Origin of the sequence: Nostoc piscinale CENA21, from assembly GCF_001298445.1 — a bacterium.
In the GTDB taxonomy this organism is placed as follows: Bacteria; Cyanobacteriota; Cyanobacteriia; order Cyanobacteriales; family Nostocaceae; genus Nostoc_B; species Nostoc_B piscinale_A.
The window spans coordinates 462,641-520,311 of sequence record NZ_CP012036.1 but is presented as its reverse complement, the minus strand read 5'-3'; the positions used below and the strand labels follow the sequence as shown (position 1 = coordinate 520,311).

At 40.4% G+C, this 57,671-nt stretch carries 56 protein-coding genes, 2 tRNA genes and 1 pseudogene (1 of these 59 cut by a window edge); 34 read left to right on the top strand and 25 right to left on the bottom strand.

The genetic code is table 11. The features are described from left to right. Positions 1–155 precede the first annotated feature (155 nt). The 4 genes from pds (at position 156) to ACX27_RS02300 (ending at position 4,400) form a co-directional block, all read left to right on the top strand. Positions 156–1,595 carry a 15-cis-phytoene desaturase gene (gene pds, locus ACX27_RS02315; protein WP_062287882.1) on the top strand — a complete coding sequence of 480 codons (1,440 nt, stop codon included), beginning with the start codon at positions 156–158 and terminating at the stop codon, positions 1,593–1,595. Then, a complete protein-coding gene (gene crtB / locus ACX27_RS02310; RefSeq protein WP_062287879.1) occupies positions 1,579–2,511 on the top strand; it encodes a 15-cis-phytoene synthase CrtB in 933 nt (310 codons plus the stop codon). The genes pds and crtB overlap by 17 nt, the downstream gene beginning before the upstream one ends. Before the next feature lie 298 nt (positions 2,512–2,809). Then, positions 2,810–2,901, top strand: a tRNA-Ser gene (locus ACX27_RS02305). Positions 2,902–3,095: 194 nt separating this feature from the next. After that, the gene (locus tag ACX27_RS02300; protein ID WP_062287876.1) at positions 3,096–4,400 is read left to right on the top strand and encodes an ABC transporter substrate-binding protein; all 1,305 of its coding nucleotides are present in this window, start codon (positions 3,096–3,098) and stop codon (positions 4,398–4,400) included. Between the two features lie 117 nt (positions 4,401–4,517). On the opposite strand, the gene ACX27_RS02295 is transcribed toward ACX27_RS02300, so the two are convergent. Next, positions 4,518–5,255 (bottom strand): hypothetical protein, encoded by a 738-nt coding sequence (locus ACX27_RS02295; RefSeq protein WP_062298084.1) that lies wholly within the window; start codon positions 5,253–5,255, stop codon positions 4,518–4,520. Positions 5,256–5,467: 212 nt separating this feature from the next. Continuing rightward, positions 5,468–6,406, bottom strand: a complete 939-nt coding sequence (locus tag ACX27_RS02290; protein WP_062287873.1) for a serine hydrolase — start codon at positions 6,404–6,406, stop codon at positions 5,468–5,470. 6 nt (positions 6,407–6,412) lie between these two features. Between ACX27_RS02290 and ACX27_RS02285 the strand changes: the two genes are divergently transcribed. From ACX27_RS02285 to ACX27_RS02255, 7 genes are all read left to right on the top strand, one after another. Further along, the gene (locus ACX27_RS02285) at positions 6,413–7,117 is read left to right on the top strand and encodes a C40 family peptidase (RefSeq protein WP_062287870.1); all 705 of its coding nucleotides are present in this window, start codon (positions 6,413–6,415) and stop codon (positions 7,115–7,117) included. Positions 7,118–7,131: 14 nt separating this feature from the next. After that, complete coding sequence (locus ACX27_RS02280) at positions 7,132–8,151, top strand: glycosyltransferase family 2 protein (RefSeq protein WP_062287867.1); 1,020 nt, start codon at positions 7,132–7,134, stop codon at positions 8,149–8,151. 128 nt (positions 8,152–8,279) lie between these two features. Beyond that, positions 8,280–8,843: a Uma2 family endonuclease gene (locus tag ACX27_RS02275; protein WP_062287864.1), complete on the top strand. Its 564-nt coding sequence runs from the start codon at positions 8,280–8,282 to the stop codon at positions 8,841–8,843. Positions 8,844–9,117: 274 nt separating this feature from the next. After that, entirely contained in the window at positions 9,118–10,359 is a 1,242-nt protein-coding gene (locus ACX27_RS02270; RefSeq protein ID WP_062298083.1) for an MFS transporter, read from the top strand. Positions 10,360–10,932: 573 nt separating this feature from the next. Beyond that, positions 10,933–11,505: a Pycsar system effector family protein gene (locus tag ACX27_RS02265; RefSeq protein ID WP_062287862.1), complete on the top strand. Its 573-nt coding sequence runs from the start codon at positions 10,933–10,935 to the stop codon at positions 11,503–11,505. Between the two features lie 58 nt (positions 11,506–11,563). Further along, positions 11,564–14,275, top strand: coding sequence for a pentapeptide repeat-containing protein (locus tag ACX27_RS02260; RefSeq protein WP_062287858.1), 2,712 nt, complete (start codon positions 11,564–11,566; stop codon positions 14,273–14,275). Beyond that, positions 14,259–14,771, top strand: coding sequence for a WD40 repeat domain-containing protein (locus ACX27_RS02255; RefSeq protein WP_062287854.1), 513 nt, complete (start codon positions 14,259–14,261; stop codon positions 14,769–14,771). Before ACX27_RS02260 ends, ACX27_RS02255 begins: the two co-directional genes overlap by 17 nt. 169 nt (positions 14,772–14,940) lie before the next feature. Here ACX27_RS02255 and ACX27_RS02250 read toward each other — a convergent pair whose 3' ends face one another. Beyond that, positions 14,941–15,690, bottom strand: coding sequence for a sucrose-phosphate phosphatase (locus tag ACX27_RS02250; protein WP_062287851.1), 750 nt, complete (start codon positions 15,688–15,690; stop codon positions 14,941–14,943). Between the two features lie 439 nt (positions 15,691–16,129). Continuing rightward, a tRNA-Arg gene (locus tag ACX27_RS02245) sits at positions 16,130–16,203 on the bottom strand. A 37-nt stretch (positions 16,204–16,240) separates the two neighbouring features. Between ACX27_RS02245 and moaC the strand changes: the two genes are divergently transcribed. Next, entirely contained in the window at positions 16,241–16,750 is a 510-nt protein-coding gene (gene moaC / locus ACX27_RS02240) for a cyclic pyranopterin monophosphate synthase MoaC (RefSeq protein ID WP_062287849.1), read from the top strand. Positions 16,751–16,857: 107 nt separating this feature from the next. Here moaC and ACX27_RS02235 read toward each other — a convergent pair whose 3' ends face one another. Further along, entirely contained in the window at positions 16,858–17,055 is a 198-nt protein-coding gene (locus tag ACX27_RS02235) for a DUF2795 domain-containing protein (RefSeq protein WP_062287846.1), read from the bottom strand. Between the two features lie 611 nt (positions 17,056–17,666). On the opposite strand from ACX27_RS02235, the gene ACX27_RS02230 reads away from it, so the two are divergent. From ACX27_RS02230 to ACX27_RS02205, 6 genes are all read left to right on the top strand, one after another. Then, the gene (locus ACX27_RS02230; RefSeq protein ID WP_062287843.1) at positions 17,667–18,872 is read left to right on the top strand and encodes a GAF domain-containing protein; all 1,206 of its coding nucleotides are present in this window, start codon (positions 17,667–17,669) and stop codon (positions 18,870–18,872) included. After that, on the top strand, positions 18,862–19,245 hold the full coding sequence (locus tag ACX27_RS02225) for a response regulator (protein ID WP_062287840.1): 384 nt from the start codon (positions 18,862–18,864) through the stop codon (positions 19,243–19,245). The genes ACX27_RS02230 and ACX27_RS02225 overlap by 11 nt, the downstream gene beginning before the upstream one ends. 91 nt (positions 19,246–19,336) lie before the next feature. Next, on the top strand, positions 19,337–19,594 hold the full coding sequence (locus tag ACX27_RS02220) for a hypothetical protein (protein ID WP_062287838.1): 258 nt from the start codon (positions 19,337–19,339) through the stop codon (positions 19,592–19,594). 120 nt (positions 19,595–19,714) lie between these two features. After that, complete coding sequence (locus ACX27_RS02215) at positions 19,715–20,023, top strand: DUF3181 family protein (RefSeq protein ID WP_062287835.1); 309 nt, start codon at positions 19,715–19,717, stop codon at positions 20,021–20,023. 268 nt (positions 20,024–20,291) lie between these two features. Further along, on the top strand, positions 20,292–20,510 hold the full coding sequence (locus ACX27_RS02210; RefSeq protein WP_062287832.1) for a hypothetical protein: 219 nt from the start codon (positions 20,292–20,294) through the stop codon (positions 20,508–20,510). Positions 20,511–20,567: 57 nt separating this feature from the next. Beyond that, complete coding sequence (locus tag ACX27_RS02205) at positions 20,568–20,780, top strand: hypothetical protein (RefSeq protein WP_062298081.1); 213 nt, start codon at positions 20,568–20,570, stop codon at positions 20,778–20,780. A 143-nt stretch (positions 20,781–20,923) separates the two neighbouring features. On the opposite strand, the gene ACX27_RS02200 is transcribed toward ACX27_RS02205, so the two are convergent. The 7 genes from ACX27_RS02200 to ACX27_RS02180 form a co-directional block, all read right to left on the bottom strand. Further along, positions 20,924–21,841 carry an NAD-dependent epimerase/dehydratase family protein gene (locus tag ACX27_RS02200; protein WP_235526466.1) on the bottom strand — a complete coding sequence of 306 codons (918 nt, stop codon included), beginning with the start codon at positions 21,839–21,841 and terminating at the stop codon, positions 20,924–20,926. Between the two features lie 582 nt (positions 21,842–22,423). Then, positions 22,424–25,042: an ATP-dependent chaperone ClpB gene (gene clpB / locus ACX27_RS02195; RefSeq protein ID WP_062287827.1), complete on the bottom strand. Its 2,619-nt coding sequence runs from the start codon at positions 25,040–25,042 to the stop codon at positions 22,424–22,426. Positions 25,043–25,297: 255 nt separating this feature from the next. Beyond that, the gene (locus ACX27_RS30575; protein ID WP_083468648.1) at positions 25,298–25,456 is read right to left on the bottom strand and encodes a YqaE/Pmp3 family membrane protein; all 159 of its coding nucleotides are present in this window, start codon (positions 25,454–25,456) and stop codon (positions 25,298–25,300) included. 153 nt (positions 25,457–25,609) lie between these two features. Beyond that, on the bottom strand, positions 25,610–25,867 hold the full coding sequence (locus ACX27_RS33250; RefSeq protein WP_235526708.1) for a hypothetical protein: 258 nt from the start codon (positions 25,865–25,867) through the stop codon (positions 25,610–25,612). After that, the gene (locus ACX27_RS33245; RefSeq protein WP_235526465.1) at positions 25,813–26,001 is read right to left on the bottom strand and encodes an HNH endonuclease; all 189 of its coding nucleotides are present in this window, start codon (positions 25,999–26,001) and stop codon (positions 25,813–25,815) included. The genes ACX27_RS33250 and ACX27_RS33245 overlap by 55 nt, the downstream gene beginning before the upstream one ends. A gap of 32 nt (positions 26,002–26,033) precedes the next feature. Beyond that, entirely contained in the window at positions 26,034–26,435 is a 402-nt protein-coding gene (locus tag ACX27_RS02185; protein WP_062287824.1) for a hypothetical protein, read from the bottom strand. A 160-nt stretch (positions 26,436–26,595) separates the two neighbouring features. Continuing rightward, on the bottom strand, positions 26,596–26,976 hold the full coding sequence (locus ACX27_RS02180) for a hypothetical protein (RefSeq protein ID WP_062287820.1): 381 nt from the start codon (positions 26,974–26,976) through the stop codon (positions 26,596–26,598). A 128-nt stretch (positions 26,977–27,104) separates the two neighbouring features. Between ACX27_RS02180 and ACX27_RS32740 the strand changes: the two genes are divergently transcribed. Then, positions 27,105–27,281, top strand: a complete 177-nt coding sequence (locus ACX27_RS32740; RefSeq protein ID WP_200929900.1) for a hypothetical protein — start codon at positions 27,105–27,107, stop codon at positions 27,279–27,281. Between the two features lie 207 nt (positions 27,282–27,488). On the opposite strand, the gene ACX27_RS02175 is transcribed toward ACX27_RS32740, so the two are convergent. Then, the gene (locus ACX27_RS02175; protein ID WP_062287816.1) at positions 27,489–27,833 is read right to left on the bottom strand and encodes a translation initiation factor; all 345 of its coding nucleotides are present in this window, start codon (positions 27,831–27,833) and stop codon (positions 27,489–27,491) included. Between the two features lie 14 nt (positions 27,834–27,847). Here ACX27_RS02175 and ACX27_RS33240 point away from each other — a divergent pair, with 14 nt between their 5' ends. The 6 genes from ACX27_RS33240 to ACX27_RS02155 all read left to right on the top strand — a co-directional run bounded on the left by ACX27_RS33240 (position 27,848) and on the right by ACX27_RS02155 (position 31,773). After that, positions 27,848–27,997, top strand: coding sequence for a hypothetical protein (locus ACX27_RS33240; RefSeq protein WP_235526464.1), 150 nt, complete (start codon positions 27,848–27,850; stop codon positions 27,995–27,997). Positions 27,998–28,032: 35 nt separating this feature from the next. Further along, positions 28,033–29,274: a tryptophan synthase subunit beta gene (trpB, locus tag ACX27_RS02170; RefSeq protein WP_062287813.1), complete on the top strand. Its 1,242-nt coding sequence runs from the start codon at positions 28,033–28,035 to the stop codon at positions 29,272–29,274. 92 nt (positions 29,275–29,366) lie between these two features. Beyond that, positions 29,367–29,828 (top strand): DUF29 domain-containing protein, encoded by a 462-nt coding sequence (locus ACX27_RS02165; protein WP_062287810.1) that lies wholly within the window; start codon positions 29,367–29,369, stop codon positions 29,826–29,828. Positions 29,829–30,223: 395 nt separating this feature from the next. Then, positions 30,224–30,763 (top strand): CAP domain-containing protein, encoded by a 540-nt coding sequence (locus ACX27_RS02160; RefSeq protein WP_062287807.1) that lies wholly within the window; start codon positions 30,224–30,226, stop codon positions 30,761–30,763. A 211-nt stretch (positions 30,764–30,974) separates the two neighbouring features. Next, positions 30,975–31,151, top strand: coding sequence for a hypothetical protein (locus tag ACX27_RS32200; protein ID WP_158507333.1), 177 nt, complete (start codon positions 30,975–30,977; stop codon positions 31,149–31,151). 85 nt (positions 31,152–31,236) lie between these two features. Then, the gene (locus tag ACX27_RS02155) at positions 31,237–31,773 is read left to right on the top strand and encodes a CAP domain-containing protein (protein WP_062287804.1); all 537 of its coding nucleotides are present in this window, start codon (positions 31,237–31,239) and stop codon (positions 31,771–31,773) included. 230 nt (positions 31,774–32,003) lie between these two features. Here ACX27_RS02155 and ACX27_RS32735 read toward each other — a convergent pair whose 3' ends face one another. Next, positions 32,004–32,282 carry a PEP-CTERM sorting domain-containing protein gene (locus tag ACX27_RS32735; protein ID WP_062287801.1) on the bottom strand — a complete coding sequence of 93 codons (279 nt, stop codon included), beginning with the start codon at positions 32,280–32,282 and terminating at the stop codon, positions 32,004–32,006. 1,622 nt (positions 32,283–33,904) lie between these two features. Here ACX27_RS32735 and ACX27_RS02145 point away from each other — a divergent pair. Both ACX27_RS02145 and ACX27_RS02140 read left to right on the top strand, forming a co-directional pair. Then, a pseudogene (locus ACX27_RS02145) lies at positions 33,905–35,618 on the top strand (putative bifunctional diguanylate cyclase/phosphodiesterase). A 143-nt stretch (positions 35,619–35,761) separates the two neighbouring features. Then, positions 35,762–37,309: a hypothetical protein gene (locus ACX27_RS02140; protein ID WP_062287798.1), complete on the top strand. Its 1,548-nt coding sequence runs from the start codon at positions 35,762–35,764 to the stop codon at positions 37,307–37,309. A gap of 48 nt (positions 37,310–37,357) precedes the next feature. Here the strand turns inward: ACX27_RS02140 and ACX27_RS02135 are convergent, their stop codons facing one another. The 5 genes from ACX27_RS02135 to ACX27_RS02115 form a co-directional block, all read right to left on the bottom strand. Further along, positions 37,358–37,828 carry a CRR6 family NdhI maturation factor gene (locus ACX27_RS02135; protein WP_062287795.1) on the bottom strand — a complete coding sequence of 157 codons (471 nt, stop codon included), beginning with the start codon at positions 37,826–37,828 and terminating at the stop codon, positions 37,358–37,360. Positions 37,829–37,856: 28 nt separating this feature from the next. Continuing rightward, positions 37,857–38,465, bottom strand: a complete 609-nt coding sequence (gene rdgB / locus ACX27_RS02130; RefSeq protein WP_062287792.1) for an RdgB/HAM1 family non-canonical purine NTP pyrophosphatase — start codon at positions 38,463–38,465, stop codon at positions 37,857–37,859. A gap of 75 nt (positions 38,466–38,540) precedes the next feature. Further along, positions 38,541–39,977, bottom strand: coding sequence for a phosphoglucomutase/phosphomannomutase family protein (locus ACX27_RS02125; RefSeq protein ID WP_062287789.1), 1,437 nt, complete (start codon positions 39,975–39,977; stop codon positions 38,541–38,543). Between the two features lie 184 nt (positions 39,978–40,161). Continuing rightward, a complete protein-coding gene (gene thiO / locus ACX27_RS02120) occupies positions 40,162–42,114 on the bottom strand; it encodes a glycine oxidase ThiO (protein WP_062287787.1) in 1,953 nt (650 codons plus the stop codon). Between the two features lie 210 nt (positions 42,115–42,324). Next, a complete protein-coding gene (locus ACX27_RS02115) occupies positions 42,325–42,795 on the bottom strand; it encodes a hypothetical protein (protein WP_062287785.1) in 471 nt (156 codons plus the stop codon). A 458-nt stretch (positions 42,796–43,253) separates the two neighbouring features. Here ACX27_RS02115 and cimA point away from each other — a divergent pair, with 458 nt between their 5' ends. After that, entirely contained in the window at positions 43,254–44,888 is a 1,635-nt protein-coding gene (gene cimA, locus ACX27_RS02110; RefSeq protein ID WP_062287783.1) for a citramalate synthase, read from the top strand. Between the two features lie 152 nt (positions 44,889–45,040). Beyond that, on the top strand, positions 45,041–45,658 hold the full coding sequence (locus tag ACX27_RS02105) for a Uma2 family endonuclease (RefSeq protein WP_062287779.1): 618 nt from the start codon (positions 45,041–45,043) through the stop codon (positions 45,656–45,658). A 382-nt stretch (positions 45,659–46,040) separates the two neighbouring features. Here ACX27_RS02105 and ACX27_RS02100 read toward each other — a convergent pair whose 3' ends face one another. After that, entirely contained in the window at positions 46,041–46,274 is a 234-nt protein-coding gene (locus tag ACX27_RS02100) for a hypothetical protein (protein WP_062287777.1), read from the bottom strand. A 162-nt stretch (positions 46,275–46,436) separates the two neighbouring features. On the opposite strand from ACX27_RS02100, the gene ACX27_RS02095 reads away from it, so the two are divergent. Beyond that, positions 46,437–48,524, top strand: a complete 2,088-nt coding sequence (locus tag ACX27_RS02095) for an NAD(P)/FAD-dependent oxidoreductase (protein ID WP_062287775.1) — start codon at positions 46,437–46,439, stop codon at positions 48,522–48,524. 33 nt (positions 48,525–48,557) lie between these two features. Then, positions 48,558–48,968, top strand: a complete 411-nt coding sequence (locus ACX27_RS02090; protein WP_062287773.1) for a hypothetical protein — start codon at positions 48,558–48,560, stop codon at positions 48,966–48,968. 107 nt (positions 48,969–49,075) lie between these two features. Here the strand turns inward: ACX27_RS02090 and ACX27_RS02085 are convergent, their stop codons facing one another. After that, positions 49,076–50,647 (bottom strand): hypothetical protein, encoded by a 1,572-nt coding sequence (locus ACX27_RS02085; RefSeq protein WP_200929899.1) that lies wholly within the window; start codon positions 50,645–50,647, stop codon positions 49,076–49,078. Positions 50,648–51,238: 591 nt separating this feature from the next. On the opposite strand from ACX27_RS02085, the gene ACX27_RS02080 reads away from it, so the two are divergent. Beyond that, positions 51,239–51,655: a hypothetical protein gene (locus ACX27_RS02080; RefSeq protein WP_062287769.1), complete on the top strand. Its 417-nt coding sequence runs from the start codon at positions 51,239–51,241 to the stop codon at positions 51,653–51,655. A gap of 43 nt (positions 51,656–51,698) precedes the next feature. Here the strand turns inward: ACX27_RS02080 and ACX27_RS02075 are convergent, their stop codons facing one another. From ACX27_RS02075 to glyA, 4 genes are all read right to left on the bottom strand, one after another. Continuing rightward, a complete protein-coding gene (locus ACX27_RS02075; protein ID WP_062287767.1) occupies positions 51,699–52,313 on the bottom strand; it encodes a hypothetical protein in 615 nt (204 codons plus the stop codon). 110 nt (positions 52,314–52,423) lie between these two features. Continuing rightward, the gene (locus tag ACX27_RS02070) at positions 52,424–53,674 is read right to left on the bottom strand and encodes a competence/damage-inducible protein A (protein ID WP_062287764.1); all 1,251 of its coding nucleotides are present in this window, start codon (positions 53,672–53,674) and stop codon (positions 52,424–52,426) included. A gap of 207 nt (positions 53,675–53,881) precedes the next feature. Next, positions 53,882–54,928, bottom strand: coding sequence for a glycosyltransferase family 4 protein (locus ACX27_RS02065; protein ID WP_062287761.1), 1,047 nt, complete (start codon positions 54,926–54,928; stop codon positions 53,882–53,884). A 315-nt stretch (positions 54,929–55,243) separates the two neighbouring features. Then, on the bottom strand, positions 55,244–56,527 hold the full coding sequence (gene glyA, locus ACX27_RS02060; protein ID WP_062287758.1) for a serine hydroxymethyltransferase: 1,284 nt from the start codon (positions 56,525–56,527) through the stop codon (positions 55,244–55,246). Between the two features lie 537 nt (positions 56,528–57,064). Here glyA and ACX27_RS02055 point away from each other — a divergent pair. Both ACX27_RS02055 and ACX27_RS02050 read left to right on the top strand, forming a co-directional pair. Then, positions 57,065–57,262, top strand: coding sequence for a hypothetical protein (locus ACX27_RS02055; RefSeq protein ID WP_062287755.1), 198 nt, complete (start codon positions 57,065–57,067; stop codon positions 57,260–57,262). A gap of 80 nt (positions 57,263–57,342) precedes the next feature. Beyond that, positions 57,343–57,671, top strand: partial view of a Tic20 family protein gene (locus ACX27_RS02050; RefSeq protein WP_062298079.1) — the 5' portion only. 148 nt of this gene lie beyond the right edge of the window; only the first 329 of its 477 coding nucleotides appear in the window; the start codon lies at positions 57,343–57,345; its stop codon lies off the right edge, out of view.

Here is a 57,671-nt window from a genome sequence, read left to right as displayed (position 1 = left end):
ACTTGGGGAGACCCCAAGACCGCGCTGCTCTCTGTTTCCTTAAATTAAGAACTTTTTCCCCAAGCAACCGCACAATTACTGCCAAATGTAACGGATTGCAACGTATAATGAGAACGACAAAACCATTAAGAAATATTGAACAACAGTAGGTTTAAATGCGAGTAGCGATCGCGGGTGCTGGTCTAGCAGGACTTTCCTGCGCGAAATATCTTGTAGACGCAGGTTACACCCCCATTGTCTTAGAGCGTCGGGACGTATTGGGTGGCCTAGTAGCGGCATGGAAAGACTCTGACGGCGACTGGTACGAAACCGGGTTACACGCCTTCTTTGGGGCATACCCCAATATGCTGCAATTGCTCAAGGAATTAGGCATTGAAGACCGCCTTCAGTGGAAAGAACATACACTAATTTTTAATCAACCAGAAAAGCCTGGAACACTCTCACGGTTTGATGTTCCCGATATTCCATCTCCGTTTAACATCATTGCCTCGATTCTGCGTAACAACGATATGTTGACTTGGGAGCAGAAGATTAGGTTTGCTATTGGCCTGCTGCCAGCCATTGTCCGTGGTCAAAATTATGTTGAAGAGATGGATAAGTACAGCTTTTCTGAATGGCTGAAAAGACAAGGTGTTGGTGAACGGGTAGCAAGTGATGTGTTTATTGCTGCTTCTAAAGCCCTTACCTTTATTAACCCTGATGAAGTTTCTTCAACAATTTTATTAACAGCCCTCAATCGCTTCTTGCAAGAGCGATACGGCTCCAAAATCGCCTTTTTAGATGGTTCGCCCACCGAAAGATTGTGTCAACCCATTGTTGATTACATTACCGAACGTGGTGGCGAAGTGCGGCTCAATGCCCCTCTCAAAGAAATTGTGCTGAAATCTGATGGCACAGTCAAAGAATTTTTGCTGCGTGGGTTAAATGGCGAACCTGATGAAGTGGTGACGGCAGACTTTTACGTATCAGCGATGTCAGTTGATCCGTTAAAAGTCATGCTACCCGAACCTTGGAAGCAAATGGAATTCTTTCAAAAGCTAGAAGGCTTAGAAGGCGTACCAGTAGTTAATCTCCATCTATGGTTTGATCGGAAATTAACAGACATTGATCACCTACTTTTCTCGCGATCGCCCCTCCTCAGCGTTTATGCTGATATGAGCAACACTTGTCGAGAATATGCTAACCCTGATCGTTCAATGCTGGAATTAGTTCTCGCTCCGGCAAAAGATTGGGTCAGCAAATCTGACGAGGAAATTGTTGCTGCAACTATGACTGAGTTGGAAAAACTCTTCCCCGACCACTTTGGGAAAGAAAATCCAGCCAAACTGCTGAAATCCCATGTAGTGAAAACGCCGCGTTCAGTTTACAAAGCGACTCCTGGTCGTCAACAGTACCGTCCGCCCCAAAAAACGCCCATCGCCAATTTCTTTCTGAGTGGGAGTTACACCATGCAACGCTACTTAGGCAGTATGGAAGGGGCCGTACTTTCTGGTAAGCTAACAGCGCAGGCGATTTGTGAATCGCTGCCAGAGGCCAGTGCCTCAAACTTACAAACGCTAACCCGACCGCCTGCAACGAATGCTGCAACTGCCTGATTCCCCCCCGCGCATGAAAACGCTGGTCTCTGTAGACGAGTCATATAAACTTTGTCGGCAACTTACAGCCAAGTATGCCAAAACCTTTTACCTTGGTACTTTGCTGATGAGTCCGGCAAAGCGCCAAGCTGTTTGGGCAATTTACGCTTGGTGTCGCCGTACAGACGAATTAGTAGATGGGCCTGCATCTGCCATCACCACGCCAGAAACCCTAGACCTATGGGAGCAGCAATTAGAATCGATTTTTGCAGGACACCCACAGGAAAATTACGATGTCGCTTTGGTGGATAGTTTACAAAAGTTTCCCCTCGACATTCAGCCCTTTCGGGATATGATTGCTGGCCAGCGTATGGACTTATACCGCAGCCGCTACGAAACATTTGAGGAATTGTACCTCTACTGTTATCGTGTGGCAGGGACTGTGGGGTTGATGTCAACAGCCATTATGGGTGTAGATACTGAAGCTAATACAGCACCTTGGAATCAGAAAAAACCACAGTATATACCTACAGAAGAAGCGATCGCCCTCGGCATTGCCAATCAACTCACCAACATTCTGCGGGATGTGGGCGAAGATACTCGACGCGGACGCATATACATACCCCTAGAAGACTTAGCGCGATTTAACTACACCGAGCTAGAATTCTTTCAAGGTGTAGTAGATGACCGTTGGCGTGCCTTAATGCAATTTCAAATTGACCGGGCGAGGCAATTCTATACCAAAGCCGAAGAAGGTATTAGCCATTTATCACCTGATGCCCGTTGGCCAGTGTGGGCAGCTTCTATGCTCTATGGACAGATTTTAGATGCAATTGAACGCAATGATTATGATGTGTTCAGCCAACGGGCTTATGTGCCGCAATTGAAAAAATTCCGCACCTTACCCTTGGCTTGGATGCGATCGCAAGTACTATAACTAGTTGGCGTGAGTATTTCTCGTTAAGGTAAGGCAGAAGGCAGAAGGCAGGAGGCAGAAGTGAAGAGGCTTTTAGCCTAGCTAATTGTTATTCGCTTAGTTTGGTTTCTTTCAGCCCTTCCATTCAATGGTTAATAGTTGCTCTCATAACTATTGACTATATAGCTATATTCACATAGATTAGGAAATTTTAAGAGCTTAAATATTAGGAACAGTAATGTTTTACCTCCTGCCTCCTGCCTCATAAAAATTGTTTGACTTTACCAAAAAATCTGCTATCATAAATATTCGTGACCCTGGAGAGGTGGCTGAGTGGTCGAAAGCGGCAGATTGCTAATCTGTTGTACGGCAGGCAACTCCGTACCGAGGGTTCGAATCCCTCCCTCTCCGTTTTCGGCAGTAAACTGCACTTAGTACTGCGAAGTATTAAACAAATATTAATATTAATGTCAGAGCTAACACAGACACTCCTCATGGTGGATGTTATTATTTAACATTTGGAGTCTGTTAAGATTGAGCTATCTGAAACATAGTTTTGAATCTGACTTTCAGGCTCCCGCATTTCAGAGGAGTGAAAGTAAATTATGCCAAGAATTACTACTGCCCTAGCCTTGAGTGTAGCTACCATAGCCATAGGCTTTTTGATGGCAGCTTGTGATAATGCCAACAATAGCACTACTACTACCAGCCCATCTGCTAACTCAACTACCACCAGCAGTACTGACGGATTAAAAATTGGTACTCTATTACCTACAACTGGTGACTTAGCTTCCATCGGACAGCAGATGGTAGGTTCTGTACCATTGCTAGTTGATACCGTTAACGCCTGTGGTGGAGTCAATGGTAAAAACGTCTCACTCGTACAAGTAGATGACCAAACCGACCCCAAAGCAGGTGCGGCTGGTATGACCAAACTGGCAACACTAGATAAAGTAGCAGGTGTAGTTGGTTCCTTTGCGAGTAGTGTTTCCACAGCAGCAGTTTCCGTTGCTGTACCTAATAAAGTCATGCTGATATCTCCTGGTAGCACCAGTCCCGTATTTACGGAGAAAGCGAAAAAAGGCGAATTTAAAGGCTTTTGGGCGCGGACTGCACCCCCCGATACTTATCAAGCATTAGCATTAGCTCAGTTAGCTAATAAAAAAGGTTTTAAACGTGTTTCCACAGTTGTAATTAACAACGATTACGGTGTGGGTTTTGAAAAAGCTTTTGTCGAAACTTTTGAAAAATTAGGCGGCACAGTAGTTAATAAAAATAACCCAGTTCGTTATGACCCCAAAGCCCAAACCTTTGATACTGAAGCGGCGGCGGCATTTGCAGGTAAGCCAGATGCAGTAGTTGCCGTACTCTACGCTGAAACAGGTAGTTTACTTTTGAAAGCAGCTTATCAACAAGGTTTGATGAAAGGCGTACAAGTTCTGCTTACCGATGGCGTGAAATCACCTACCTTCCCTGAACAAGTAGGTAAAGGTAGTGATAGCAAATTTATCTTAACCGGGGCATTAGGGACAGTACCGGGTTCTGATGGTAAAGCCTTAGAAGCCTTTAACAAGTTGTGGAAAGAGAAAAAAGGTGGTTCACCGGGAGAATATGCACCCCAAGCCTGGGATGCAGCTGCATTGCTAGTCTTAGCAGCACAAGCCGCTAAAGACAACACAGGTGTGGGCATTTCCAGTAAAATCCGAGAAGTTGCGGCTGGCTCTGGTACAGAAGTTACTGATGTTTGTGAAGGGTTAAAGTTACTCAAAGAAGGTAAAACGATCAATTACCAAGGCGCAAGCGGTAACGTAGATGTTGACGAAAATGGTGATGTCCTTGGTGTGTATGATGTTTGGACTGTAGGAGATGACGGCAAAATCAGCGTGATTGATAAAGTTACGCCTAAGTAAGAATGGCTTCGGAGCAGGGTGCAAGGGGGCGGAGGAGAAAGATTCTCCCCCTTGCACCCTGCCCCCTGCTAGGTCTACACAGCAATATTGCGTTGGTAAACTACTAGCCTCTATTTTCTAAAAACCGCTGAAATTATAACCAACTCCTACCAACAAACCTACATCGGTTTGATCAAAAAATCCGGCGTTGACAGATGCTGTGGCTGTAAATTGAGCGTTGAGGGGTACATCAATCCCACCAGCTACTAAGAAAGCAACTTGTGAATTATCACCCGTGTTAATAGCTGCACCAACTCCTACATAGGGAGCGATGGGTAAAGGCTCAGTAAATTCGTCTTTTTGCAGAGAAAAGTCATAGGTGACAGGAATCAAAATTGTGGTGTTGTCACCAAATATGGCTGAAGGTCTGATAGAAATGGCATTTGTAAATCCCACCTTACTCAGAACGGCGAAGTTACCATCACCTAAAGATGTCTCGCCCCCACTTAAGCCAATGTTAGCGCCAACACCAATGTAACTTCTACCGCCACGAGTCGGTCTACCAACATTCACAACATTTGATTGGGCAACTTCTGGAACACCTGGAGGTTGAGTATTGGCTTCAACAGGCTGAGGAATCAAGGCTGTGGATGAGGTGGTGACTGTTCCCGGAATCGGTGTGAGGACTGGACTCGAAGATTCCTGGGTGTAAGTACTGGGAAATTGTTGGGATAAGGTAATAGAAGAATCCGTCAACGGCTGAGGATTTGCCTTGTCTACTGTCTGGGCGTTAGCAGAAAAACTCCAACTCAAAACTGCAAAAGTAACTAACCCCGGTAATAAAACAACACCTTGACGCAGAAAAATAGTTTTCACATTCACTCCTAACAGAATATTGCCGTCAAAATCCTGAATTTTACGGTTATACTCCGCAAAATTCGGCAATGGCTAGACTTTAACTCACAAATTTATTTCCTACATCCTGAAAACGACGTAGGTAGTGGAGGCGAGATATGAAAAAATTAAGTTTTAGGAAATGGGGAGTAGGGAATGAATGGTTGGTGATTAATTCAAGGCTGCTAGAAACTTTAAAGATTGCTAATGGCTTCGGCAATTAGTTTTGAGACAAAGGGGAGAATTTCGCGGCTTTTGGCGTTGGCTTTACCTTCAGTAAACACAACTAGTAAATAAGGACGTTGTTCAGGAATTTCGATATACGCTGCATCGTGACGAACCTGACTTGTCCAACCCGCTTTTGACCAAATTTGAGAATTTTGCGGTAAACCACCACCGATAAAGCCTGTGATTTGGTCTTCTTCAACATCTTTAGGTAAATCTTCGGGGTTGGTACTGCGTTTGAGTAGATTCATCATGGCTTGCGATCGCCCACTCGAAACTGCAACCCCACCCACGATACTATGTAGTAAACGCGCGATCGCATGGGTCGTCAACATATTGCGATTATCAAACATCTCCCCATAAAAGGCGCGTTCCCGGCCATAAGGGCCATCACCCCAAGTTTTTTGACAAACATTTATTGTCTCCATTTCTTCCCAACCCAAAGACTGGTAGTAGCGGTTAACAATATGGCGTTGTTGCTTCCAAGTTTCAAAAGGCCCTGGTGGTAACTCTGGCCCGGAAGTAGTACCAGTCAAAATATCTACAACTAAACTTGTTGCATCATTACTAGAATCAATTATCATATCGCCCAAGGCTCGCTCCAATTCCTTCGAGGTTTGGATCATGCCTTTTTCTAACCATTCATTCACTGCTACCAAGTAAAATAACTTAACCACACTCGCGGGATAAATCCGTTCTACACCGCGATACGTAAAACCACGGACTGGGTGATTCCAAAAGGCATCGGGAGTTAAAGCGCCACCAGTATTTACAGGTGCTGGCGGATCATAGACAATCCAAGTCAAAGCAATTTGATTTTGGGCTAATGTCGGAAATGTTGCCCAAGTTGCTTCTAAAATGCCATTACCCAAATTTTCTAGTTGTTCGTCTTTTCTAAAGAAAACCATTGAATAATGCTCTCTAATTCAGAATCCCAAATCCTCAATTTCACCGCATCTGAATATCAGTGTCTCGCTAACCTCAACTTATATGATTCTCCTGAGTGTACGCGTTTGGCAACTCAAGCTGCTGTTGGGCGACATTTACAGGTAACATCAAATCATCAAGGGCAAGCAGTAGAGGTGTATTTATGTGAGGATGATTATCCAGGCTGGGTGGCGTTGGCAGATTTGGGTTTATTACAACCTGCTACTGTACAGTATCAAGCTACAACATGGGCGGAAACTGAAATTAAAAAATTACTTCCCCAGGTGATTGCTTTCACCCAAAAAGCTATGGAGCAATCTAATGAGTATCTTTGGGGTGGGACAGTGGGGCCAAATTATGACTGTTCCGGCTTGATGCAGGCGGCGTTTGTCTCGGTGGGAATTTGGCTACCAAGAGACGCTTATCAGCAAGAAGCTTTTGTCCAACCAGTTAAGTTAACGGAATTAGAACCAGGGGATTTAATATTTTTCGGCACACCAGAAAAAGCTACCCATGTCGGACTGTATTTAGGCGATGGTGCTTATATCCATAGTTCAGGTAAAGCACAAGGACGTAATGGTATAGGAATTGATATTCTCTCGGAACAGGGAGATGCGGTGAGTCGGTCATATTATCAGCAACTACGCGGTGCTGGCCGAGTTGTGCAAAGTTACGAACCACAGAGGCGCTGAGGACGCAGAGAGTTATGAGGAGTGGGTTGATTCCAGAGAGAATGAGTGAGGAAAATCAGGCGATTTCTGCAAATGTACCTGCGGTGTCGGTGGTGGTGCCGGTGCGTGATGAGGTAGAGAGTTTACCACATTTAATCGAGGCGATCGCATCTACTTTATCTGATAGTCAAATTAGTTATGAAATCATCTGTGTTGATGATGGTTCTACAGATGGTTCGGCAGAATTTCTCAAACAACAAGCGCAAATTCGCAGTGATTTAAAGGCGGTAATTCTGCGGCGCAATTACGGACAAACCGCAGCGATGTCTGCTGGGTTTAACTATGCGGTGGGTAAAGCCGTTGTCACTTTAGATGCTGACTTGCAAAATGATCCGGCTGATATCCCGATGTTATTAGCTAAGTTGGATGAAGGCTATGATTTAGTTAGCGGTTGGCGGCAAAAACGGCAAGATGGTGCGGTAAATCGTTTACTTCCTTCTAAAATTGCGAACTGGCTGATTCGTCGTACTACTAGCGTTTATATTCATGACTATGGCTGTTCCCTCAAAGCCTATCGCTCAGAATTGGTAGCAGATATGAATCTCTACGGCGAACTGCACCGATTTTTGCCAGCACTGGCATATATTGAAGGGGCAAGAATTACCGAAATGCCTGTACGTCACCACGCCAGACGATTTGGTCGGAGTAAGTACGGTATATCCCGGACTTTTCGCGTGTTGATGGATTTGTTAACTATTTTGTTTATGAAAAAATTCCTCACCCGCCCAATGCACGTTTTTGGGTTATTGGGTTTGAGTTCAATGGTTTTGGGTGTGGGAATAGGAATGTATTTAACTTTTCTGAAGTTAGCAATGGGTGAAATGATTGGCAATCGCCCGTTGTTGATTTTGGCGGTATTGTTATTAGTAACTGGTGTACAACTATTTTGCTTTGGTCTGTTGGCAGAGTTGCTGATGCGTACCTACCATGAATCTCAAGGGCGACCTATTTATCGAGTGCGGGAAGTAGTTGAAAATAAAAATAACCCTACTTGATTAATAGGTAATTAAAGTTAATATAGTAATCCTAAATGATTTACAAACATCTTTCTCCCTTGTCTCTGTTGTTCACATATCAAATAGGACGGCTATAGTAGGCTTTTCTTTTTACCTTTTAACTGATTATGATAGCCTCACCTAATTACATTTCACCTGAAGAATACTTACAAATGGAGGAAACAAGCTCCATTAAACACGAGTATATCGATGGCTACATTTACACAATGGCTGGAGCCAGTGATCCTCATATTACTGTTGCTCTCAATCTTGCCACACTTTTGCGAAATCATGTGCGCGGTTCTGGTTGCCGGGTTTACATTGCTGACATGAAAGCTCGAATTGAATCTTTGAATCGATATTACTATCCTGATGTCATGGTAACTGGCGATTCCAGAGACAAAGAAACACCTGTATATAAAAGATTTCCCTGTTTAATTGTTGAAGTTTTATCTGACTTGACTGAAGCATTTGACAGAGGCGATAAATTCGCTGATTATCAAGCAATAGAAAGCTTAAAAGAATATATTTTAATTAATACGAAACGTCAGCGAATTGAATGTTTTCGGTTGAATGATGATGGTTTTTGGGTTCTACAGACATACACATTCCAAGACAAAACTTTTCAACTCAAAAGTATTAATTTTGAGGCAACAATGGCGGAACTTTATGAAGATGTAGTGTTCGCATAATGCTGAATAAAATTAACGCTGCAATTATTTTCTTTATAGAAGAACTCATCTAAAAAACATGATTTGGTGTTGGGTGAAGGCACGATATGGATTTACTGTTTTGTCTTCACTATCTCTATGCGCCTTCACCCAACCTACTTGCTTCTGCTTTAATACTATCATGCTTGTATTAATGTGCTTTGATATCTGATCGGATACGGGAAGTGGTGGCAAAAAAATTTTAACTCACGTAAAAATATTAGAACAATAATAGTTAGTGTTCTTTGCATCTCCCTTGAAAGCCTTTAATACATTTAATGCCGAACTCCGGCGCAACCTGCTGATTTTGTTTACAGCAGGTTTGTTATTCTGGTCAAGCACTGCTGCTTTTTTACCGACGCTACCGCTATACATTCAAGATGTAGGTGGTAGTAAGCAAGAAATTGGCATAGTTATGGGTGGCTTTGCCATTGGGTTATTGCTGTTTCGTCCGATGCTGGGCAAACTAGCCGATCAGCGTGGGCGTAAACTGGTTTTATTGATTGGACTCACAGTAGCGGCGATCGCACCTTTTGGTTATTTAGTATTTACGTCCATTCCTATATTATTCTTCCTACGGATTTTTCATGGAATTAGCATTGCAGCATTTAGCACTGGCTACAGTGCTTTGGTGGCTGATTTAGCACCTATGGCTATTCGTGGTGAAGTTATTAGTTATATGAGTTTAACTGGCCCCATTGGTTTAGCCATTGGGCCAGCAATTGGTGGATATTTACAAGAAACTTCTGGCTACGCACGTTTATTTTTGTTTACAGCCACCATCGCAGTCATTGGACTATTATGTGCATCACAAGTCATCAATCCACCATTCAATGCACAATCCCAATTGGAACGCCAAAACATTAATTTTTGGCAAATATTGACTAGTTCAAGGGTGAAAGTTCCGGCTGTAGTGATGTTGCTAGTGGGTACATCTATCGGTGCTGTGCATATCTTTGTGTCGTTATTTATTAAATCTACGGAAGTAAATTTTAATGGTGGTTGGTTTTTTACAGTTTCAGCCATCTCTAGTTTTATCATCAGAGTGTTGGCTGGTCGAGCCAGCGATCGCTTCGGTCGCGGTTTGTTTATTACCTTTGGGATTGCGGCTTATACTTTAGCTTGTGCATTATTATGGCAAGCTAACAGCACCAATGCTTTCTTAATCTCTGCGATCGCTGAAGGTTGCGGTGGTGGAACAATATTTTCGATGATGGCTACCATGATGGCAGACCGTTCACTACCCCAAGAACGGGGGCGAATTTTTGCTATTTGTCTGGCTGGATTGGATTTAGGAATTGCGATCGCGGCTCCGATTTTTGGCTATGTCAGTGAGTTTGTTGGCTATCGTAATATGTTTGGTTATAGTGCTGCACTCACTTTTTTAGCACTACTAATTTTCCTCACCTTATCCAACAAAAATCTCACTAGTTCCTTGCGCTTTGCTATTGGTCGAGGTGAAGATGCCTTTTCGTTGAATAATGTTGACGTGAGTTAAATGGTTTAGTCGTTGACAAGATTTGATTGGTAGAGAAGCAAAATTTTGCTTCTCTATAAATATGTAAAAAATTAAAGATTCTTTTTAGAATATATTATCTTGTTTCTTATAGTATTTGAGATTTGTGAATTTTTCGCAACTTTTCTACAATGCAAAATACAAATTTTTTTCTTGAATTTTCATATTTTTTCATATTTTTTAAATATCGCTTAAAAATCACAGATTTACTACTATTGCTCTTGTTGATTGCAACATGATTTCGAGATTTATAGTTTATAATGCTATTTATTACGTGTTTCTTGAATATCAAATAAATACAGTTCAGTTATGGCTATTCTATAGCTCTTAGCATCTGTGGAGTGTTTTTTAACACTTCTGCAAAATTTGTCATCAATATAGTAATCTGCATAAGATATACAAACACCTCTTTGTCCTGTTTCTTCTCTTGAATAGTAAGTTCGTAAATCAAATGAGATTGCTATATATAAATAAATCATTTGTAGGTCATTTTAACTATAGACATAAAACATAATCCTATAAATATAATCAATAAATTAAACAAGCAAATATTTTATGGATGAAATTACCAATAAACTACTAGTTATTTTTCAGAATGTTAATGAGTGGCTAAAATTTGCAGAAGCCAAGAATGCTGTTTTACTTGCTTTTTCGGGTGCTGGGATGACCGCAACCATCACCGTTTTAGCTACAGTAGAAACACTTCCAAACTCCTTACGTATTGGATTATTATTAACAACATCTCTGCTTTGCATTTCTGCCCTAATCTGTTCGCTTTCATTTATTCCTAAAACGAATTTAGAGCGGCTGCTATGGGTACAAACAATGCCTGAAAGAAATTCTACATCTGCAATTAAAGATACAGATAACTTTTATTTTTTTGGCGATTTACAAAAATATAACTCTCAAAGGTTATTAGCAGCATTAAATAATTATTATTTTGACAACACTATGCTTGATCCTTTTAAAAAAGAATACAAAGATATAGCCAGCCAAATTACTATTAATGCTAGAATTACGTTTCTAAAATTTAGAATATTCACCTATGCAGTTTACCTTTTAATTATCTCTATTTTAATGATTCCTTGTTTACTTTTAGTTAGCCTAGCAATTTATAGAACATTATAAATAGAATTTTGAGAAAAATACTCGACCCCAAAACCTACTATTATTTTCCTAATAAACCATGAACAAATCTGTTAAAAAAACCGTAGTTGAAATTGACCTTTTTGAATACAGTGATATGGTAAAAAATTTGCAACAAGATTGGGGCTTAAATTATGTGCCAACTCTCAACGAGGAGATTCAGAGTTTTATTGATGATAGTTTAACAGAAATAGGTACTACTGAATATAAAATTTACGACAAAAAAGGAGATAATCGTGTTATTTTCTTCGATGATGCTAATGATGCTTATAAATTTGCCGAAGCTGTTCATAGGAAAACTAAATTACATAACGTTGGCACAAACAAAAAATTTACAAAAAGATTGTTCCGCATCGGTGCTGCAACTGGCGAATTTGTGATGAACTATGATGGAGAGAGTTTGACAGGTTACAGTATCATCACTGCTTATCGGTTAGAAGCAAATGCAGAACCTGGAAAATGCTTTATTGTTGACGTAGAAACATATAAATCCTTTTCATCAGAAATAAAAGAAAAATTTGGTAATGCAGAAATTGTATTTGGTAAAAAAAGAACAACTGTATGTGGTGAAAATGTATGTGATAAAGAACGAGAGGAATTTCAAGCTCACATTTGCAAAATTATCTATGATGATTTATTAGAATGCTTCGAGAAATTAAATGATCAGGCAAAGCACATAGTTTATCAAATTGGACTTGAGGCTACTCATAAACAAGATATTAGCAAAGATGATTTAATAATAATAGGTAGTTTAGTACAAGAAGAATTAATTTTTGCACAAGAATATAGTTATCAAACTGCATTTGTTTTAACGGAAAAATTCTTTAATTATTTTTCGGAAATAATTATTAATGTTATTCTTGAAGAAATTAAAGAAAAGAGATTAAATATCTTAAAAAATTATTCGATTTTGAAAATACTAGAACATTTAAATTTAGATGATTTAGATTCTCTTAAAAAGAGATTGCAAACTCTAATTCAAAGAGATGGATTAACGCTTGCTGATTATCTAATCAATATAATTAAGAATTTACAAAAAGATGAGAATGATGAACAATTATCAGAAAAGTATGCGGTTGGCAATATTTTAAATTTATTAATTAAACTCAACATAAAGAAAAATTTTAGTTACTTTGATCTATCAAATATTGCAATTTGGAATGCTGATTTAACAGAAGCTATTTTAACAGGAGTAGATTTTAGGGATTCTGACCTGAAAAACTCTAAATTTTCTCAACCATTAGGTTGCATTCATTCCATTGCTTTTAATGCTGATGGTAGTTATTTTGCTACAGGTGATGCTCATGGTTCAATTCGAGTTCATAATACAAAGACTTTAGAACTATGTTTTTTTCATAATGAAAGAAAAAGTCAGATTTGGTCAGTTGCTTTTAGGAAAGATAACCAACCTAATAAAGAAAAAGAAATGTTAGCTTGGGGAGCAGAAGATGGTAGTGTCAGGGTGTATGAAATTACAACTAACACCTCATCAGATAATAAGACGGAGCCTAACCTTATTTATGAAATAAATGAAACAAAACGTATATTATCAGTAGCTTTTAGTCCTGATGGGAATACTTTAGCAATTGGAGGAGATGAAAATATCAAGGTTATAAAAATTAATCATAGTTATGCTCATACCAGTACTTTAAATGTTAGCAAAATATCTTGTATGACCTTTATTAGTAATGATTGTATTGCTAGTGGCAGTCAGGATGGGCATATCAGGCTCTCGCATATAGAACAGAGAAATAGGAATAAAGATGCAAGTTGGATTGTACATCCACAGGCAGTATTACGATGTATTGCTTATCATAGTACCCAAAAGATTTTAGCTATTGGAGGAGAAAATGGAAAATTACACTTATTGCATCCTTATGCTAATGATCGCGAGATCAAGGAACTTGACCTTAAAACAGAAATTAGTCAAGTACGGACACTAGCATTTAATCAAGATGGAAATATTCTCGCTGTTGGATGTATAGATAATAATTTAAATGGAGAGAGTGAGCATAAAATTAAGCTATGGAGTTTCTCTAAAAACAACTGGATAGACACATTGGAGGGTCATGAACATTCAATTAGGAGTTTAGCATTTTGTCCCCAGTCTCATAATCCCAAACTTTTAGTAAGTGGTGGTGATGGACGCACTGTCTTATTTTGGTATCAGGAAGACACAAGATGGGAATTATCTAACCGTAAGTTAGAAGGATATGCTAATCGTATCTGGTCAGTTGCACTTAGTAGAGATGGTAAAACCTTTGCTTGTGGAGGTGAAGACCATAAAATCCATCTTTGGAATTATCATGAACGCACACATATTCCACTTCAAACTCTTGACCAACATAAAAATTGGGTTTGGTCAGTAGCATTTAGCCCCAATGCTGATATTTTAGCGAGTGGTTGTGAAGATAATAAAATTTATTTGTGGGGGTTAAAAGAGGGGAAATGGCAACTTATCCGTGAATTGTTAGGAAATTCTGAAATCAATGGACATTATAAACGTGTTCGATGTGTTGTGTTTCATCCTACAGCAGAAATGTTGGCTACTGCTGGCAATGATAATAGGGTCATTTTATGGGATTTGAGTGATGTAAAAGAGCCTAAACCATCAAAGGAATTTTCTGAACACCATGACCGAGTATTATCCCTAGCTTTTAGCCCAAATGGTCGCTACCTAGCTAGTAGTAGTCGAGATACAACTATTTGTCTAGTAGATTTAAAAAAACGACAATATGACTCTACTGGATAACCGTAAACATAATCATGAAGATCAAGTTCACAGCATTGCTTTTAGCCCAGATAGCAACCTCTTGGTTAGCGGAGGTTTTGATAAAAAACTAAAATTGTGGAATGTTGAGAGTCGAACATTTATTCGGGATTTGTATGAAGGGCAAAAAGTACTGTCTGTCGCTTTTGACCCCACAGGGAAATTTGTAGCTAGTGTTGGACATGATCACATTATTCAACTATGGGATATAAATGAAATAAATCAGGAAAAACCTGTAAAGACGTTCAAAGGACATAAACGTGCTGTAGAGTCTATAGTATTTACTCCTGATGGCAAACAACTAATTAGCTGTAGCCAAGACCAGACTATCAAGTTTTGGCAGGTAGAAGGAGAAATTAATATTAGTATTCATACTATAGAACTTGGAAAACCATATCAAGGTATGAGTATTTCTGGTGTTAAAGGTTTTGACTTACCCCAAATCTTAACTTTGGAAGAACTAGGAGCTTCAAAATGAAGACTTACCTACGAAAAAGAAAAATAAACTGCAAGATGTAAAGGTATAGAGGTGTATGTATACAAAACCCTTACACTTCATACCTTTTCACATCTACGCCCAGTCTCCACCGACAATCTTTGTGCGTAATTCCTGAAAATCTTGAAAGTTAACTCAACGATTTAGTTAATTATTCTAAAAATCCAAAATGCTGCAATCCTTCTTCAATTCCATTGGCAAACTTAGCTGTTGCTAGATAACGATTTGGGTTTGGGTTAGCTTTGTGCCAATCTAGCAATTCTGGTCTTGCATTGCCAACAATAATACCTTTCTCCTCCCTGTTAGCAAACAAGGCAATATCATTACCGGAATCTCCACAAGCAACGGTTTTTGCTACATCTATTTCTAAATGTTGCCGTACAAAAGTCATTGCCATACCTTTATTTGCATGACGTGGCAAAATATCTAAATCCTTACCACCGCTATAAATAACTTGAATATCTAATCCCTTTTCTAACAAAGCACGTTCTAACTCTGGTACGACTTGTCCAGCCATTTTTTCTTCAAGAAGATAGCTAACTTTAAAATCTCTTTGTTCACTTGCGGGTTGAGGTTTCAATTCAGTAAACGTTGCAGATATTGTTTTTACTAAATCTCTATCCCAAGCTTGAGAAAGTTTATCAGACCATGTAGAATCAGGGTTTTGACTACCATTTATATAAATTTCTGTACCTACGGAACAAACCAGTATATCTGGATCTAATAGGGTTTTTTCTTTGGCGAGTTTTTGATAAAGAAAAGGTGAGCGACCAGTTGAATAAACAACTTTAGTACCATATTGCTGACGATGCAATTCTAGCTGTTGATTTAGTTTTGCCATTGCATCATCATCACCTATCAGTGTATAGTCCAGATCCGTGATGAAAAGAAACTGTTTCATAACTATCCCTTTTGAAATAGTAACTATATAATTTCAAAAATACTTGTATAAATAAACAAAACTAAAATGTCAAAATTATTTGACACCTTATCATTAGTCGTTGATAAACTTAGTTGGCAGGGTTTTTGACTATTGAGAGTATTTTGTTTGCCCTGCATAGGTTTAAAGCCTTTTCTTCAATCAACAAATCTTAAACTTGCCTAAACACGGTAAATCATATCATAACTTTAGATTTATTTACACAATAATTTTTTTAAATTGGGCAAGAGTAATTTACATTTAATACAGTATTGAAAACTTCAATCTTTAGTATTGATATTATTCCATGATTGTAAGGATACACTTATCTCTCAGATGACAGAGATTATGAATTGAAAAAGCAAAAGGCAATAGAATATAATCCTATTGCCTTTTGCTTTTTTATTTTTGCTTTATTTAACGGGCGAGGAGGGATTCGAACCCCCGACACCGTGGTCCGTAGCCACGTGCTCTAGTCCACTGAGCTACACGCCCCTGCCAGAAAAATATATTAGCACTATCTTCCCTAACAATGCAAGACAATTCTCAAAAAAATTTTTCTGCCGAGTTAAGTCATCTGGATTCCCAAGGACAAGCACAGATGGTAGATGTTTCTGGTAAAGCATCTACAGTCCGCCAAGCTGTTGCTGTTGGCAGGGTGCGGATGCAGACGGAAACGTTCAATGCTATTCAGGACGGTAATACGCCTAAAGGTGATGTGTTAGCCACGGCGCGGATAGCTGGGATTATGGCAGCTAAACAAACATCGAATTTAATTCCCTTGTGCCATTCCCTGCCATTGCAGAAGGTGACTGTAGAAATTACCCCCGATTTTCAATTACCCGGTTATCACATCCAAGCTACGGTTAAAACCAAAGCGGAAACTGGTGTGGAGATGGAGGCTTTAACGGCTGTGTCTGTTGCTGCGTTGACTTTATATGATATGGCGAAAGCTTTAGAAAAGTCGATTCAAATTGAGTCAATTTATTTAGTTAGTAAAACTGGTGGAAAATCAGGAGATTATTCTGCATCAGAACTATAAATTAGAGAAATTTTGCGTTATGGCTGTCCTTAGTCATTTGTAATCATAAAGAACAAATCACTAATGACAGCCAAAAGAAAATCTGGCACAAATAATTTCAGACTAGTTTATTCAATCTCACTTATGGCTTTATTGACATCGGTGGGATTTTCAAACTCTTCATTATCTGGCAGTTGCTCTAATAATGATAAAACCTTGCGATCTGCTCCCTGCTTTTGAGCGTGTTGAACTAATTCTTGCTTACTAGCAGGATAGTCCATTCCCTTTAAGTGTTTTTGAATTTCCACTGGGTTTGCCTTAGCCATTGCTGCCACCTACATTTTATGGTTATTACCATATTCACCACTGAATGTATTGGCTTCCTCTATCAAATAGAAGAATGATTTATTACACAGATAAATTCAGATGTCACTCAAATGGTTGATGTATTGCTGACAATATCGGATATTTGTAATCTAAGATATTTATTGTATTTATAAAAAAACTGTAATAATTCAGAAGCCAAAATTCATGAGTCAGAATATATCCGTCAGAAGACTTAAAGAATCAGCAACATATTTGAGGATGAAGAAGAAATAAATTAGTAAGTGCATATTAAATCTCTTACCCATTCTGACTTTTGACTTCTGGGTGCTGGATTCTTCCAAAATACTTTGCAAATACAATATTTATATCTAATTTATTGGCTATACAATATCTAATTTATTGCTCAATAAATTAGATATTTTTGAAGATTTTTTAGAGTAATCGAATAGCAACAATACTCGACAATAAATATAGAATTAAGTTTTTTTGTTACATAAATTTACGTTTATTTTGAAGTTAGCAGGAGAATTTGCGAGTTATCTTAAGTTGCTATAAGAACTTAAGATAAAAGTATCAAGCTGAAATTGATCAGCTAAGGGATGTTCACTTTATGTCCCCATCAGAAATTGATGTCTTAGAAGCTCGACGCATATACAAATCGACTGGTGCGATTCCGGCTCAGATGTTGCGCTCGAATATTTATCGTGCTTGGGAGCGATCGCACCTCCAAGGCGCTAACCCCCAAGCTCTGCAAGCGGAAAAACTATCAATACTAGATACAGAGCGTTTAATTGAACAAAAACAAACTTTAATTCAAGTTGCTGCACCTTATATACGGATGCTCTCACAGGCGGCGGGTACTGATCGCCATGCAGTGATGTTAGGCGACAGCAATGCGATCATTTTGGATGTAGTTGGTGATAAACAAACTGTACAAGGGCCAGAACCTTTTCCTGGGCCTGGTTCCTTGTTATCGGAAGCTGTAGCTGGTGCTAATGGTATTGGTACGCCATTAGCAGAAGCAGATTATATGGAAATTATTAGTGCCGAACATTTCATCGATGGGTTCCATCCCTTCACTTGTCAGGGAATTCCTCTACGGGATGATAAACAAGAAATTATCGGAGTTCTCAGTATCTCCCTACGACGTGCAGATGCTAGACAGCGCCTGAAAGAAATATTGCTATGCGCTTCTCATGGTGTTGAAGCAGAATTATTAATCGCCAACTTAGAAAAAGATGTGCGGCGAGTTTTAGAGTCTAACCCCAACGAATATCAACCACTCGAAGAATTACGTCAAGATATCGTTCAAGCAAATCAGGCTGCACGCTTAAAATTGGAAGTCATTTCGCGGATGGTAGCAGGTAACCGTTTAGACTACGCGATACAGTTGCTACGTCAAGCTGAACAGTCAATTCAAATCTTTCGTCGCCGTGCAGAAATTTGGCGCAATTTAGCATCTTTTGAGATTGGTACACTCCAACCTGTATCATTGACTGCTAACATATCCGATTTAGTGGATCTTCTTTCCACAGAAGCCGCCGTTCATCAGGTACAAGTAGTTACTGACTGGTATGAACCAATCACAGTAGTTGCTGATCCCAGAAGCCTTTTACGCCAACTGCTACATTATTTTCTGCAAGCTTTTGATTCTGCTGGCAAAGGTGGAAGAGTAAAAGTAGTAGTTAAGTTAATTTCTCACTCTGAATTAGTGCAAATCAGTTTCATCGTTAATTCAGTTTTTAATATCTCTCAATCAACACCAACCTTCCAGGTTTTTTATCTACCAACCACAAAAATCAAAGATGAACAGTAACAATACAGGTAAGCGCAAAATACTAATTGCAGATGATGACGATGATAGTCGAGTAATGCTGAGTTTTTTGTTGGAGGAGGAAGGTTGGGAAGTAAAGGAAGCTAGAAACGGTGAAGAAGCCTTAGAAACAGTGATTAAAGAGCAACCAGATTTATTAATTTTAGATAATAGAATGCCAAAGCTGTCAGGGGTGGAAGTATATCAACGCCTCCAGGCTCAAGGGATAAAAATAGCGGTTGTTTTAGCCACAGCACATGGTTATCTAGATGACTTAGCTTCTTCTTTGGGAATTGCTCATTTTATTGCTAAACCTTATGACATTCCAGAGTTGTTAAGAACTATAGAGTCTGCTTACAAAAGTTCTTTCAGTTAAATTTACTTTGGTTGATCTCACAAAGATTTAACAGCTTTGCATCCTGACATCTTAAAATAATCAAGTGTATTCAAATTTGTAATAAATATTTATGCCTCCTCGTTGGCCTCGCAAACCCGATCGCAATGATCCTGAATTTCGTAGAATAGATGACCGCATGAATTTTGCTGTCCATGTTGCTGTAGCTGCGACAATTAATTCTGGTCTTTGGTTCTTCCATAACCTGAAAGCTGCTAAATGGGAGTGGCTGCCGTTTTTAACCGCAGCTTGGGCAGTAGTGTTGTTGGTACACTTAGTTTATATCGCGGCGATCGCTAACTACTCATCCACACCGCCTAAATCCACCTGAAGATGTACAGTTGTTGCTAGGGCTTATGTAACCTGTGGGAGTAGAGTTAGCTTGATTAATTGAGCGATAATGATATATAGGTTGAGAGCATTAGCTCTTTCTTAATATAGGGTGATTTTTATGGCTAAAACTAACACCACAGAATTACTAGAAGCCCTAGCATCGGAAATTGGCGAAAATGTCTATATAGATATTGCCAAATGGCATCTTTATTTGTCTGATGCCAAACTGCACACCGTTGTCGCTGAACAGTTGTATCCTTTAATAACTTCTAATAATGTCAACGAAGACCGCGTAACTAAAGTATTAGAATCTATACCAGTCAAAATAGGCGGTGGCAGAAGAGAACTGGCACTAATTGATTTGCTACCCCTGCAATGTCAGGTCAATCTGGTGGATATTTTAGAAAAATATCAACGAGAATTTTAAATTTGAAGTAAGAATTCAGGAGCCAGAAGCCAGAATTCAGAATTATTAATTAATTTGCGCCTAGACAGCGATTTTAATAATCTAGAAATATTTGAAATACAGGTAGGATGTGTTAGTAACAGTGTAACGCCTCTACTGTAAAGCTTTTGGTGCGTTATGGCTTACGCCTAACACACTCTACTGGACTTCTGTATTCTTACTTTTTGGTAATTTAAACTCTTTCACATAATGATTTCTTTAGCACCCCTATTTGTAGGAGGTGAAAAATATGCCTGTATATGAGTTTCACGATGAATATACTCTCGCAGAAACAACAGATAAATTAGGACAAAAGGCTTTAAAGTTAAACCTTATACCTAGCTTTGTGGTGCGTTATTTTGCTGATAGTCGGCAATACTACATTCCTAATGAACAAGAATCTCAGCCGCTAACACCAGAACAAGCATATATGCGCTTTAAAAAGTTAGTCGAAACTGCGGGTGAGTAAGCATTTTTCTATTCCAATTTAGCAATGACAACTTTAAATATTTTGGAGGCTAATTGTATGTTATTACAAATCAAAAATACCCATGATTTAGTAAAAATTACTGATATTCAAGAATTAATTGACCCGAATGTTAATGTTGTTCATGCAAAAGACCAAGAAGGTCAAGAAGAACAAGATATGGATACTTTTGAAAAACAAAATCTTGTTTTTCCTTCTGGTGAAAGCTTACCTCGCTGTTGGTTAGATGCTAACTATCGTGTAGCGAAATGACAATGAAGCTCACCCCAACCTCTAAAAGGTGGGGTGTCTAAACTACAATGCGCGTCACCTAATTCACCAAAATTTTACTTTGCTCTTGTTCCTGGGAATGCGGCGGGAAGAACTTTGAATTTTATAATGCTCACCAAAAAAATTTAAATCATTTCTAAGATTCCTTCTTGCCGCGAAATTACTGTTTGATAACCAATTTCACGTCGTGCTTTAGTATCATCTACCGTAACTTCATCCGCAATCATAGATAAACCTGTTCGAGTGATTGGAGGCGAGTCTTCAAGTTTAAATAGATTCCAGACATTTTCTAAACTCCATGCTAAGAACCAAACAAACCAACGTGGTATAGTGCGTGTACCTGGTTCAACTCCTTGAGTACGGGCTAATTCTGTAATAAAACTGCGGAAATCTACGGGTGAACCATCAGTAATAAAGTAGATTTCTCCACCTTTTCCTCGTTCTGCTGCACAAATTAACCCGTGACACAAGTTTTTCACATGGCAGGTAGAAGTAGGATAGTTACCGCCAGAAATCCAAGCAAAATTTCCTTCGCGCATAGTTTTCAGAAAGCGTGGTAACAATGTGGTATCCCCTTTTCCCCAAACAAAGCGCGGGCGAACTACTACTGTTGTGAGGGTATCGGAGTTAGCTTCAATGACCTTTTTTTCTGCGATGGCTTTTGTTAGTGCGTAAAATCCTAGTGGTTTTTTTGGTGGAAGTCGAGTTTCATCAGTATTAATTATTGGTTTTCCTCCTATTAATACAGCTTCGGTACTCACATAAACGAGGCGTGATATACCTGTTGCTTTTGCAGCAGCAATCACTTGTTCTGTTCCGCAGACATTCACTTGTTGAAAATCCTCTAAAACTCCCCAGTCGTCTACTTTTGCAGCTACATGAAATACCACGTTACATCCTTCCATTCCAGATTTTAGAACCTGGAAATCATTAATATCTCCAAAAATAGGAATAGCACCGTAGCTTTTAATTAATTCAATTTCATTCTTCCATTTGACAAGCGATCGCACTTCAAAACCTCGTTGGACTAGAGTCTTAATCAAATTACGACCAACAAATCCTGAGCCACCAGTTAAAAAAAATCCGCATCCACATATCTCCTGAGTTTGAGTACATTGACTGTTGAAGTTTTCTTGCAGAGAAATCTCAAAAATGAAGTAGAAAATTAATACATTTTTGTAACTTCAGTAAAACAGGACTTACTCAAAAATTCCCCAAAAGCTTAATTATCGTGACGCGCAGTAGCTTCCCGTAGGGTAGAACACCAAGAAATCATAAAGTCTGCGTAAGCCCTATAAAATCTACGTTATTTTTTGTTGTTAGATAGATTAATTAACTCTAAATCTAAGCTAAACACTTATGTAATGTAGAGCTGTTCTCTAAATATAAATCATTTTTTATTTTTTAAAATCAGACTTTAGTCATGCTTATTAATATGACTATAGTGCTAGATAAAATGTCATCAATAATTGCTTATTTTCTTCTGTAAAATATGAACATTATCAAGATTTATTCTTGATTTAAAACTTACATATAGTCGTCCTAAATCATTTGTAAACAACAAGATCCCCGACTTCTTAAAGAAGCCGGGGATCTAAACCTCTCGATTTTTAGTGAATCTCAAATTAACTGCTAAATACTTCTACAGGTAAGCGACTAAACGCCAGTCGTTCATTCTGCACATCGACAAAGATGGTGTCGCCGTCGTGGAATTCGCTGCGGAGTAAGGCTTTGGCGATTTGGGTTTCTAATTCGCGCTGAATCGCCCGTTTGAGTGGACGTGCGCCAAACACAGGGTCATAACCAACTTCCGCCAAGAAGTCAAGCGCAGCATCGGAGAGTTTCAGAGATATCTTGCGATCGCTCAATCTTTCTCTTAATCTACCAACTTGCAACTGGACAATATGCCGCAGTTCTTTCTTATCTAAACTGTGGAAGATGATCACTTCATCAATCCGGTTGAGGAATTCTGGTCGGAAACTATTCCGCATTGCTTCCATAACTCGATGACGCATTTCGTCATAGCGAGAATTATCCCCAGCGATATCGAGAATGAACTGTGAACCAATGTTGCTGGTCATAATAATGATTGTGTTTTTGAAGTCCACAGTATGACCTTGAGCATCGGTGACGCGCCCATCATCTAAAATTTGCAAGAAGATATTGAAGACATCGGGGTGGGCTTTTTCGATTTCGTCAAACAAAATCACTGCATAAGGACGGCGGCGAATTGCTTCAGTGAGTTGTCCGCCTTCTTCATAACCGACGTAACCAGGAGGCGCACCAATTAACCGAGACACGGCGTGTTTTTCCATGTACTCAGACATATCAATTCGCACCAGTGCGTCTTCGGTGTCGAACATATATGCTGCTAAGGCTTTGGCTAACTCGGTTTTACCAACACCTGTAGGGCCGAGGAAGACAAAGCTGGCGATCGGACGATTGGGGTCAGCCAATCCAGCACGCGATCGCTGAATTGCATCGGCGACTGCTGTCACGGCTTCTGCTTGTCCAACTACTCGATGATGTAATTCATCTTCTAAATGCAGCAGTTTTTCTTTCTCGGATTCCACTAATTTACTGATGGGAATTCCTGTCCATTTAGAAATTACTTCCGCAATATCAGATTCGGTAACTTCTTCTCGCAATAGAGATTTACCGCTTCTTTGGGCGTTGGCTAATTCACTTTCAGCTAGTTCGAGTTTGCGGTGTAAATCAGTTAATTGCCCATATTTTAATTCTGCTGCGCGGTTGAGGTCGTAGTCTCTTTCCGCTTGCTGAATTTCTAAGTTTACCCGTTCAATGTCTTTCTTAACAGACTGAATTTTATTGATAATATCTTTTTCAGACTGCCATTGGGCGCTGAGGGTTCTTTGTTCTTCTTTGAGGTCAGCAATTTCTTTTTCTAATCTTTCCAAGCGTTCACGGGAAGCTGCATCGCTTTCTTTTTGCAAAGATAGTTTCTCCATTTCTAATTGGAGAATTTTGCGATCAATTTCGTCGAGTTCTTCCGGTTTGGAAGTAATTTCCATTTTCAACCGGGCGGCGGCTTCGTCTACCAAGTCAATAGCTTTATCTGGTAAAAAGCGATCGCTAATATACCGACTCGACAATGTAGACGCAGCTACTAAAGCACTATCAGAAATCTTCACCCCGTGGTGGTTTTCATAGCGTTCCCGCAAGCCGCGCAAAATCGAAATCGTATCTTCAACGCTGGGCTGATCGACATAAACTTGTTGGAAACGTCTTTCTAAAGCGGCATCTTTTTCGATATATTTGCGATATTCATCTAAAGTTGTCGCCCCAATACAACGCAACTCACCCCGCGCCAACATTGGTTTTAACAAGTTACCCGCATCCATCGCCCCTTGGGTAGCACCCGCACCGACAACGGTATGAATTTCATCAATAAATAGAACTATATTCCCGCCAGATTCGGTAACTTCTTTTAAAACTGCTTTCAGGCGTTCTTCAAATTCGCCCCGGAATTTTGCGCCCGCAATCAACGCACCCATATCTAAAGCGATGAGTTTGCGGTCTTTCAGGGATTGGGGAACATCACCAGCTACGATGCGTTGGGCGAGTCCTTCGGCGATCGCAGTTTTACCAACCCCAGGTTCCCCAATCAACACCGGATTATTCTTGGTACGGCGCGAGAGAATCTGCACAGTCCGGCGAATTTCGTCATCCCGACCAATTACTGGATCGAGTTGACCTTTGCGGGCTGCTTCTGTGAGGTCACGTCCATATTTTTCCAGTGCTTCGTATTTACCTTCTGGATTTTGGTCGGTCACTTTCTGGCTCCCACGAATTTGTTTAATAATATTTTTCAGCTTGCCTTCGTCTAACCCGAATTCTTGGAGTAGACTTTTGCCAAAGCGGTCATCTTTGGCATAACCAAGCAATAAGTGTTCAATCGAAATATATTCGTCTTTAAAATCTTTGCGATAGTTCTCCGCCCGGTCTAATAAGGTGTCTAAACTGCGTCCCAAGAACACAGAACTACTTGTACCAGACACCTTTGGTTGACGCTGGAGAAATTGATCAGTGCGATCGCGGATTTTTTGCAGATTCACACCCGCCTTGGTTAAAATACTGCTGGCTAAACCTTCTTGTTCTAGCAGTGCTTTCAGCAGGTGTTCGCTTTCGATTTGTTGTTGGTGATATTGTTTAGCAATATCCGGTGTGTGGGCGATCGCTTCCCAAGCTTTTTCGGTAAATTGGTTAGGGTTAGTAGGTTGCATAGGCCGTTTGAATAACCACTCCAAATATGAAGCGCAGAGAAAACAAATTCTTATATGGTTATTGTATGAAGCAGAGCGCAACTAACTGGATCGGTCTTCACGTCTTGAGGAAGTAGTATTATTACCTGAACAATGAATATTTTCCCAACACACAGAGGCGCGATGTTGAGGTTTTGCCAAAATTGTCACAATGCTTGATGAAAACCACTATTGCTTACGTACTATCGGTAATTGGTAATCATCAAGCGATCGCTATTATTTCCTGGCGATGACCCAAACTGCGTGTACAATCCCCGGAATATAGCCCAGAAACGTCAACAGGATATTAATCCAAAAATCTTTTCCCAAACCTACTTGTAAAAATACTCCCAAAGGCGGTAGAAAAATCGCTGCTAAAATCCTAATTAAATCCATTTCAGCCTCTTGTCAGACTATGATTTATACTCCTCAAAGATAGCATTGCCAGAATATTGTCTATCTGAGGCTACCTAAAGGGCTGTTTCTGCGTTCTAGCAAATGGTGTGGAGACGCACAATAGACTGAACATATACTCAAAATCGTTATCAATCATGAACATTCTGGAGGATGTTCGCCCATTGCGTATAATACTCGACGTAAATTCACAACTCCTTCTCGATTCAACTGTAGGGTTTCTACTGTAGCTCTGCCTGTTGGAGTTAAACCAATAACTAATGTAAAGTCATGATTCCACGCAAAATTCTCATTCCATAATTGTTGACGTGGGTGATACAAAGGCACAGTTTCACCTGTTAACGGCTCATAACCTGCGATTTTATATATTTGTGATTGTTGCAACCCTGACAAGAAAGAGCCAAATTATCTAGATTTGTTTCTCCACCTTGACTTTTAGGAACAATATGCTCGGCAGAAAAAGCTTGAATAGCAAAGCGTTCTTGGCTTCTACAATATTCGCAACATCCATTAGCTCGCTGAACCACAAACTTTTTTTTGCTGTGCAGTCACTCTATTTTCAGACATAGTTTGTTGCGTGAATGCCTAAATTTTCCATTAGAGTATTTAGAGAGATGCCACGCAAACTTGCTAATTCTGCTATATTTTCTAGACGCTGTGCTTGGATTTTTTCGATTTCCTCAGTTAATTGCAATAATTTTTGATACTCATCTTCAGAGAGAATTTCATCATCTCGTTTAGCAATCAATTCTTGGTAATCTTTATGAAGGTTTACAGGAATTCCTTGATTAATTTTGAGTAATAATTCTGCTTCTGCTTGTGGCAGTTTCGTAGCTTTACGTTGTGCTTGTAAAACAATAACTTGCGATACAAATTGTTCTAATTCAGACAAGTTTAATTGCTCAACTGCTTTGAGCAACTCTTCGGAAGATAATTGTACTTCAACTTTAACGACTGACATTATCTGCCTCTTGCCTTTTAATTCATTAGTAATTTTATCCTACAGTTCGACGAACATATTTTTATTGCGATCGCTGTCAACAAGTTGTAAGTGATAGTCATTTTTCGTAGGTTAGGTGGAACTTAGACACCGAAGGTAGTTCCCCAACCTACTCGCTTGATTACTGCATTCCCAGAAGAGTGATGACTTGTTCTAGATGATTTTTAGCATGATAGCGATGAAGCAGTTTTTCCTGCTGATATCTCTGTGGTATTTGCATCCTTCTACCTTCCATTGAGATTCTAATGAGAGCTATCTGCTCTGTTGTTGGTTCATTCATCTCATCTAGCGTTGCGCTCAGATTTTCGTAGTTCGCAAATGATGGTATTCTCAAGCCTTTATTATTTTCCATTTGTTGTATCGCCAATAGCGGAAACGCCATCAGGGTAGTAATGTAGTTATCTTTGTAAGCACTTCTACCAGTGGAACGTAACCCGTATCGGTTACACAAAATTTTCAGTTGAGCCAGTGTCAACAGTTCTAATTCGGTTCGCGTAAACATAAAATAGAAATTGCCATTTACAAAAGTGGTTCGGTAGTGAACTAGTTTCCAGCTTGGTAACACTACCGATTAAAAATCCTAAACCGATGCTAACATCGGCTTCAAGCCTTATTTATATTTCTACATAAATGCCTAAGTCAAAAGGTAAACCAGAAAATTTCGGTAATCCAGAGAGTAGAGATTTGACCGAGCAATTAAATTTTCGTGTCACTAAAGAGATGAAGGAAGCAGTAAAAGCCAAAGATGATCCGCCAGAATTTTGCAGGAAAGCGATACAGAAGGCACTAGATGAGGATGAGAGTTAATCTTTCAATGCGATCGCCCACATACTTTTTCATTAAAAGCGATCGTAGTATCTTTCTCACAATGGTTAATTACTTGCTCAATCTTTTGATTAGGGACTTACAGAAAATAAATGATCCAATTTTTGAGAGAGGATAATTTTTCTTTTCCCCCTTCTCCCCTGCACCCCTACCTACACCTTGATGGCATATCTTTTAGTTGGAAGTTCCTTAGCCGCCACTGAGTTTGGCTTTGTAACCTAATTTGGTGACAATCTCTAAAATTTTCTGCTTGTGTTCGCCTTGAATTTCAATAGTGTTATCTTTGACTGTCCCACCTGTACCGCATTGGGTTTTTAACTGCTTGACTAAATCTGCTAAAGTTTCCGGTTTGGCTTGAAACCCAGTAATCACCGTCACCGTTTTACCCTTGCGACCGGTGCGTGTGGCTTGGATTCTCAAGTTTTGTTGTTGCGGTGGAAGTTCCTGAATTGGTCTTTCGGTGGCGGCGGAGTTATCGTTACCGAATTCTTGATAGACAATCTTTTTATCAGAGTTTGATTTGGAAGCAGACATACAAAATTGCGGTAGTGATTCAGTTCTACTACATCCATTATGGTGTCAAGCAACGCGAGTTTCACAGTGGTTCGCAATTTACCGTTGTCAACGCAAAGGTGTGCGGAGGTATTTTGAGAGAGATTGTTGAGGAGTTACGAATTACTGTTCTAGACTCTTTATAATTAATGAAGTCTTTACTTGTCATCAAGATAATTCCGTGACTACTACTCCCCTTTCTCCAAATTCTTCCACAACTGCTCAGGTTCCCGATATACAAGGACGCTTTGGACGCTTTGGCGGTAAGTACGTCCCGGAAACCCTGATGCCTGCTTTAGCTGAACTAGAAACAGCTTATCAGCAATATCGTCATAACCCAGAGTTTCAAGCAGAACTCCAACAACTGCTGCGGGATTATGTGGGACGCGCTACACCGTTGTATTTTGCTGAACGGCTGACTGCTCATTATGCTCGACCCGATGGCACAGGGCCGCAGATTTATTTGAAGCGGGAAGATTTAAATCACACTGGCGCACACAAAATTAATAATGCTTTGGGTCAAGTATTGTTAGCGAAGCGTATGGGTAAGCAGCGAATTATTGCTGAAACTGGTGCTGGACAGCACGGAGTTGCAACAGCCACAGTTTGCGCCCGGTTTGGCTTGGAATGTGTGATTTACATGGGTGTTCACGATATGGAACGCCAAGCTTTAAACGTGTTTAGAATGCGGTTGATGGGTGCAGAAGTCCGTCCAGTAGAGGCGGGTACAGGTACTCTCAAAGATGCGACTTCGGAAGCGATTCGGGATTGGGTGACAAATGTTGAAACAACTCACTACATTCTTGGTTCCGTAGCTGGGCCGCATCCTTACCCGATGATGGTGCGGGATTTTCATGCGGTGATTGGACAAGAAACTCGCGCCCAAGCTTTAGAAAAGTGGGGCGGTTTACCTGATATTCTCTTGGCTTGTGTGGGTGGTGGTTCCAATGCAATGGGACTGTTTTATGAGTTTGTCAATGAACCATCTGTGCGGTTAATTGGGGTAGAGGCTGCTGGCGAAGGTGTGAATACAGATAAACATGCTGCTACCTTGACAAAAGGACGAGTTGGTGTACTGCACGGCGCGATGAGCTATCTACTGCAAGATGAAGATGGACAAGTCACCGAGGCGCACTCAATTAGTGCGGGTTTAGATTATCCCGGTGTAGGGCCAGAACACAGTTATTTAAAAGATACGAATCGGGCAGAATATTACAGTGTGACAGATGCAGAGGCTTTGGCAGCATTCCAAAAACTGTCTCGCTTAGAAGGTATTATCCCAGCTTTGGAAACTTCTCATGCGATCGCCTACCTAGAAACCCTCTGTCCTCAACTTAGCGGTAGTCCCAAAATTATCATTAACTGTTCTGGACGCGGTGACAAAGATGTGCAAACCGTTGCTAAATTTTTAACTCCGCAGTAAAACTGTCAGAATCACAGCTTAGGCAAGGCAAAACTTTTGTAATACTGAGTGTAGGAAAGCCATTGCTTTAGGTGGCTTTCCTACTAATTTTTATGCTGCAAAATATTATGAAAGTTAATGAATTAAAAGAACTCTATGAAATAGATGATTCTCAATGGCTAGAAGAAACAGTCAAACTCATTAAAAATCATCAACTTCAAGAACTAGATTTAGAAAATTTAGTTGAGGAATTAGAGGATTTCGGCAGAGAAAAGAAAAATGCTGTAGCCAGTCTTTTAGATCAAATTATCCGTCATTTATTATTACTGCAATATTGGACAAGCGAATCTGAGTATAATTCAATTCACTGGCAAGAAGAAATTTATAATTTCCGCACTCAATTAAAACGAAGACTAACTACTAATCTGCATAATTATCTCGATTCGGAATTGGATTCTATCTATAAAGATGCGTTGGGTTTTGTAAAAATTAAAACTCAGAATACTGTCGATTTTCCTGTGGAATGCCCTTATTCCCTTGAACAATTACTTGATATAGGTTGGTTAAGTAATTGAAGAAGAATTCAGAAGTCACAATTCAGGAGTCAGAATCAATGAGTAGTGGATCTGAATTTCCCACTCATTGCAGACTGCTGAATCAAAGATTTAGTGGCAGTCTTAAAACCGCCTATTCATTCGCCAGCAACGCACTGCGATACCCTGAACTTGTCGAAGTGTCCCATAGAAGTCAGTATGAATTCTGACTTCTGACTCCTGACTTCTCACTATTTCTCTACCCAGAGAATGATGAACTATGGAAATTGATGAATATGTAAGTTGGCTGGCAATTTTGCAAGGTAGAGCAGTGTAAATCCCTAGATGCTGGCTCATAGCCTATTTGTTCAATGTACATGAGTCCGGTTACATTATCTGGAAGTGTTCTCTTTCAGTGTGTTTAGGGCTACCTATTAATGATTCAGAATAAAATATCCAGTGCTGGTGTAGCGACTCTGGCCTTGATTGGAGGCGTAATCGCTTTTTCTACACCAGTTCAAACTGCTACCTTGCAACGTACCCAAATGTCAGATAATAACATCCAACTGGCACAATCTACTGCGACACCTAGGGAGTTAGAAGCGGCTGTTTTCAACCAAATTAATAAATATCGAGCTTCTCTTGGTCTACCAGCATTAATTCGGAACTCAACTATTGATAATCAAGCCAGGACTCACAGTCAAAATATGGCTCAGGGGCGAGTTGCATTTGGTCATGACGGTTTTGGTGCAAGAATTCAAGCGATCGCAGTTACAATTCCCTACAGCGCGGCTGCTGAAAATGTGGCTTACAACCAGGGATATCCAGATCCTGCAACCCAAGCCGTGCAAGGTTGGCTGAGAAGTTCAGGACATTTGGCTAATATCAAAGGTAATTACAACCTCACAGGTGTTGGTGTGGCGGTAAATAGTAGAGGTGCGGTTTACTTTACCCAAATATTTATCCGTACACGTTAGGAAAATATGGCAGGAGGCAGAAGGTAAAATTATTACTCTTCTGGGATTCTTGCTCTTTAAATGTCCTCACCTTTACTTCGACTGATATAAAATTCAGTTAAAAATTGCTTAAAAATAGGGTGCGTTACTGTATTTGCGTAACGCACCCTATTTTTGCTGTATGTTTTTTAGATACATCGAATTTCTCTTGCTGGCTTATAAAGGATTAACGATGGAACCTATTTCTCTGATTATCGCTGCTTTAGGTGCTGGTGCGATCGCACAATCAACTATTCTTCTGCTGCTGCAAATACCACACCTTCATACAATAGTGCGATCGCAGCCCGATAACCATACCCTATTCCCTAGTCTCCAGCCTCTAATCCCTAACCCCTCCTTCCCAAATTGAGCAATTTTTAATAATATCCTGTTACAGATTCTAGGAAGTCGAAGGTAGAGTATAGGTCTTAATCATCTATACTTTGTAATTCTCCATGTTACGACAACCTGCTTTTGGCATCGCTTTAAGTACGCTTGTCCTTGCTAGTGGATTTATCACTACTCCGATACCAAGCCATTCATCTACCAACAGCACAACTCAACCAGTCGCTTCTAGTCAACTAGCCTCGTCAACTACTACCTTTAATACCACTGCATTAGAAAAATCAGTTTTTGAACAAATCAACCGCTACAGAGCTTCTAAAAAACTACCAAAATTAACTTTGAATGCCAATATCTCTCGACAAGCCAGGATTCACAGTCAAAATATGGCTAAAGGGAAAGTTCCCTTCAGTCATAACGGATTTGAAAAGCGTGTCATATCTACTTCGATTCGCTTCAACAGTGCTGGCGAAAATGTGGCAGTCAACCAAGGATATAGTAATCCTGCTAGTCAAGCTGTAATTGGTTGGTTAGAAAGTCCGGGACATTTGAAGAATATCAAAGGAAATTACAACCTAACTGGTGTTGGTGTGGCGACTAATCAGCAAGGTGAAGTCTACTTAACGCAAATTTTCTTGCTAACTAATTAGTTGAACTGAAACAAGCTTATGCGTTAATACCTGTATAAGCTGTGACTCTAACTAATACTCACAAAACACCAGTACAGTGTAGCGTAAATAAACAGACCATAAGAAATTGCTAAAAGGCTTGTAGTATAACTATTTTTTCTTTTTACTTTTGCCTTGTTGTACTAGCTAGTTTTTAGTTTACTCATATTGCATCGGTTCAGATTAATACAGTCTTGCTAACTGAGTTATGCTTACTTCTGTGTAGATCCAAATTTCCTTTTAATAGCAATACCAAAACCTAGTGCTGTTAGACTACCGATAAAAGTAATAGGTTCTGGTACTTGTGGGCTAAAAATAGTGTAAGTTTTCCTACTATACAGTAAAGTGCTACCTCCGAAGGGGCCTTCTAGTAATACACCACTGTAACCATACTCTTCACTCCAGAAACCTGTCCACCAAAACCAATTCCCAAGAATGCTCCATTCATACTGTTTATTACCTTCCAAATCTTCTAAGGCAGTAACGCGCAATCCATCCGGTAATCTCAGACTACGTAAAGCCTCTGCAATACTAAGATGGGCTTCTAGAGCGCGATCATTGTTATAGTTGAGAATTTTTTAGTCTTCCCAACTCTTGAGTAGAACCTGTGGCAAAACTTATATTATAAGTTTCATTCCGATCATTAAAGAGTTTTAAGTTTTTAATACTCTTGACTGCATACCCATCATAAGGGCCACTTCCGTCGAAATTAACAATAAATGTTGGCCCATTAGGGTTAGGAGTATAACTAGTGAATGGAGTTAATTGAAAAGCTTCAGCTTTAGTTATTGTCGTTAAGCAAGCGTAGGCAGAAATCGCTGTAGCAATAACTACTGATTTTTTTTTTCATGACAGTATTTTCCAGAGGTTTATTACCTTGAAAAATCTCATAAACACTCTGTAACAAGCAATATTCACTTAGATAGATTCCAGAATTTACGCAACAATAACGCAACTCCGTTATTATGAACGATAGCGGGGCGATCTCCCCTGATGCTGGAATTGCTTCCCTAAACTCCCTTCCGGTCGCCATGACATTATCGGCGTTGTGTAATTCCTATTAAGTAGGTAGGCACAAATAAACCCAATTATGTAACAAAATGTAAAAAGCTCAAAACCGTTGCGATTGCTTCACTTCGCTATCGCTGCGTTCGCAATGACATAGTTATAAATTTTTCCACCCACCTACTGAGAATTAGATAACTATCAAACCAAGCCAAAAATAGCAACTCGTTGTTCCTAGCATACCAGACAATCTACAAAAACTATCTTTAGATAGATGCTTTTTGTAATTCTTTAGAAAAACTGATTAAATCAAAACTAAACAGTGAGCAAAAACAGCTTGTTTATCTAGGTTACGGGCTGTTTTTTTGACTTTATTTGCTTAAATTTTAAGTAAATATGTTTTATCCTCCAGTCAAATGACTGCACAATTAATAGTTAATGATTTGGTTAAGAAAAAAGCATTTTTTTATTTGCTATCATTCAGCTAATACTTAGGTAGTCTAGTATAATAATGATGTTAATTGCCAAGTTAAGCATATAATTAGGTTGTTAATTTTAAAATTCTCTTAAATTATTTATTTCTATAAATCAAGACAAGTTCTCTCAAATAAGATGAGTTGCAGTTATCACTAGTCTCATAGATTTATTAAATATATTAGGTTATTTTTATCAGTCACAAGTTAGATAAAATTTTGTTTTTATATTTTTATTCGTAGTAAAAATCCTTAATTTTAGATGGGTTTAGTCATATAAAATATCTAATTTTTCTTATTTATCAAGCATTTAAAAATCACATTAAATGCTCTGGATAAGACCTGAAGTTTAGGTGAAATATCTAAAATATTACTGCTATTTAATTCAATTAAATCAATCATAAAAATTCATCCATAATTCATATTTTAACCAGTAATTGTACTAATCAATTTTTAGTACGTAAATAGGCTATAGATTTGCCTTTACCAAAACTATGGAGAGTATTTTATAAACTAAATGGAGGAATTTGAATCACTGCATTTTTCTGGAAAATAAGGTAATAAATTCCCACAATTTTTCTGCCAGGAAAATCCTAGTAATTAATTTGCCAACTATCTACCATCAAATAGAGTCTATGAAGCTGAAGCACCAACTTTACCTATACTCATCTCTAGCTAAATTTCGCTGGGTGAAAAATAGCTATACAGCAAAAATTATGCTGGTAGCTTTTTTAGGAACTCATGTACCATTGCTGAGTTTGCTATTCTGGTTTGTTACATCTAACTCTTATTCTTGGGAAATAGCTGTAAAAGTTTTGTTAATTGCTTTATTTGCCACACTTGCAGGTACAGCAGCAACATTATATGCACTACGATATCTTCTAGCTCCAGTTATTTTAACGTCGGCTGCACTACAAGACTATTTTCATACTAAAAAAATTACCAGAACTGCCTACAGAATATGTAGATGAGGCAGGCACATTAATGGCAGATACTACCCAAACTCTGCACAAGTTAGATGAGTTAATTCATCAAATTACTAACTATGATAATTTAACTGGATTACCCAATCGGGACTTATTCTGCTATCGCCTTTATCAGAACATATCACAATCGCACAATCAGCAGCAGCTTGTAGCAGTGGTGGTGCTGGGAATTGACGATTTTACAGGTATCAGTCATGGGTTAGAGCATGAAAAATCGAACTTGCTTTTAAGAGCAGTTGCCCAACGTTTAACTAATTGTATGGGTCAAACAGATATCCTTGGCCATTTGAGCCAAGATGAATTTACGATCGCCCACACTGATATACTTTCCTTTGAGAATGTCATCAAACTCTCGCAGTTACTTTTAAATACAATCTCCAAACCTTTCTTAATCGAAGGGCAGCAGATTCACATTACCAGCAGCGTTGGCATCACAATTAACAGTGTAGGCGATCGTAATTCTGTAGATCAATTATTACAACAGGCTCACATCGCCCTATATCAAGCAAAACAGCAAGGGCGCAGTCAATATCGCTTCTATTCCCCAGAAATTAACGCTCAATTGCAAGAGCGATTAACACTAGAAAATGAACTACGTGGGGCATTAGAACGTGGAGAAATGGTAGTTTACTATCAACCCCTAATTGATTTACGTAGTAGAAAAGTAACCGCACTAGAAGCACTCATACGTTGGCAACATCCCATACGCGGGTTGATTTCTCCAGCCAAATTTATTCCCATTGCCGAAGATAATGGTTTAATTATCTCGATTGGAGAATGGGTATTGCGTACCGCCTGCGCTCAAAATCGTGCTTGGCAATTAGCTGGAATCGAACCAATTCGGATGTCAGTCAATCTCTCAGCCAGACAGTTTGAAGAACCAAACTTAGTAGAGGTTGTCAAACAAATCCTGCAAGAAACAGATTTGCCACCATCTTACTTAGAATTAGAAGTCACCGAAAGCTATTTGATGGGTGACATTCAACGTTCTGTGAAAACCCTCAAACAATTACGAGAACTCGGCTTATGGTTAGCCTTAGATGACTTCGGAACTGGTTATTCTTCCTTAAACTACTTGAAGCGTTTCCCTGTAAATATGATCAAAATTGACCGTTCATTTGTACAAGATGTCATATCTAATCCTGATAGCGCAGCTATCACCGATGCCATTATTGCCTTAGCCAAAAGCCTCCAGTTAAAAATCACCGCAGAAGGAGTAGAAACACAAGAACAGCTTGAGTATTTACAAAAATGTGGCTGTCAAGAAGGACAAGGATATTATTTTGGTATTCCTGTACCTGCTGAGAGAATTACTCAACTGTTTCAGCAAAATTCTCATACGCTAGAAAAAATCGCTGCTTAAAACTCATAGGTAGTATTGTAATAATAGCAAGTTGTTGTAGAGACGTTGTATTGTATACAACGTCTCTACAGAATTTATATAATGCAACGTCTTATAGAATTGGCATAACCACCTATTAAATTGAAAACCTAATTTCCAACCAAATGTTAGCTAAAAAAGCAATTAATCGGATTTCAACCCTATTTTCTCTTTATCCTTGGTTGATTGTAATTATTTTTTCAATACTAGGTTTTATAGGTATTCTCAATCATTCAATGTGGCGAGATGAACTCAACCCTTGGTTGATTGTGAGAGATAGTGAATCTTTCACAGCCTTAATTGCCAATATTAAATATGAAGGGCATCCAGTGTTGTGGTATTTTTCTCTGGCATTTTTGAGAAAAATTGCCGACAATCCCTTGATTATGCAATTGTTTCATTTATCTATTACAATTACTGCGGTTCTCATATTTTACTTATATAGTCCCTTTAAATATAAACATAAATTACTGTTTATTTTTGGTTATTTTCCTTTTTATGAATATTTTTTGATTTCCCGCAATTATGCTTTTAGCCTCCTGTTTATTTTTGCTTTTTGTGCTGTATTTCCATCCCGAAAAACAACTTACTTGTACTTATCTAGTTTAATAGGATTATTGGCAAATAGTAGTGCTTATGGTTTACTAGTTTCATTTGCTTTATCATTAACACTACTCTTTGAATTTTATTTTGATAGTGAGCATAGAAAAAATTATTTTGAACAAAGCAAACAGTATGATTTAATTTTAAGTTTTTTAATAGTTGTATTTTCTTTAATATTATCAGCTTATATTATTACTCCGCCTGCAAATAGTTATTTACATGGGGGATTAAATAACGGATGGTCAACAAATTTAGATGTATTCAATTTGTTAAAGAGCATCAACAGATTGGTTGCTAGTTATTTGTTGATTATCCCAAAAAAAAGATTGCTAGATTTAATTATCTGTGCTTTTATCAGTATTTTGATATTCACTTTATACTTGATAAAATTTTCCAAGAAACCAGTTGTGCTTTTTATGTATTCAGTAGGTAATGTTATCCTACTGGCATTTACTTATTTTCGGTTTGCCGGAAATCATCGTCACTTTGGGCATTTTTATTTAGTTTTTATAGCAGCCTTATGGCTAGAGAGTTATTATCAAAATTCTCTAGTATCGGAAAATAAATTGGCCCCAACACCAAGGTTATTTAATTTAGCTCAAAAATGGCATTATGTAATTTTTACGTTAATTCTGGCTGCTCAATTATTTGGAGGAATTTATGGCTTTGCTAGAGATTTGGTTATCCCATTTTCTGCGAGTAGAGAAACTGCTCATTACATCCAAAAAAGTCAGTTAAATGATGAATTTATTGTAGCCAGTCGAGATGCGAATATGGCTGCATTATCAGGGTATCTGAATCGGAAATTCTACTATCCTGAACGGCAAATGATGGGAAGTTTTACTCTATTTAAACAAGGTCGTCAAGATGTTGAACAACCTGAGATATTGAGACAAGTTCACGCTTTGTTTAAGAGCCAAGCAGTGAAAAGTAGAATTTTATTGATTTTAAATAAAGAACTTAATATCAATAAAGATGATTTAAATATTGTCCCTAGCAAGAGTTTTAAAAGAGCTTGGGTGGATACTGAAAGATATTATCTTTATTGGATAGATAAAACCAGAAATTGAATTGTAATGTTTACAAGCGAACATCAAAATTCGCCTGTAAACGCTGATTTAAAACATTTCAAAAAATCCGTCATCTAATTCATAACCCAGCATTTGCGCCATAGATTTTAGCCGGGATGAACTGGGAATTGCTTGTTGTTTTAACCAGTCAGCCAAAACGAAGATTTTGTGCATTAAAAATATTTCTAATGCTTCAGGATTATATTGAATGCCTTCTTTATTACTGAATTGATGTGGTACAAGCATAGCCGCATAACGAGCTAATTCCCCACCTTTCCAATCTAATAAAAAAGGTATCCAAGGATATTTTGCATCTAAGCGAATAAACCACAGGCGTAACTCTGGAACTTCGGAAAGTTCGCGGGGGTCGCCTGGGTCTAAAGGGTAGTCGATATCAAAGTTTAATTGCTGTTCATAAGCAGCAACTCCTTCTTGCAAAAGTGGTTCAATTACTGCTAAAGCAGGTGACAAGTCTAATTTGTTAATCGAATCTGTATGGAGTGCGATCGCTATAGCCATAGTAATTTGTGAATGGTAATTGCTAAGTCTATAAGAATAGAAAGTAAGAACTTGACTCAGCACTCAGTATTGTACTCAGTTGTGGGATTAACGCCGCAAACGCCTGACCACGATGACTAACAGATTTTTTCTCTTCTGGGGACATTTCTGCAAAGGTTAACTGCTTTTCTGGCACGTAAAATACAGGATCATAGCCAAAACCACCCTCTCCACGGGGTGCATGAAGTATTTCGCCACGACAAATACCTTCGCATTGTACAACTATCTCACCATCTGGACGGGCGATCGCTGCTGCACAGACAAATTGTGCTTGTCTGTTAGTTTCATTACCTAATTCTCTTAATAACCGAGAAATTCGCTCTGCGTCGGTTTTGCCATAACGCGCCGAATATACCCCCGGTACACCATTCAAAGCATCTACCTGTAAACCAGAATCATCGGCGATCGCCCATTGTCCTGTAGCTTTGGCAACTTCGGAGGCTTTTAAACAAGCGTTAGCCGCAAATGTATCACCTGTTTCTTCTACTTCTAGTTCTTCTGGTTTGAGAGTTAATTTCCAACTAGAACTTGCTAGGTAAGCTTGCATTTCCCGCAATTTACCTGGATTGCTTGTGGCTACTACGAGTAATTTGTTCATGGGTTATAGGTAATTCATCATTAATCATTAGTCATTTGACCAAAGAGCAAGGACAAATGACTAATAACTAAAATCTTACTCTGCCCACTGCCTTGCCCAATCAAGGGTTTTATGTACTTGTTCGATGGTAGCGGCTTCGCAATAGAGACGCAGGACTGGTTCAGTACCGCTAAAGCGAATCATTAACCAACTGTTGTCAGCAAGACGGAATTTGTAACCGTCGATTGTTTGACAATCAATGACTGCTTTACCTGCAATTTCGGTTAAGGGTTGGGTTTGGAGTTGTTGCAAAAGACGCGATCGCACATCCATACTAGCTAAGGGTAAATCGATGCGATCGTAAGCGGAATTAAACCCTGTTTGTTGTTGCAAGTCAGAATAATATTCGCTCAAATCTCGCCCAGATTCGACAATCGCTTCTAGGACATACAATGCCGAAAGTAGCGCATCTCGTTCTGGAATGTGGCTACCGTAGCCAATTCCACCAGATTCTTCCCCACCCAAGAGTACTTGTGAGACTAACATTCTGTCAGCGATGTATTTGTAACCGACTGGTGTTTCAAACAATGACAGATTGTGTAATGCTGCTACACGGGGAATCAAGTCAGAACCACTGACTGTTTTGATAATTTCCCCTGTAAAACCGCGTCGCAAAGTTAAGTGGTCAATTAATATCGGGATTAAAATTTGCGAACTTAAAAAGTTGGCATCTTGGTCTACCGCCGCAATGCGATCGCAGTCTCCATCAAATACTAAACCAACAGTCAAACCAGATTTATTAGTTTCTCGATGATTTTTGATGACTTCAAATAACTTAGAAAGATATTTCGGTAATGGTTCCGGCGCACCACCACCAAATAGCGGGTCACGGTTGCTATTGAGTTCTTTGACTTGATCACCCAATAATCTTGCCAGTCCACCAGCAGCTGCACCGTGCATTACATCTGCAAACACAGCCAGTTTACCAGAGGCGATCGCTTCTCGAATTTTGGCAATATCTACTTTACCTTGTAATCCTGTTGTGTAACTAGGCCAAGGGTCAAACTTATCCAATTTACCAGGAGTAGCTGCTGTTGGTACACCCTGCGGTAGCAGTGCTTCTATCTCTTTGGTAAATTCTGGCGGTACTGAGCCACCAAAATATCCTTTGACTTTTAACCCTAAATATGCACCAGGATTATGACTAGCTGTAATTACCAACGCCCCCAAAGCATTAAGTTCTTTAGCAGCCCAGCTAAATGCCGGTGTTGGGGCAAATGTTTCACTCAGCAAGACATCAAATCCGACGGCGGTGACAGCATCAGCCACAGCACGAGCAAAGTCTTCCGCCATAAAACGGCGGTCATAACCGACGATAATAGTCCGGCTACCGACTGTCGAGTAATAAGTATCATATAAGACTTTCGCGGCTACTGGCGCTACCAAGGCAAGGCGTTCAAAGGTGAATTCTTCACCAATCACACCCCGCCAGCCATCTGTACCAAATTTGATTGAGCTAGCTACAACTGGCATTGGGATATCCTAACTGTCCATCTGAGGATTTTAGCACTTGTTCAGTAAATCGAGTAAAAAAAGAGCCTGTTGCTCAGTGCTGATTGCTGAGAAGTTATCGCTTTTTCTTCACTCTCGTTGTGTGGTTTTTTGAGGGAGTAACCCCCCTCATTCACCAGATGTTTAGAGAAGTCGGAGATTTGAATTAATTAATCGTGCCAGTCACAGGGGAACTAGCACTAGCATAGGATTTGATGGGCATTCTGCCAGCTAAGTATGCTAAACGACCAGCGACGGTTGCCAAATTCATCGCATAAGCCATTGCTGGTGAATTTTGGGCTAGGGCGATCGCACTATTAATTAATAAAGCATCTGCGCCTAATTCCATTGCTTGAGACGCTTCGGAAGGTGAACCAATCCCTGCATCTACCACAACCGGCACTTTAGCGTTTTCAATAATGATTTGGATATTGGCAGTGGTTTTTAATCCTTGTCCCGAACCGATGGGTGAAGCTAAAGGCATGACTGTTGCACAGCCAGCTTCTTCTAAGCGTTTGGCTAACATCGGGTCAGCATTAATATACGGCAATACAGCAAACCCTTCTTTTACCAGTTGTTCAGCCGCTTGCAGTGTCCCAATCGGGTCAGGGAGTAAATATTTTGCATCGGGGATAACTTCTAATTTCACAAAGTTATTATCTTCCTGCCCCAGCAATTTTGCCATTTCCCTACCCAAACGGGCGACACGAATCGCTTCTTCGGCAGTTTGACAACCAGCCGTATTCGGCAACATCCAAATTTTTGACCAATCTAGTGCTTCTGCTAAACCTTCATGTCCTGGGGTTTTGGTTTGGACTCGCCGGACTGCGACGGTGACAATTTGACAGCCACTAGCAACAATACTTTGCTGCATTTCTGCAATGCTGCGATATTTGCCGGTTCCTGTCATCAAGCGAGATTGAAAGGTTTTCCCTGCAATTACAAGTGGGGAGTCGGGAAGCGGGGAGTTAGGGAGTGGTGATAAAGCTGGGCGATCGCCGTTGGTAAAATTGGCAGAGTGAGTGAGCATAGGGGCGGTAGATGGCTGGGTATGAAACCGAGAATAATGGAAATGTGCCAATAAAGAATCTGATTTTTGTTCGCAGATTAAATCAGCAATTAAGGCGGCTGTCACGGGCGCTAGTAAAATGCCGTTGCGATAATGACCTGTAGCCAAAGTCAAGTTTGCACAGTGGCTAGTGCCGAGAATAGGTAACTCATCTGGAGTAGCCGGACGAAAACCCCACCAAAATTCTTGAATCGAATAATCTTGTAATTGTGGATAAAGGCGAATCGCTTGCTGAAGTAAAGATTGGATGCCTGCGGGGGTGTTATTCGGGGCAAAACCCACATCTTCACTAGTTGCGCCCAAAATAATCGAACGATCGCGCCGGGGTACGATGTAAATGTTTTCACCAAATAACACTCTTCGCAAAGGCAATTCTGGCACAAAGTCAGGTAAGCGGATACTCAACATCTGCCCTTTGCGCGGAGTCACAGGTAAAGGTAACAATTCACTAGACCAAGCACCAGCCGCCAAAACATAGTGACCGGCACGAATTACGCCTTGGTTGGTTTGTACGCCGATGACTTGCCCTTGCTGTTGGATTAATCCTGAGACTGTAATATTGTCTTTGATTTCAATGCCGAGGGATTGAGCAGCAGTTCTCAGTGCTTGCGCTAATGCCCGATTATCAACTTGAGCATCTTCAGGATACCACCAGCCACCAACGACATCATTACTCAATCCTGGCTGATATTGATGAATGGCAGTTTGATCTAACCAATAAGCAGGTGATTCACCAGCCGCAGAAGACTGTGGTTGTTGATAAACAGGCGCAAGAATGCCACAAGCCCAATAACCAGGATTAATCCCTGTTAAATCTTCAAGTTTGCTTGTCCATTCTGGGTATAAGGCACGCGATCGCCTGCACAACTTACCCATCATCTCATCTTGGATAATTTCTGCGTCTGGTGCTAACATGCCAGCAGCAGCATGGGTAGCAGCAGCCTGGAAATCACGACAAAGCACGGTGACATTTGTCCCGCGCAATTTAAGTTCGACGGCGATCGCCAAGCCAATAACACCGCCACCAATAATTAAAACATCGCTAGTCATTAGTCATTAGTCATTGGTTATTAGCCATTGATCATTAGTACACAACTACATAACTTATAACTAATAACTTGTAACCAATGACTAGTTTTGAGTGCTGAGTTTTGAGTGTTGAGTGCTGAGAGGGAGTAGACAAGGTAGAAAGATTGCTTCCTCGTCCCCCTTGTCTCCCCTACCCCTGGTTGATGAGCGTAGCCGAACCACTGCCCTTTCCTACCACAAAGCCCGAATTGGCTCTCTAGTAGACTCACTATCACTGGTGATTGTATCAGTTGATTGAGTTTCGGTTGATTGTACTTCTCTGGTAGTTGGCTCTGATGATGTATTGTCAGGAGTTGAAAATGATTCGCTGGGAGTTGTATTTTGAGCAACGCTAGTTCGGCGCTCAGTTGTGTTGGTGTTTAAATTTTCCTGTCTAACGCTTCTGCTGCCTCTAGCTTCTGTGGGAACATTATCTTCTTGAGGAGTGCTGGCTCTGTCTTCGCTTAAGCCACGGCTACCTCTGCTGGGGGCAGTGCTATTAACATTAATATTAGCTGGGAGAACGCGTGAGGTTTTGCCGCCGGGAGCATTATTACTGGCAGTTTGTTGCCCTCCACCCATTGGAAAGTTAATGCCTAGCAATGTACCTAATAAAATTGCCAAGCCTCCACCCATGAGAATAAGCGGTGTCCATCTACCCATATTGTTTTTCTCCTTGTGTAACCTAACCTTTTGATTTCCTTTCCTATTCGATATCCCTGATCCAATAATCCGTAAAATCCTCTGTGTGAGCGGCTAAATGCAGGTCTATTGTAGGAGAATGGAAAAGAAGCGATCGCTGCTTTTGTGACGCTAATTCACAGTCAACACATCACTTTATCGATCACACTCATACCATCACTACCAACTAACTGACTGTTTTTTGCTTCTGCACGCCATTTTAGAGATCAACACCATTTTGTTGCAAAACTTTTCGTAATTTAAAACCCAAATTCTTCATACAAGCCTTAATCTAACTGAATCCAGTATGGGATGCAGCGCCAGACCAACGTATTGTTCGTACCCTGTGTTAGTACTTTGGGCATATTTAAATTAACGAACCGGCTTTTTGTAGTATATTGGCACATTTCCTCTACAGTTGTCTCGCATGATCTTGTCTTATGACCACAAATCCCTCTCCTCAAATTTGGCTTTATGACACAACTTTACGGGATGGCACTCAATGCGAAGGGCTATCGGTGTCTATTGAAGACAAGCTACGCATTGCTAAAAGATTAGACCAACTGGGTATTCCCTTCATTGAAGGTGGTTGGCCCGGCGCTAACCCGAAGGATGTTCAGTTTTTCTGGCAACTCCAAGAAGATCCGCTCAAACAAGCAGAAATTGTGGCATTTTGTTCTACGCGTCGCCCCAATACCGTCGCTGCGGCTGAACCAATGTTGCAAGCAATTTTAACTGCTGGTTCTCGGTGGGTGACAATTTTTGGCAAATCTTGGGATTTACACGTTACAGAAGGTCTCAAGACAACTTTAGAGGAAAATTTGGCCATGATCCGCGATACTATTGAGTATTTTCGCTCACATGGGCGACGCGTGATTTACGATGCCGAACATTGGTTTGATGGTTACAAACATAATCGAGATTATGCTTTACAAACATTAGAGGCTGCGATCGCATCTGGTGCGGAATGGTTAGTTTTATGTGATACAAATGGCGGAACTTTGCCTCACGAAGTCAGCGAAAGTGTGACAACTGTTAAAAGTCATTTGTTATCTGTCACTTGTCAAAAAACAATGACAACCCCACAAATCGGCATCCACACCCATAACGATTGTGATCTAGCCGTAGCAAATGCCCTAGCTGCTGTCATGGCTGGGGCAACAATGGTACAAGGAACAATAAATGGATATGGTGAACGCTGCGGCAATGCCAATCTTTGTTCTTTAATTCCCAACTTACAGCTAAAAATGGGTTATAGCTGTATCTCAGAACACCAGCTTACTCAACTCACAGAAGCCAGCCGTTTTGTCAGTGAAGTAGTCAATCTTGCGCCTGATGAACACGCGCCTTTTGTCGGACGTTCGGCTTTTGCTCATAAAGGCGGTGTGCATGTTTCCGCAGTGCAACGTAACCCCCTGACTTACGAACACATCCAGCCAGAAACAGTCGGGAACCGTCGGCGGATAGTCATTTCTGAACAAGCGGGACTGAGTAACGTCTTAGCCAAAGCCCGTACTTTTGGCATTGAATTAGATAAACAAACACCAGAAGCAAAACAAATTCTCCAACGCCTCAAACAATTAGAAAGTCAAGGCTATCAATTTGAAGCCGCCGAAGCGAGTTTTGCCCTGTTAATGTATGAAGCTTTAGGGGCGCGGCAAGAATTTTTTGAAATCAAAGGCTTTCAAGTACACTGTGACTTAGTAGAAGGGAAAGAAACCAGCAGTGCGTTAGCCACCGTGAAAGTCACTGTCAACGGTCAGAATATCTTAGAAGCCGCCGAAGGTAACGGCCCCGTTGCTGCCTTAGATGCCGCCTTACGCAAAGCTTTAGTCAACTTTTATCCCCAACTCGCCAGCTTTGAATTAACCGACTACAAAGTGCGAATTCTTGACGGACACGCCGGCACAGCCGCCAAAACCAGAGCCTTAGTAGAATCAGGCAACGGTCATCAACGCTGGACAACTATCGGCGTTTCTGCAAATATCCTAGCTGCTTCTTATCAAGCAGTAGTTGAGGGTTTGGAATATGGTTTGTTATTACATTGCCAAGCAGAAGCCGCAGTGAAGGCTTAGGGATTAGAGGTAGGGAGGGGGCTGGGGGGCAAAGGGGGACAAGGGAGACAAGGTAGCTATCTATCTATTTTTCTTTCTTCCTTGTCTACCCCCTCACCCTTGTCTACTCCCACTCAGCACTCAGCACTCAATACTCAGCACTCAATACTCAGATGACTCAAACCTTACGTAAACTAGTTACATTTGATGAATTTATCACTTGGTATCCAGACAACCCACAGCGACTTTATGAATTGCACGATGGAGTAGTTGTGGAAATGCCATCACCAACAGGTGATCATGAAGAAGTTATCAGTTTTTTGATGTTGGAGATAGCTGCCGAAATTAGGCGGTTAAAATTTCCTTATATCATTCCCAAAACAGCTTTTGTGAAACCATTGGAAGGCGAATCAGCTTACTCACCAGATGTACTGATATTAAATCAGCCTAATTTAGTCAATGAGCCTCTGTGGAAAAAAGCATCAACTGTCAGCCAAGCTGAGTCTATTCCTTTAGTAATCGAGGTAGTGAGTACTAACTGGCGAGATGATTATTTAAAAAAAGCTGCTGACTATGAAGCAGTAGGCATCCCTGAATACTGGATTGTCGATTATGCGGCTTTAGGTGGTAGGCGGTTTATTGGCAATCCCAAACAACCCACTATCTCGGTTTACTCGCTAGTTGATTGGGAATACCAAGTGCAGCAATTCCGAAATAATGAGCGCATCATCTCACAAACTTTCCCAGAGTTAAATTTGACTGTGGAACAAATTTTTCAAAGTTTTGCCTAATCTTGGCTTTTCAGGTTTGAAATAACAACATTAGACATCTTTTATGAATCAGAGTATCGAATGTTAAACAAGTCAGGGCTTACGCACAGGCCACGAAAAATCTAACCACAGAGACGCAGAGAGAAGTTGCGTGCGCGGGTTCCCCGCGTTGAGCAAACTTCGGTAGTTCACGGAGGAATAAGAGTTTGAGAGGTTTTTTGCGTCAGTCCTACAAGTAATTTATTGTTACTCTTCAACCTCTCCATGAAGTGTAAAGTTCTTGTCTTCTAAGATTTTCTGTATTGGGTGTTGTGGGATGGGGTTTTGTTTCACACAGAGGCTCAAAAAAGAAGGGGAGAGTGATTTTTTTCACAACTGCTCCCTAGCCTCTAACCCCTAGCCTTTAAGTAAAACTTTCCCAGGCTTGAGCCAGCAATTGACTTAGCCAACGACGTTGCTGTCTATCTAGCAATGGATCATCTTCGAGGACTTGTGCGGTTAAGTCTTCCAAAGATTTACCTTGAGAACGGACAATTTTAATTACTCCTGCGATCGCAGAAGCTACAAGTTCTTCATCAACTGGCTTTTGTTGTAACGCAAGAATATCTTGAGGGCTATCTGGAATGGGATAATTCATGGCGTGGGTTTACAAAGTTACAAAATGAATAAAAAAAATTTGACAAATTATTAAAAGTTCTTTACAGAATCTTTATTTGAGTAATAGGGCGGAGTTTACAGGAATTTTCGCAGTTAATAAATCTGCCGAAATGAGTATTTTAAGCGGAGATGTCAAAGACACATGAAAGAAGTCCTTTATTTAGAAGTGCCAATTCCAGACACAGCAGCGGTACGTCAATGGCTACAAGTAGATTTTCAACCAGAATTTGGCGAAAAATCCCTAACTCCAGATGGCTTCTGCCTGAAATTACCTACAGACTATACAGCATCTGACCAGACTATTTCCGAAAAATTACCGACAGAACTATCAATTTTTGTGTGGTCAGTGCAGAGAACTACCTATTTAAAGGTCTTCCGTTGGTCAGATCAGCCTTTCCCCCAAGAGAAGGAAATTTTGCTACGTCTTAAGACAGAAATCAGGCGACACTTTCCGCATCAGTACCCCAAGCCACCAGTTATTGATTTATCCCAACAATCAATTTTTGAAGCTTTAGCGCCATATTACCCACTCACGGTTAAATATTTTCAGAAAATGCCGAATGGCAAATACGACCTCACACGCGCCTATTGGTGGGAACAACGCTGGCGCGAAGGTGTGCGTCATCCCCAAGCGCCACGTCAGGTAGTGTTTGCCAATCCCAAATCTCAAACCCAAAATTCAAAATTGGATTATGACTTAATTTACATTGGTGGCGCACTAGGGGTTGTCCATGCGGCGGTGATGGCTAAATTGGGATATAAAGTGCTGTTGGTGGAACGTTTACCTTTTGGCAAGATGAACCGCGAATGGAATATTTCGCGTGATGAATTACAGAGTTTATTAAATCTGGGTTTGGTGACAAGCAGCGAGTTGGAAAGCATTATTGTCAGGGAATATAAAGACGGATTTAATAAATTTTTTGATGGTAATAATCCGCCAAAATTGCGATCGCCAATTCTCCACACTCCCACAGTCTTGAATATTGCCCTAGACTCAGAAAAATGGTTGCAGCTGTGCGGTCAGAAGCTACGGGCGGCTGGCGGTGAGATTTGGGACGAAACCGAATTTATCCGCGCAGATATTAATAATTCTCAAGTTGTCGCTACAGTTCAGCATTTACCCAGTCAAACAGAAAAGCAAGCAACTGGGCGGTTGTTAGTCGATGCAATGGGAACCGCTTCACCAATTGCATGGCAATTAAACGGTGGTCGGGCTTTTGATAGTGTTTGTCCAACTGTGGGTGCAGTGGTGGATGGCGGATTTGAACCACAAGTTTGGGATTCTCAATATGGTGATGTGCTGTACAGTCACGGTGATATTTCGCGGGGGAGACAATTGATTTGGGAATTGTTTCCCGGCGCGGGTGAGGAACTGACAATTTATTTGTTTCATTACCACCAAGTCCACCTCGACAACCCCGGTTCTCTATTGGAAATGTACGAGGACTTTTTCACAATTCTGCCAGAGTATCGGCGCTGTGACATGGATAAATTGGTGTGGAAAAAACCGACATTTGGCTATATTCCAGGGCATTTTAGTGTGAGTAGTAGCGATCGCAAAGTTGCTTTTGATAGATTAATTGCGATCGGTGATGCTGCTTCTCTCCAATCTCCCTTGGTATTTACTGGCTTTGGTTCTTTGGTGCGGAACTTGGAAAGGTTGACAACTCTATTAGATACCGCCCTCAAACATGACTTATTAAGTTTTCGCCACTTAAATCAAATTCGCGCTTATCAAAGCAATGTCTCAATTACCTGGCTATTTTCTAAAGGGATGATGGTTCCGACGGGGAAATTTATCCCACCCCAGCGTATTAACTCAATGTTGAATACTTTCTTTGGGTTATTAGCCAGTGAACCGCCAGAAGTTGCGGATAATTTCATCAAAGATAGATGTGATTGGTTCACCTTTAACCGCCTCGCACTCAAAGCCGCCCGGAAAAACCCCGCCTTGCTGTTGTGGATTTGGGAACTAGCTGGCCCTAGAGATTTATTCAGGTGGTTAGGTAGTTATTTTAACTTTAGTCAATATGCCTTAGTTAGTACTGTGTTGAGTTCTTGGTTCCCGCGCTTCCTGGGACAAATTCAACCGTGGCTGGAACCTCGAAACCCGGTATTGTGGTTACAATTATTAGCATTACGCTACGCAATTACCACAGGTAAACCGCGATCGCTCAACCAAACATCCACCGTCAACCCAGAAGCAGTAATTCCAATTCGTAATTCGTGAGTTAAAAAGAATGATTCCGGTTTGGAGTTGAGAATGGCTCAAATTTCCTACAATGCTTTAGCTCTCATAGCACCTGATTGTAATATTACACTTGCAGATGCGGAGATCAAGCTTGTCCAGTTTTTTAATCGTGATTCTACTAAGCCATCAATGAGTGTTTCACGGGGTGATAACCGTCTGAGATTAACTTTTGATGGCTGGTCACTGTACATTTATTTAGATACAGAACCATCTGTTTTACAAGAATCACAGGAAATGGCAAATCGCTTTGGTCACAATCATCCAGACAAAGCAATGATCGCCACCTGCAATTCCCGACTAGAAATTACTTCTGATGCAGATGAGAATATGGATCATTTCAATGATTATGTGTTGTCGATTGAACAGTTAAGTAAGATTCTGGGGATATTTGTACTTGAGATGGCAACTCTAGAATTTGTTTAGCCTCAAGAAAAATTAAGTTTGGTGTTGCGATCGCAATACCAAACTTAATATCTTAACTGTCATTACCAATCAAACTGAGACACCACAAAACCTATCACCTTCTATATCTAGCTATTAGGGCGAAAATTTGGCAATTCTACAGATGCTAACGATTTACGTCCCTTGGGTGGACGCTGGGGATAAACCACTGGTGACGGTGATTGAGCATCATTACTGTAATCAACCAAAGTTTCTGAGGGTAATTCTGTCTCTGATGGTTCCTCAGTATTTTCTGGTGTAGTTTCTGACCAAAAATTTTCTGACTCTTCTGTTGTCTTCTTCGTCAACGGTACAGTAAAAGAAATCGGTAAATTTTTATCTGGTAAAATTGTTGACTCTTCAATTACTGTTGTAGGCACAGTAATCGGTGAATGATTTTCTGTTTCTAATGCGACAAATTGCTGTTCTAGGGTAGTTTCTGGCTGTGCTTCATCTGTTGCCCAACTTTCCCAAAGAGGTTTTTCAGTTTGATTACTGGTGACATTAGTTTCACCGTTAACAGGTGGTGTTGTTCCCGGTTGAGAAGCAAAAAACATTTGGATGAGACTATCTATTTGCTCATCTAGTTTGGCTGATGAATCTCCTAGTGCATCTGTTTCGGAGGTAATTGGCTCATCATCGGTTTCTGTGGAAGTATCAGGTTCAGTAGCTGCGGGTGTTTCTTCCTGAGTCGGCCAGTTCCAAGGTGATGAGGGTTGGGGAGTGGGGTTACTATAGCTGGATGCGGGTGGAACGGAAGATTCACCCCAAGGATGAGCGACATTTTCCGCCGGAGATTCTGGTTCTGCTGACCAAGGTCTAATAGGTTGTACGTTAGGAAATAAAGACCGGGCTTTTCTCGAAAATCGGCTTTGTTTAGTAGTACTGCTGTAATTATTACTTGTTGTTTCGTCGGATGAGTCGTCGTTAGCAGTAGGTGGTTCGAGACATTTTTCTAAAGCTGCTTTAAATTGCAGGGTTTGACGCTGTTGGCGCATCAGGCGAGTCCGCAACTCTCGACAAGTAGTTTCTGACTGCAACACTTGTTGAGACTGTTCATGATAGCTAGTTTGCAATAAGGCACATTCTCGTTCTAACTGGGCGAGACGTTGCTGACTAATTTGCAACTGTGCTTTATAAGTTTCAATCAAAGTTTCTTGACGTTGAACGGTTTGTGCTGTGGTGTCTAGCTGTTGAAAGAGTGACTGAATTTGTTCTTGGGCTGCAATTAGTTCTTGAGCTTGTTGATTTAGCATTGATTCAGTAACGCTAGAGCGCCTTTTTTGCCACTGCAAAGCTTTTTCTGACTCAGCTAATTCATCTTTAAGATGCTCGACTTGTTCGTACAATTCATTGTTTGCTGTACGCAGTTCTTCATTTAACAAGAGCAGTTTCTGAAATTCTTCATCAATGACTGCTTGTTGTTCACTATGCGGTTCTGCTACCCAGTCTTCTGGGGTAACATTTTCCACAGCTTCAGAATTTTGCAGTTCTTGTGGTGTTTCTTCTGCTGGTTTGAGGAGTGGCAATTGCCTAATAGCCAGATTTTCAGAAGGCACAACTGCATAAAAAGGACAGCTTGTTGGCTCTGGTTGTAGCGAGTTAGCAGAATTGAGAGATTCCATCACAGCCCTGTTGTTTGAGGTGTCCGCTTCATTCATCACTCTTGACCCATCCACCTAAAGATACTCAGCGATGCTCAGTTCAGCATTGCTTATCAACTTTGTTCGCTCGGCCTTGAATTTAGAGACTAAGTTGAATTTTTCCCAAGCATGAGTCACTAGTTACGAGCTAGTGTTCCCATTTTGCATCTAGAATTGAAGACGTTATAACATTTTGACCCAATAAACCGTCAACCTGAGACTGGATGAGGTTTTGATGCCAAATGTTACTGTGTACGGACTTCAGCATAAATGCTGGACAAAGGTAGTATCTAGGTTGGTTTGGGTAAACAATCTTTGGTAGTAACAGCTGCCTGGCAAAAATTCAGGCGCTAGATAAATATCTGCGCTGTATATAATTTACCAAACACCTTGGTGATCAGGGAACAGGGGTGTGAGACTACAGGGGAATTAAGGGTGTGTACTTCGACTGCCCTCAGTAACCAGGTTGAGGGTGTAGGGTGTAGAAATGGTAGCGACAGCGTAACCCAACAAAATCTTGATGATTTTGGGTTCCATAAAAATTAAGATATCTTCTCATTAAAATACATTTTATTAGCTGTATTTAATCGCGCTCTGACAATTATCAAAATGGCTAAAAGGACTGTAGAACTATTATTTAAAGTTCCGTCTGATATCCCTAATAAATCTGAAGCATTACTTTGGGCAAAAGCTTATGGAAATAATTTTCTCCTAGCTGTGAGCGAATGTCCCAGAGGAGATTGGTTGATTTGGATGAAAGAATGGCATCTCGGCATCATGGAAACTACTGCTGCTGTTGAATTAGTATTACCTGATATATCTGATTACCATTTATTGTTTCAATATCTAGAAGCTGCTGTCAGAATTCTCCTGATTGGTTCCCGACGCGGTATCAATAGCATTATTCACTGGCTGTATCGTCTTGGCTTTGCCGAAGTAGCAGCTTGGAGTAAGCAGCAAATTGCACCAAACAGTGAAGATCAGCAAATGATGAGTATTACGGTTAAACAAGTAACTCTAGATTGAGGACTAAAAAAGCGATCGCACTACACAAGCGATCGCTCTTTTTTCAATAACCCAATATCGCCACCAAAATCTTAATTAGCTCTTCTATATCCGCAGGGACTCTATATAAGTTTAAATCCTGAGTGATTTGTTTATTTTCTCGATTTAATACACCAAATTGCCAGATATCACCTGTAGAAATAGACCCTTGTAAGTAAACTTCTTGAGAATCAGTCCACGTATCTAAAGCAATTAATTCTACAGCTAGTTGGGTAAATCCTCTGGCTAAATCAGCATTTTTAGCTTCTACAACTAAAAGTTTCTGGTCAGTATGCAAATAGTAATCAAGGGAACCTTTTAACTGTTCTGTAACAGTCAAAGGATATTCAATTCTTAGTTGAGCGCGGGTGTAATGAATAACATCTAATAAAATCGGCGCGATTAATAACTCTCTCCGGGCTGCTTCACTAGTTAAACTAATATATGGCAAACTTTCTTCTATGCGAGATTTGAGATTGATCAATCTGTCTAATTCAGCATTTGATTTTGGCAAATTTAGAGTAGAACGTTTTAAAGAATAACCAAATTCAGCCAAGATATCTTCTGGCTCAAATGACATCTCAAAATAACTTTTAAAAGTGTAAGACTGATTTGGTTGGAGGATAGGAATTTTACTCATATATTTCAGAGAGGCTAGAGGTTAGGGACTAGAGAAATGCACCTCATTTAGATAAACAATCCTAAGTTAGCTATAAACAAATCTACTCCCTATTCCCCACTCCCGACTCCCTACTTCGTCAATAACCGCCGACGCAGCAAATCCAAGGCTGTACAGGCGCTTAAATGACGAATAAACCAGCGATCGCGCATTGTCCCAAAACGATGCTCAAAACTTTTCACTTCATCATTCGGCCCGGCTAAACCGATATAAACTAAACCCACAGGCTTGGTATCCGTTCCGCCACCAGGGCCAGCAATCCCAGTAATACTGAGTCCCCAAGTAGTTTCCAAGCAGCTTTTCACGCCAATTGCCATTTGTTCCGCAACCACAGGACTCACAGCCCCAAATTTCTCTAAATCTTCTGGGTTCACCCCCAATAACCGCACCTTTGCCGAGTTGTCGTAAGAAATTACCCCACCCCAAAAATAATCAGAACTACCAGCAATTTCTGTGAACATTTGCCCCAGTCCACCACCAGTACAAGATTCAGCTACTGATACTGTTTCGCCTGCTGAACGCAACAACTCACCAACCACAGAAGCTAAAGTATCATCATCAGCACCATAACAATCTAACCCTGCAATTTCTTTCAGTTGTTGTTCAATAGGTGCAATCAATTCCTCGGCGGCGGCTTCTGATGCTGCTTTGGCAGAAATTCTTAGTCTTACCTCTCCCTTACCCGCATAAGGTGCAACTGTCGGGTTGGGTAAGTTGAAATAAGAAGACACTTTTTCCGCTAAAGCCGATTCTCCAATACCCCAAAATCTTAAACTCCGGCTATAAATAATTTCCTTACCCCAACCTTGGCTTTGCAGAAATGGTACTGCTGTTTCGTACCACATCCTGTGCATTTCACTAGGAACACCAGGGAAGGTAAAAATCGTAATTTCAGAACGAGGTTGCCAAATAATCCCCGGTGCGGTTCCTGTAGGGTTGGGTAAAACTTCAGCGCCTTGGGGAATTAAAGCTTGCTTGCGGTTAGTAGGAGTCATCACTCGACCCCGTTGAGCAAATTTCTGAGTAATATCTTCGATAATTTCTGGATCTTCTACTAAAGGTGCGCCAAAAAAATCTGCAATAGTTTCACAAGTTAAATCATCTGGCGTGGGGCCAAGACCACCAGTAAAAATTAAAATATTCGCTCTAGCAATAGCAATTTCAATAACTTGCTTTAATCTTTCGGGATTATCCCCCACCACGGTTTGATAATAGTGAGGAATGCCGAGTTTCGCTAATTGTTGGGCGAGGAATTGAGAATTACTGTTGAGGATATCGCCTAATAGCAGTTCAGTACCAACACAAATAATTTCTGCACTCATGTAATTAAAGCAAAAGGTAAAAGAAACAGGCTTAATCTAAATAGAATTCAGAAGTCAGGAGTCAGAAGGGTGGATAAACTTTGAAATACCCAGCTAAGTCTTTCGCTCATTAGTGGTGGTTTTTCCTCCACTTATTAATTCTGAATTCTGAATTCTGACTTCTGTATTCTTATTTAAAATACTGTATTTCTTTTACCTTGCTAGTTTTTACTTTTGCTGAGAGCGTTTCCAAACTCGCCAACTGGTGTAAGTTAACAATGAAGTTGTACCAAAAGCATAAGCAATACCACTAGGGATACCAGCTATGGCTAAAGCTAAACTGCCAACCCAGAGTGTGAGTGTATAAATAAATAACACAGTCCAGCGATGAGATAAACCAGCTTGTAGTAATCTATGGTGCAAGTGACATCTATCTGCTACCCAAGGCAATTGACCACGACGAATGCGAGTCAAAATGACTGCGGACATATCTAAAATTGGTACTGCCAAAATTAAATAAGGCAAAATTACGGCGGTAAAAGCTGGAACTTTCACCAAACCAATTACGCCTACAGCCGCTAGGGTGAATCCCATAAAATAAGACCCACCATCTCCCATAAAGATTTGGGCGGGGTTGAAATTATAGCGGAGAAAACCTAATGCTGCGCCAGCTAAAGCAGCTGCAATTAAGGCTGCGGCTGGTTGGTGCATAAATAAGGACACCAAAAGCATAACTATGGCTGCAATTCCCGACACACCAGCAGCTAAACCATCTAAACCGTCAATCCAGTTGATAGCATTTACCATCCCCACCAGCCAAATCACGGTAATCGGTAAACTTAGCCAGTTCAAGTCAACTATCCCAATTGTGGGGACTTTGATAAAGTCTATACTTACACCTGCTTTCCACGCCCCAGCAGCAACAATTACTTGTAAAATCAATCTTCCCAAGGGAGATAGATTGAGTAAATCGTCTGCTAAACCAATGAGAAAAAAGCCTAAACCCCCCAAGGTAACGCCCCAAATTTGCCATTCTTTGTCAGGCGGTAAATTAGCAAATCCACCTAGCCACCAAACAATGAGTAAGGAAATAAGAGTACCTGCGAAGATAGAAACTCCTCCAAGACGTACCATTGGGCGTTCATGAACTTTTCGACCACCAGGTTTATCTACAGTTCCACTTTTTATACCAATGTTTTTTACATCAGGCGTAGTCCAGAGAACAACTACGGCTGCGACTAGGAAGGCAATCAGATGATAAATCTGAGCAGGCATCTGTATTTTAAATTAAGTAGTGGTTAAGACAAAACTCTGCCGAGGGAGGGTTCTACTTAATATCTACTACATTTTCGATGTTTATCAGCAGAAGATTTTTAAGTTAAAAGGTAAAAGGCAAAAGGAAAAACCAATAATCCTTTTGCCTTTTTACCCTTCGGATTCGCCACTTGACGACAGTTGCCTCAAGTCGGGAGACCCTTTCAGCAGTTCCTCCTGGGGGAAACACCCAAGACCGGACTGCTTCACCACGGCACTGTCTCCTTTATGCCGGGAAACCCGTCCACCGCAGTGGCTCACTTTTAACTTTTGACTTTATGCTAGTGCTGGTACGGGAATTTGCAGGTGGGGATATAGGGGGAAGCGATCGCACAATGCGGCTACTCGACGTTTACAATCAGCTGCGACTGCTTCTGATTCGGGGTTGAGTAGGCGATCGGCAATAATATCACCAATTTCAGTAAACTCTGCTACACCCAGTCCTCTGGTAGTCATGGCTGGAGAACCTAGTCTCAAACCACTGGTAACAAAGGGCGATTGGGGATCAAAGGGTACGGTATTTTTATTAGCAGTAATATTTACACCACTCACCAGTTGATCGGCTTGTTTGCCTGTCAAACCAATGGAGCGTAAATCTACCAGCATCAAATGGTTATCTGTGCCGTCAGACACCAACTTTAAGCCACGGTTTTGCAGTTGTGTGGCTAAAGCTCGTGCATTTTCAATTACCTGTGCAGAATAGGTTTTAAACTCTGGCTTTAAGACTTCGCCAAAAGCCACTGCTTTCGCTGCAATGACGTGTTCTAACGGCCCGCCTTGAGTTCCGGGGAAAACTGATTTATCAAGCTTTTTACCTAGTTCTGCGTCTTTAGTTAAAATTAATCCGCCTCTGGGGCCGCGCAGGGTTTTGTGAGTAGTCGTTGTAACAACGTCACAATAAGGAAGGGGGTCGGGATGTAAGCCAGAAGCCACTAAACCAGCGATGTGAGCAATATCAGCCAGTAAGTAAGCACCAACTTCATCAGCAATGCTACGGAATTTTTCAAAGTCAATAATCCGGGGATAAGCAGAATAACCACAAATCAAGAGCTTGGGACGCTCCCTTAACGCCAGCTCTCGAATTTGGTCGTAGTCGAGTTGTTCTGTTTCTTTGCTAACACCGTAGTGGCTGACTTGGAACCACTTACCCGAAACGTTGACAGGCGAACCGTGAGTCAGGTGTCCACCATGAGACAAATCCATCCCCATGATTTTGTCGCCTGGTTCGAGTAAAGTCAGGAAAACTGCAAAGTTTGCTTGAGCGCCGGAATGGGGTTGGACGTTAGCATGAGCCGCACCAAACATTTGTTTAGCGCGGTCAATGGCAATCTGCTCGACTTTATCAACAAATTCACAGCCGCCATAATAACGTTTACCAGGCAGTCCTTCAGCATATTTATTAGTTAAGACTGAACCTTGAGCCGCGAGAACAGCTGCAGAGGTAAAGTTTTCACTCGCAATCAATTCTAGGTGGTCGCGTTGACGCTGGAGTTCTTCATTTATTAATCCGGCGATCGCAGGGTCAGAAGATGCAAGAAAATCTGAATTAGTCCTAGTCACTTTAACTATCCTTAGTGGAAATTTGGACAATGGTATTTTTTGGGACTGAGTTTCCAAGGAATAACTCGCAGTCAAATATTTACATTGCCAGATTTATTGACTGCCGACTATTCACTATTGGTAGTAACTGAAAATTGATTACTTAGCTCCCAGCCCGATGAAGTCCCATTGATGTGTTAATTATTATAAAGCTCTTTCTGGAACATGAACTTAACAGTTATCTAGAGAATACAACAAACACTATTCATTCTTGGGTTAAAAATTGATGTATTGAGTTATGACTCCATAACTCAATCTCCGAAAGACTCAACATACAATAAACTTAAGGTTCACTGAGGAATCTTTGGCGATTACCTCATTTTTCTCAAAAAGAGTGTTAGAGCAGCAACACAGCCCTACTACGCAGCTAAACCAAAGCAATTTGGCTTTGATGTACAGCTTGGGTAAATTCTGTCATCAGCAGTTCTTGAGCTACCAACAAAAATTTTTTGAGCTGAACCAAGATAGATAATTTGGAAATTAACAGGAGGTTTTTGGATGTTAGTCATTTTAATGGATGATCAAATCCTTGCTCCTGAGCAAGTTTGTCAGACTTGTGTACTTGCAAATAGGAGTGGTCAACCCCGTTGGCACGGTGGACAACTGCATTGTGGTCAAGCGATTCGCAAACTCACCGAACAACAGCCAGAGCAGTATGAGTGTATCATGGGCTTTCGGGTTGCCGAAATTCAATGATTTTCGTTTCTGGGAGACTAGACAACTGCGTTATCCTAGGCTCAAGTAACTCTGAAAATTCTGCCACAGGAGAACGCAAAATGGCCTGGCGTGGTTCGACAAACTTTTCTGATCGCATTTTTGCTTGTTTACCTTATTTACTACCTTTGATTGAGGTACTAAGTTTTGGGTTTGTTTTATTACAACAGTTCCCTGCGCTGACCGTTGTGTTTGGGCCTGTATTAATTTTATGGTCATTATATAGGCGTGTAAGATTTGCTGGATTAATTATTTTCTTTGCTTTATGGCTGTTAGTAGTCAGAAACGAAAATATCTCTCACTTCATTCGTTTCAACACCATGCAAGCAATTCTTTTAGACATTATTATCTTTTTGTGTGGCATTCTTACTGATATTGTGGGGCTAATTCC

Bases quoted from the DNA above. Each gene is read 5' to 3' on its own strand.
- ACX27_RS02185 (WP_062287824.1), bottom strand. From the start codon at position 26,435: ATGTCAGTCGTTAAAGTTGAAGTACAATTATCTTCCGAAGAGTTGCTC.
- ACX27_RS02105 (WP_062287779.1), top strand. From the start codon at position 45,041: ATGACTCAAACCTTACGTAAACTAGTTACATTTGATGAATTTATCACT.
- ACX27_RS02160 (WP_062287807.1), top strand. From the start codon at position 30,224: ATGATTCAGAATAAAATATCCAGTGCTGGTGTAGCGACTCTGGCCTTG.
- ACX27_RS02205 (WP_062298081.1), top strand. From the start codon at position 20,568: ATGTTATTACAAATCAAAAATACCCATGATTTAGTAAAAATTACTGAT.
- moaC (WP_062287849.1), top strand. From the start codon at position 16,241: ATGCAAGACAATTCTCAAAAAAATTTTTCTGCCGAGTTAAGTCATCTG.
- ACX27_RS02075 (WP_062287767.1), bottom strand. From the start codon at position 52,313: ATGAGTAAAATTCCTATCCTCCAACCAAATCAGTCTTACACTTTTAAA.
- ACX27_RS02290 (WP_062287873.1), bottom strand. From the start codon at position 6,406: ATGGTTTTCTTTAGAAAAGACGAACAACTAGAAAATTTGGGTAATGGC.
- pds (WP_062287882.1), top strand. From the start codon at position 156: ATGCGAGTAGCGATCGCGGGTGCTGGTCTAGCAGGACTTTCCTGCGCG.
- ACX27_RS32740 (WP_200929900.1), top strand. From the start codon at position 27,105: ATGCCTAAGTCAAAAGGTAAACCAGAAAATTTCGGTAATCCAGAGAGT.
- ACX27_RS02165 (WP_062287810.1), top strand. From the start codon at position 29,367: ATGCTGCAAAATATTATGAAAGTTAATGAATTAAAAGAACTCTATGAA.
- ACX27_RS02285 (WP_062287870.1), top strand. From the start codon at position 6,413: ATGCTCTCTAATTCAGAATCCCAAATCCTCAATTTCACCGCATCTGAA.
- ACX27_RS02055 (WP_062287755.1), top strand. From the start codon at position 57,065: ATGTTAGTCATTTTAATGGATGATCAAATCCTTGCTCCTGAGCAAGTT.
- rdgB (WP_062287792.1), bottom strand. From the start codon at position 38,465: ATGAACAAATTACTCGTAGTAGCCACAAGCAATCCAGGTAAATTGCGG.
- ACX27_RS02065 (WP_062287761.1), bottom strand. From the start codon at position 54,928: ATGCCTGCTCAGATTTATCATCTGATTGCCTTCCTAGTCGCAGCCGTA.
- ACX27_RS30575 (WP_083468648.1), bottom strand. From the start codon at position 25,456: ATGGATTTAATTAGGATTTTAGCAGCGATTTTTCTACCGCCTTTGGGA.
- ACX27_RS02265 (WP_062287862.1), top strand. From the start codon at position 10,933: ATGGATGAAATTACCAATAAACTACTAGTTATTTTTCAGAATGTTAAT.
- ACX27_RS02155 (WP_062287804.1), top strand. From the start codon at position 31,237: ATGTTACGACAACCTGCTTTTGGCATCGCTTTAAGTACGCTTGTCCTT.
- ACX27_RS02215 (WP_062287835.1), top strand. From the start codon at position 19,715: ATGGCTAAAACTAACACCACAGAATTACTAGAAGCCCTAGCATCGGAA.
- ACX27_RS02260 (WP_062287858.1), top strand. From the start codon at position 11,564: ATGAACAAATCTGTTAAAAAAACCGTAGTTGAAATTGACCTTTTTGAA.
- ACX27_RS02140 (WP_062287798.1), top strand. From the start codon at position 35,762: ATGTTAGCTAAAAAAGCAATTAATCGGATTTCAACCCTATTTTCTCTT.
- ACX27_RS02275 (WP_062287864.1), top strand. From the start codon at position 8,280: ATGATAGCCTCACCTAATTACATTTCACCTGAAGAATACTTACAAATG.
- ACX27_RS02255 (WP_062287854.1), top strand. From the start codon at position 14,259: ATGACTCTACTGGATAACCGTAAACATAATCATGAAGATCAAGTTCAC.
- ACX27_RS02090 (WP_062287773.1), top strand. From the start codon at position 48,558: ATGGCTCAAATTTCCTACAATGCTTTAGCTCTCATAGCACCTGATTGT.
- ACX27_RS02085 (WP_200929899.1), bottom strand. From the start codon at position 50,647: ATGAATGAAGCGGACACCTCAAACAACAGGGCTGTGATGGAATCTCTC.
- ACX27_RS02235 (WP_062287846.1), bottom strand. From the start codon at position 17,055: ATGGCTAAGGCAAACCCAGTGGAAATTCAAAAACACTTAAAGGGAATG.
- ACX27_RS02100 (WP_062287777.1), bottom strand. From the start codon at position 46,274: ATGAATTATCCCATTCCAGATAGCCCTCAAGATATTCTTGCGTTACAA.
- crtB (WP_062287879.1), top strand. From the start codon at position 1,579: ATGCTGCAACTGCCTGATTCCCCCCCGCGCATGAAAACGCTGGTCTCT.
- thiO (WP_062287787.1), bottom strand. From the start codon at position 42,114: ATGACTAGCGATGTTTTAATTATTGGTGGCGGTGTTATTGGCTTGGCG.
- ACX27_RS02300 (WP_062287876.1), top strand. From the start codon at position 3,096: ATGCCAAGAATTACTACTGCCCTAGCCTTGAGTGTAGCTACCATAGCC.
- ACX27_RS02095 (WP_062287775.1), top strand. From the start codon at position 46,437: ATGAAAGAAGTCCTTTATTTAGAAGTGCCAATTCCAGACACAGCAGCG.
- ACX27_RS02135 (WP_062287795.1), bottom strand. From the start codon at position 37,828: ATGGCTATAGCGATCGCACTCCATACAGATTCGATTAACAAATTAGAC.
- ACX27_RS02070 (WP_062287764.1), bottom strand. From the start codon at position 53,674: ATGAGTGCAGAAATTATTTGTGTTGGTACTGAACTGCTATTAGGCGAT.
- ACX27_RS02175 (WP_062287816.1), bottom strand. From the start codon at position 27,833: ATGTCTGCTTCCAAATCAAACTCTGATAAAAAGATTGTCTATCAAGAA.
- ACX27_RS02115 (WP_062287785.1), bottom strand. From the start codon at position 42,795: ATGGGTAGATGGACACCGCTTATTCTCATGGGTGGAGGCTTGGCAATT.
- ACX27_RS02180 (WP_062287820.1), bottom strand. From the start codon at position 26,976: ATGTTTACGCGAACCGAATTAGAACTGTTGACACTGGCTCAACTGAAA.
- ACX27_RS32200 (WP_158507333.1), top strand. From the start codon at position 30,975: ATGGAACCTATTTCTCTGATTATCGCTGCTTTAGGTGCTGGTGCGATC.
- ACX27_RS02210 (WP_062287832.1), top strand. From the start codon at position 20,292: ATGCCTGTATATGAGTTTCACGATGAATATACTCTCGCAGAAACAACA.
- ACX27_RS02250 (WP_062287851.1), bottom strand. From the start codon at position 15,690: ATGAAACAGTTTCTTTTCATCACGGATCTGGACTATACACTGATAGGT.
- clpB (WP_062287827.1), bottom strand. From the start codon at position 25,042: ATGCAACCTACTAACCCTAACCAATTTACCGAAAAAGCTTGGGAAGCG.
- cimA (WP_062287783.1), top strand. From the start codon at position 43,254: ATGACCACAAATCCCTCTCCTCAAATTTGGCTTTATGACACAACTTTA.
- ACX27_RS02280 (WP_062287867.1), top strand. From the start codon at position 7,132: ATGAGGAGTGGGTTGATTCCAGAGAGAATGAGTGAGGAAAATCAGGCG.
- ACX27_RS02125 (WP_062287789.1), bottom strand. From the start codon at position 39,977: ATGCCAGTTGTAGCTAGCTCAATCAAATTTGGTACAGATGGCTGGCGG.
- ACX27_RS02220 (WP_062287838.1), top strand. From the start codon at position 19,337: ATGCCTCCTCGTTGGCCTCGCAAACCCGATCGCAATGATCCTGAATTT.
- ACX27_RS02080 (WP_062287769.1), top strand. From the start codon at position 51,239: ATGGCTAAAAGGACTGTAGAACTATTATTTAAAGTTCCGTCTGATATC.
- ACX27_RS02230 (WP_062287843.1), top strand. From the start codon at position 17,667: ATGTCCCCATCAGAAATTGATGTCTTAGAAGCTCGACGCATATACAAA.
- ACX27_RS02225 (WP_062287840.1), top strand. From the start codon at position 18,862: ATGAACAGTAACAATACAGGTAAGCGCAAAATACTAATTGCAGATGAT.